The 56,457-nt window shown below is 71.0% G+C and carries 53 protein-coding genes, 1 pseudogene and 1 riboswitch (1 of these 55 only partly in view); of the genes and pseudogenes, 19 read left to right on the forward strand and 35 right to left on the reverse strand.

Annotation, left to right across the window (positions count from 1 at the left end; all coding sequences use genetic code 11):
• Positions 1–257 precede the first annotated feature (257 nt).
• Together ACFYZ8_RS09670 and ACFYZ8_RS09675 are read left to right on the forward strand one after the other, a co-directional pair.
• A complete protein-coding gene (locus tag ACFYZ8_RS09670; protein WP_359035017.1) occupies positions 258–1,304 on the forward strand; it encodes an adenosine deaminase in 1,047 nt (348 codons plus the stop codon).
• A gap of 18 nt (positions 1,305–1,322) precedes the next feature.
• Positions 1,323–2,018: a glycerophosphodiester phosphodiesterase gene (locus ACFYZ8_RS09675; RefSeq protein ID WP_388533989.1), complete on the forward strand. Its 696-nt coding sequence runs from the start codon at positions 1,323–1,325 to the stop codon at positions 2,016–2,018.
• Here the strand turns inward: ACFYZ8_RS09675 and ACFYZ8_RS09680 are convergent.
• Positions 2,015–3,682: an RNA polymerase sigma factor gene (locus tag ACFYZ8_RS09680; protein WP_388533991.1), complete on the reverse strand. Its 1,668-nt coding sequence runs from the start codon at positions 3,680–3,682 to the stop codon at positions 2,015–2,017. The genes ACFYZ8_RS09675 and ACFYZ8_RS09680 overlap by 4 nt on opposite strands.
• 233 nt (positions 3,683–3,915) lie before the next feature.
• Between ACFYZ8_RS09680 and ACFYZ8_RS09685 the strand changes: the two genes are divergently transcribed.
• Positions 3,916–5,049 carry a serine hydrolase domain-containing protein gene (locus ACFYZ8_RS09685; protein WP_388533994.1) on the forward strand — a complete coding sequence of 378 codons (1,134 nt, stop codon included), beginning with the start codon at positions 3,916–3,918 and terminating at the stop codon, positions 5,047–5,049.
• 31 nt (positions 5,050–5,080) lie between these two features.
• Here the strand turns inward: ACFYZ8_RS09685 and ACFYZ8_RS09690 are convergent, their stop codons facing one another.
• Together ACFYZ8_RS09690 and ACFYZ8_RS09695 are read right to left on the reverse strand one after the other, a co-directional pair.
• Complete coding sequence (locus ACFYZ8_RS09690; RefSeq protein ID WP_359035025.1) at positions 5,081–5,596, reverse strand: hypothetical protein; 516 nt, start codon at positions 5,594–5,596, stop codon at positions 5,081–5,083.
• Positions 5,597–5,659: 63 nt separating this feature from the next.
• Positions 5,660–6,085, reverse strand: a complete 426-nt coding sequence (locus ACFYZ8_RS09695) for an SRPBCC family protein (RefSeq protein ID WP_359035027.1) — start codon at positions 6,083–6,085, stop codon at positions 5,660–5,662.
• 254 nt (positions 6,086–6,339) lie between these two features.
• Between ACFYZ8_RS09695 and ACFYZ8_RS09700 the strand changes: the two genes are divergently transcribed.
• The 4 genes from ACFYZ8_RS09700 to fxsT all read left to right on the forward strand — a co-directional run bounded on the left by ACFYZ8_RS09700 (position 6,340) and on the right by fxsT (position 14,461).
• Positions 6,340–7,287, forward strand: a complete 948-nt coding sequence (locus ACFYZ8_RS09700) for a trypsin-like peptidase domain-containing protein (protein WP_388533997.1) — start codon at positions 6,340–6,342, stop codon at positions 7,285–7,287.
• The gene (locus tag ACFYZ8_RS09705) at positions 7,280–8,767 is read left to right on the forward strand and encodes a hypothetical protein (protein ID WP_388534000.1); all 1,488 of its coding nucleotides are present in this window, start codon (positions 7,280–7,282) and stop codon (positions 8,765–8,767) included. Before ACFYZ8_RS09700 ends, ACFYZ8_RS09705 begins: the two co-directional genes overlap by 8 nt.
• A gap of 169 nt (positions 8,768–8,936) precedes the next feature.
• Complete coding sequence (locus ACFYZ8_RS09710) at positions 8,937–10,058, forward strand: MoxR family ATPase (protein WP_359035033.1); 1,122 nt, start codon at positions 8,937–8,939, stop codon at positions 10,056–10,058.
• Positions 10,055–14,461: an FxSxx-COOH system tetratricopeptide repeat protein gene (gene fxsT / locus ACFYZ8_RS09715; RefSeq protein ID WP_389049782.1), complete on the forward strand. Its 4,407-nt coding sequence runs from the start codon at positions 10,055–10,057 to the stop codon at positions 14,459–14,461. Before ACFYZ8_RS09710 ends, fxsT begins: the two co-directional genes overlap by 4 nt.
• 105 nt (positions 14,462–14,566) lie before the next feature.
• On the opposite strand, the gene ACFYZ8_RS09720 is transcribed toward fxsT, so the two are convergent.
• Positions 14,567–16,435 carry an aKG-HExxH-type peptide beta-hydroxylase gene (locus ACFYZ8_RS09720; protein WP_388534006.1) on the reverse strand — a complete coding sequence of 623 codons (1,869 nt, stop codon included), beginning with the start codon at positions 16,433–16,435 and terminating at the stop codon, positions 14,567–14,569.
• Positions 16,436–16,471: 36 nt separating this feature from the next.
• Entirely contained in the window at positions 16,472–16,681 is a 210-nt protein-coding gene (locus ACFYZ8_RS09725) for a hypothetical protein (RefSeq protein WP_388534008.1), read from the reverse strand.
• Between the two features lie 248 nt (positions 16,682–16,929).
• On the opposite strand from ACFYZ8_RS09725, the gene ACFYZ8_RS09730 reads away from it, so the two are divergent.
• Positions 16,930–17,274, forward strand: a complete 345-nt coding sequence (locus ACFYZ8_RS09730; protein ID WP_359035041.1) for a CU044_2847 family protein — start codon at positions 16,930–16,932, stop codon at positions 17,272–17,274.
• A 140-nt stretch (positions 17,275–17,414) separates the two neighbouring features.
• A pseudogene (locus ACFYZ8_RS09735) lies at positions 17,415–17,771 on the forward strand (transposase); the annotation flags it as partial.
• A gap of 18 nt (positions 17,772–17,789) precedes the next feature.
• Here ACFYZ8_RS09735 and ACFYZ8_RS09740 read toward each other — a convergent pair.
• Positions 17,790–19,421: an MFS transporter gene (locus ACFYZ8_RS09740; protein WP_359035043.1), complete on the reverse strand. Its 1,632-nt coding sequence runs from the start codon at positions 19,419–19,421 to the stop codon at positions 17,790–17,792.
• A gap of 135 nt (positions 19,422–19,556) precedes the next feature.
• On the opposite strand from ACFYZ8_RS09740, the gene ACFYZ8_RS09745 reads away from it, so the two are divergent.
• Positions 19,557–20,258, forward strand: a complete 702-nt coding sequence (locus ACFYZ8_RS09745; RefSeq protein WP_359035045.1) for a TetR/AcrR family transcriptional regulator — start codon at positions 19,557–19,559, stop codon at positions 20,256–20,258.
• A gap of 374 nt (positions 20,259–20,632) precedes the next feature.
• On the opposite strand, the gene ACFYZ8_RS09750 is transcribed toward ACFYZ8_RS09745, so the two are convergent.
• The gene (locus tag ACFYZ8_RS09750) at positions 20,633–21,283 is read right to left on the reverse strand and encodes a TetR/AcrR family transcriptional regulator (RefSeq protein WP_388534013.1); all 651 of its coding nucleotides are present in this window, start codon (positions 21,281–21,283) and stop codon (positions 20,633–20,635) included.
• A 733-nt stretch (positions 21,284–22,016) separates the two neighbouring features.
• Here ACFYZ8_RS09750 and ACFYZ8_RS09755 point away from each other — a divergent pair.
• Positions 22,017–22,787 carry a methyltransferase domain-containing protein gene (locus ACFYZ8_RS09755; protein WP_388535046.1) on the forward strand — a complete coding sequence of 257 codons (771 nt, stop codon included), beginning with the start codon at positions 22,017–22,019 and terminating at the stop codon, positions 22,785–22,787.
• Between the two features lie 71 nt (positions 22,788–22,858).
• Here the strand turns inward: ACFYZ8_RS09755 and ACFYZ8_RS09760 are convergent, their stop codons facing one another.
• The 3 genes from ACFYZ8_RS09760 to ACFYZ8_RS09770 all read right to left on the reverse strand — a co-directional run bounded on the left by ACFYZ8_RS09760 (position 22,859) and on the right by ACFYZ8_RS09770 (position 26,020).
• Entirely contained in the window at positions 22,859–23,083 is a 225-nt protein-coding gene (locus tag ACFYZ8_RS09760) for a hypothetical protein (protein ID WP_388534016.1), read from the reverse strand.
• 120 nt (positions 23,084–23,203) lie between these two features.
• A complete protein-coding gene (locus tag ACFYZ8_RS09765) occupies positions 23,204–24,394 on the reverse strand; it encodes a PotD/PotF family extracellular solute-binding protein (RefSeq protein ID WP_388534019.1) in 1,191 nt (396 codons plus the stop codon).
• 186 nt (positions 24,395–24,580) lie between these two features.
• Positions 24,581–26,020, reverse strand: coding sequence for a gamma-aminobutyraldehyde dehydrogenase (locus ACFYZ8_RS09770; protein WP_388534021.1), 1,440 nt, complete (start codon positions 26,018–26,020; stop codon positions 24,581–24,583).
• A gap of 171 nt (positions 26,021–26,191) precedes the next feature.
• Between ACFYZ8_RS09770 and ACFYZ8_RS09775 the strand changes: the two genes are divergently transcribed.
• The 7 genes from ACFYZ8_RS09775 to ACFYZ8_RS09805 all read left to right on the forward strand — a co-directional run bounded on the left by ACFYZ8_RS09775 (position 26,192) and on the right by ACFYZ8_RS09805 (position 32,894).
• A complete protein-coding gene (locus ACFYZ8_RS09775) occupies positions 26,192–26,722 on the forward strand; it encodes an Lrp/AsnC family transcriptional regulator (protein WP_359031051.1) in 531 nt (176 codons plus the stop codon).
• Positions 26,723–26,741: 19 nt separating this feature from the next.
• The gene (locus ACFYZ8_RS09780; RefSeq protein WP_388534023.1) at positions 26,742–28,106 is read left to right on the forward strand and encodes an aspartate aminotransferase family protein; all 1,365 of its coding nucleotides are present in this window, start codon (positions 26,742–26,744) and stop codon (positions 28,104–28,106) included.
• Between the two features lie 189 nt (positions 28,107–28,295).
• Positions 28,296–29,036 carry an ABC transporter ATP-binding protein gene (locus tag ACFYZ8_RS09785; RefSeq protein WP_388534025.1) on the forward strand — a complete coding sequence of 247 codons (741 nt, stop codon included), beginning with the start codon at positions 28,296–28,298 and terminating at the stop codon, positions 29,034–29,036.
• A complete protein-coding gene (locus ACFYZ8_RS09790; protein WP_388534027.1) occupies positions 29,018–30,349 on the forward strand; it encodes a hypothetical protein in 1,332 nt (443 codons plus the stop codon). Before ACFYZ8_RS09785 ends, ACFYZ8_RS09790 begins: the two co-directional genes overlap by 19 nt.
• A gap of 109 nt (positions 30,350–30,458) precedes the next feature.
• A complete protein-coding gene (locus ACFYZ8_RS09795) occupies positions 30,459–30,878 on the forward strand; it encodes a VOC family protein (RefSeq protein ID WP_388534029.1) in 420 nt (139 codons plus the stop codon).
• A 48-nt stretch (positions 30,879–30,926) separates the two neighbouring features.
• The gene (locus ACFYZ8_RS09800; RefSeq protein WP_388534032.1) at positions 30,927–32,048 is read left to right on the forward strand and encodes an LOG family protein; all 1,122 of its coding nucleotides are present in this window, start codon (positions 30,927–30,929) and stop codon (positions 32,046–32,048) included.
• 147 nt (positions 32,049–32,195) lie between these two features.
• Positions 32,196–32,894, forward strand: a complete 699-nt coding sequence (locus tag ACFYZ8_RS09805; protein ID WP_359031043.1) for an LAETG motif-containing sortase-dependent surface protein — start codon at positions 32,196–32,198, stop codon at positions 32,892–32,894.
• A 58-nt stretch (positions 32,895–32,952) separates the two neighbouring features.
• On the opposite strand, the gene ACFYZ8_RS09810 is transcribed toward ACFYZ8_RS09805, so the two are convergent.
• The 10 genes from ACFYZ8_RS09810 to rpsB form a co-directional block, all read right to left on the reverse strand.
• On the reverse strand, positions 32,953–33,741 hold the full coding sequence (locus ACFYZ8_RS09810; RefSeq protein WP_388534035.1) for a maleylpyruvate isomerase family mycothiol-dependent enzyme: 789 nt from the start codon (positions 33,739–33,741) through the stop codon (positions 32,953–32,955).
• 25 nt (positions 33,742–33,766) lie between these two features.
• Complete coding sequence (locus tag ACFYZ8_RS09815) at positions 33,767–34,789, reverse strand: ABC transporter ATP-binding protein (RefSeq protein WP_388534037.1); 1,023 nt, start codon at positions 34,787–34,789, stop codon at positions 33,767–33,769.
• Complete coding sequence (locus ACFYZ8_RS09820; protein ID WP_388534040.1) at positions 34,789–36,453, reverse strand: ABC transporter permease; 1,665 nt, start codon at positions 36,451–36,453, stop codon at positions 34,789–34,791. The genes ACFYZ8_RS09815 and ACFYZ8_RS09820 overlap by 1 nt, the downstream gene beginning before the upstream one ends.
• Positions 36,429–37,496, reverse strand: a complete 1,068-nt coding sequence (locus ACFYZ8_RS09825) for a thiamine ABC transporter substrate binding subunit (protein WP_388534043.1) — start codon at positions 37,494–37,496, stop codon at positions 36,429–36,431. Before ACFYZ8_RS09825 ends, ACFYZ8_RS09820 begins: the two co-directional genes overlap by 25 nt.
• A riboswitch (TPP riboswitch) is annotated at positions 37,493–37,600 on the reverse strand. Its footprint overlaps the gene before it by 4 nt.
• 19 nt (positions 37,601–37,619) lie before the next feature.
• Entirely contained in the window at positions 37,620–38,726 is a 1,107-nt protein-coding gene (gene rlmN / locus ACFYZ8_RS09830) for a 23S rRNA (adenine(2503)-C(2))-methyltransferase RlmN (RefSeq protein ID WP_359031039.1), read from the reverse strand.
• 606 nt (positions 38,727–39,332) lie between these two features.
• Positions 39,333–40,502 carry a phosphatidate cytidylyltransferase gene (locus ACFYZ8_RS09835; RefSeq protein ID WP_388534046.1) on the reverse strand — a complete coding sequence of 390 codons (1,170 nt, stop codon included), beginning with the start codon at positions 40,500–40,502 and terminating at the stop codon, positions 39,333–39,335.
• Entirely contained in the window at positions 40,502–41,059 is a 558-nt protein-coding gene (gene frr, locus ACFYZ8_RS09840) for a ribosome recycling factor (RefSeq protein WP_037708751.1), read from the reverse strand. The genes ACFYZ8_RS09835 and frr overlap by 1 nt, the downstream gene beginning before the upstream one ends.
• Positions 41,060–41,207: 148 nt before the next feature.
• Positions 41,208–41,966, reverse strand: a complete 759-nt coding sequence (gene pyrH, locus ACFYZ8_RS09845) for a UMP kinase (RefSeq protein ID WP_020138770.1) — start codon at positions 41,964–41,966, stop codon at positions 41,208–41,210.
• A gap of 188 nt (positions 41,967–42,154) precedes the next feature.
• Entirely contained in the window at positions 42,155–42,991 is an 837-nt protein-coding gene (gene tsf / locus ACFYZ8_RS09850; RefSeq protein ID WP_359031034.1) for a translation elongation factor Ts, read from the reverse strand.
• Positions 42,992–43,148: 157 nt separating this feature from the next.
• On the reverse strand, positions 43,149–44,072 hold the full coding sequence (rpsB, locus tag ACFYZ8_RS09855; RefSeq protein ID WP_359031033.1) for a 30S ribosomal protein S2: 924 nt from the start codon (positions 44,070–44,072) through the stop codon (positions 43,149–43,151).
• Positions 44,073–44,410: 338 nt separating this feature from the next.
• Here rpsB and ACFYZ8_RS09860 point away from each other — a divergent pair, with 338 nt between their 5' ends.
• A complete protein-coding gene (locus ACFYZ8_RS09860) occupies positions 44,411–44,950 on the forward strand; it encodes a M23 family metallopeptidase (RefSeq protein ID WP_388534051.1) in 540 nt (179 codons plus the stop codon).
• A 27-nt stretch (positions 44,951–44,977) separates the two neighbouring features.
• On the opposite strand, the gene ACFYZ8_RS09865 is transcribed toward ACFYZ8_RS09860, so the two are convergent.
• The 15 genes from ACFYZ8_RS09865 to ACFYZ8_RS09935 all read right to left on the reverse strand — a co-directional run.
• Complete coding sequence (locus ACFYZ8_RS09865; RefSeq protein WP_359031059.1) at positions 44,978–45,535, reverse strand: helix-turn-helix domain-containing protein; 558 nt, start codon at positions 45,533–45,535, stop codon at positions 44,978–44,980.
• A 105-nt stretch (positions 45,536–45,640) separates the two neighbouring features.
• Positions 45,641–46,483 (reverse strand): RNA polymerase sigma factor WhiG, encoded by an 843-nt coding sequence (gene whiG, locus ACFYZ8_RS09870; RefSeq protein WP_359031031.1) that lies wholly within the window; start codon positions 46,481–46,483, stop codon positions 45,641–45,643.
• Between the two features lie 253 nt (positions 46,484–46,736).
• On the reverse strand, positions 46,737–47,894 hold the full coding sequence (dprA, locus tag ACFYZ8_RS09875) for a DNA-processing protein DprA (RefSeq protein WP_388534054.1): 1,158 nt from the start codon (positions 47,892–47,894) through the stop codon (positions 46,737–46,739).
• A complete protein-coding gene (locus tag ACFYZ8_RS09880; RefSeq protein WP_359031029.1) occupies positions 47,891–49,516 on the reverse strand; it encodes a YifB family Mg chelatase-like AAA ATPase in 1,626 nt (541 codons plus the stop codon). The genes dprA and ACFYZ8_RS09880 overlap by 4 nt, the downstream gene beginning before the upstream one ends.
• 1 nt (position 49,517) lies before the next feature.
• Positions 49,518–49,880 (reverse strand): YraN family protein, encoded by a 363-nt coding sequence (locus tag ACFYZ8_RS09885; RefSeq protein WP_069765491.1) that lies wholly within the window; start codon positions 49,878–49,880, stop codon positions 49,518–49,520.
• 101 nt (positions 49,881–49,981) lie between these two features.
• On the reverse strand, positions 49,982–50,290 hold the full coding sequence (locus ACFYZ8_RS09890; protein ID WP_003965949.1) for a DUF2469 domain-containing protein: 309 nt from the start codon (positions 50,288–50,290) through the stop codon (positions 49,982–49,984).
• A 56-nt stretch (positions 50,291–50,346) separates the two neighbouring features.
• Positions 50,347–50,883 (reverse strand): NUDIX hydrolase, encoded by a 537-nt coding sequence (locus ACFYZ8_RS09895; protein WP_388534057.1) that lies wholly within the window; start codon positions 50,881–50,883, stop codon positions 50,347–50,349.
• Entirely contained in the window at positions 50,873–51,646 is a 774-nt protein-coding gene (gene lepB, locus ACFYZ8_RS09900; RefSeq protein WP_388534059.1) for a signal peptidase I, read from the reverse strand. The genes ACFYZ8_RS09895 and lepB (ACFYZ8_RS09900) overlap by 11 nt, the downstream gene beginning before the upstream one ends.
• A 116-nt stretch (positions 51,647–51,762) precedes the next feature.
• Positions 51,763–52,734: a signal peptidase I gene (lepB, locus tag ACFYZ8_RS09905; RefSeq protein WP_359031026.1), complete on the reverse strand. Its 972-nt coding sequence runs from the start codon at positions 52,732–52,734 to the stop codon at positions 51,763–51,765.
• Positions 52,622–53,716, reverse strand: coding sequence for a signal peptidase I (lepB, locus tag ACFYZ8_RS09910; protein ID WP_388534062.1), 1,095 nt, complete (start codon positions 53,714–53,716; stop codon positions 52,622–52,624). The genes lepB (ACFYZ8_RS09905) and lepB (ACFYZ8_RS09910) overlap by 113 nt, the downstream gene beginning before the upstream one ends.
• A complete protein-coding gene (gene lepB / locus ACFYZ8_RS09915) occupies positions 53,709–54,404 on the reverse strand; it encodes a signal peptidase I (RefSeq protein WP_388534065.1) in 696 nt (231 codons plus the stop codon). The genes lepB (ACFYZ8_RS09910) and lepB (ACFYZ8_RS09915) overlap by 8 nt, the downstream gene beginning before the upstream one ends.
• Positions 54,405–54,449: 45 nt before the next feature.
• Positions 54,450–54,800, reverse strand: a complete 351-nt coding sequence (rplS, locus tag ACFYZ8_RS09920; protein WP_013000407.1) for a 50S ribosomal protein L19 — start codon at positions 54,798–54,800, stop codon at positions 54,450–54,452.
• Between the two features lie 133 nt (positions 54,801–54,933).
• Positions 54,934–55,767 carry a tRNA (guanosine(37)-N1)-methyltransferase TrmD gene (gene trmD / locus ACFYZ8_RS09925; protein WP_359031022.1) on the reverse strand — a complete coding sequence of 278 codons (834 nt, stop codon included), beginning with the start codon at positions 55,765–55,767 and terminating at the stop codon, positions 54,934–54,936.
• Entirely contained in the window at positions 55,764–56,309 is a 546-nt protein-coding gene (rimM, locus tag ACFYZ8_RS09930) for a ribosome maturation factor RimM (RefSeq protein ID WP_388534068.1), read from the reverse strand. Before rimM ends, trmD begins: the two co-directional genes overlap by 4 nt.
• Before the next feature lie 112 nt (positions 56,310–56,421).
• Positions 56,422–56,457: the 3' end of an RNA-binding protein gene (locus ACFYZ8_RS09935; protein WP_003973401.1), read on the reverse strand. 204 nt of this gene lie beyond the right edge of the window; only the last 36 of its 240 coding nucleotides appear in the window; the start codon falls outside the window, past its right edge; it ends in the stop codon at positions 56,422–56,424.

Genomic DNA, 56,457 nt, shown 5'->3' on the forward strand with positions numbered 1-56,457 from the left:
GCGGGGGGCGTGTTTTCTCCTCAACAAACCACCCCCCCGCCCCGCCGCCCGGCGGCGGCACCCCCCCCCCCCCGGCCCCGACCCACCCACCACACCGCACGCGCTACACCCGCCCCCACCGAAGCCGAGCCAGGCCGCCGCAGGCATCAGGGGCGCGGGGAACTGCGCACAACGCCCGCCCCCACCAAGCCGCACCCGCACACCACCGCCCTAACATGTCGGCATCGATCAGCCGATCACCCCAAGGCGAGGCCCCCATGACGACGACGCCCCCCGACCACCTGCACGCGTTCATCGCCGACCTGCCCAAGGCAGAACTCCACGTCCACCACGTCGGTTCGGCCTCCCCCCGTATCGTCTCCGAACTGGCCGCCCGCCACCCCGACTCCAAGGTCCCCACGGACCCCGAGGCGCTCGTCGACTACTTCACGTTCACGGACTTCGCCCACTTCATCGACGTCTACCTGAGCGTCGTGGACCTGATCCGCACCCCCGAGGACGTACGGCTCCTCACCTACGAGGTCGCCCGGGACCTGGCCCGCCAGCAGGTCCGTTACGCCGAGCTCACCATCACCCCGTTCTCCTCGACCCGCCGCGGCATCGACGAACGCGCGTTCATGGAGGCGATCGAGGACGCCCGCAAGGCGGCGGAGTCGGAGTTCGGCACCGTACTGCGCTGGTGCTTCGACATCCCCGGCGAGGCCGGCCTGGAGGCCGCGGAGGAGACGACAAGGCTCGCCACCGACGACCGCCTCCGCCCGGAGGGCCTCGTGAGCTTCGGCCTCGGCGGCCCCGAGATCGGCGTGCCCCGCCCCCAGTTCAAGCCGTACTTCGACCGGGCGATCGCCGCAGGCCTCCACTCCGTGCCGCACGCCGGCGAGACGACCGGCCCGGAGACGGTGTGGGACGCCCTCACCCACCTGCGCGCCGAGCGCATCGGCCACGGCACGAGTTCCTTCCAGGACCCGGCGCTCCTCGCCCACCTCGCCGAGCACCGCATCCCGCTGGAGGTGTGCCCCACCTCCAACATCGCGACCCGGGCCGTCCGCACCCTCGACGAGCACCCGGTCAAGGAGTTCGTGAAGGCGGGAGTCGTCGTCACGATCAACTCCGACGACCCCCCGATGTTCGGCACCGACCTGAACAGCGAGTACGCGGTGGCGGCACGGCTCCTGAACCTCGACGAGGAGGGCCTGGCCGCGCTCGCGAAGAACGCGGTGGACGCCTCGTTCCTCGACGAGCCGGGCAAGACAAGGATCAAGGACGAGATCGACACCTACACCACCACCTGGCTCGCCCCGTGACCCCACCACAATGAGCACATGCAGAAGCTGACGGCCGTGGCACACCGCGGCGACCCCTACCGCGTCCGTGAGAACACGATCGACTCCCTGCGTGCCGCGCTCGACCGGGGCGCGGACGCCGTGGAGATCGACGTACGGCTGACCAGGGACGGCGTACCCGTGTTGCTCCACGACGAGACGCTGAAGCGGCTGTGGGAGCACGACCGCCCCCTGCTCTCCCTGTCGGCGGACGAGGTACAAGGGCTCACGGACGGCAGGGTGCCGACGCTCGCGGAGGCCCTCGAAGCCACCGACGGCCACCGTCTGATGCTCGACCTGCCCGGCACGAGAGAGGTACGGGTCGCCCGCCGCGTGGTCGACGTGGTGCGCGAGTGCGGTGCCGGGGACCGCGTCTACTACTGCGCGGACGCCACCGCCATGCTCGCCGTACGCGCTGCCGACCCCTCCGCCGAGATCGCGCTCACCTGGACGACCCTCGCGCCCCCGCGCCCGGCCCTGCTGGACGCGGTCAGGCCCCGCTGGCTCAACTACCGTTTCGGCCTGGTCGACAAGGACCTCGCCGACCGCGTCCACACCGACGGCTACCTGGTCTCCGTCTGGACCCCCGACACCCGCCGCTCGATGCGCCGCCTCGCCGCCGCGGGCGTCGACTCGATCACGACGAACAGGGTGGACGTCCTGTGCGCCCTGCGAGCAGCGGACAACGCGGGCTAGGAAGGGCTGGACACCCGGGAGTCCTGGGCAACCGTCGCCGGATCAGCGGGGGTCGACCGGGTGACGTACTGCGGCACGGGGGTGTCGTCGTCACCGGTGTCGCGGACCAGGCCGTAGCGCTTCGCGCCCTGGGCGGGGCCCGTGGTGATGTCCTTCTCGGCGGCGTCCCAGGTGGAGGGGAAGACGCTGAGGCCGTAGTCGGCGCCGCGTTCGTTGACGGTGAGGGTGACGGTGCCGTCGAGGTAGAAGTACTCGTTCTGCCACATCTGCTGGGCGCCGGCGGGCAGCACGGCGTAGCCGGTGGTGGCGCTGCCCATGCCGGTGGCGGTGCTGTCGGTGGTGCTGACGGGGTCGTCCATGCGGCGGCCCCCGCCCGAGGCGACGTGGAACAGCTCGCCCCTGAGGCCGGTCCAGGCCGGCATGACCAGGCTGCCGGCCCGGTACTGCGGCGAGATCTGCCAGCGGACGAGCACGTAGCCCTTGCCGGTGAGCGTGACGCCGTCGCCCCGGTGGTTCAGGACCGCGTGTGCGCCCCCGGTGCTGGTGATGCCGGTCTCGGGCCGGTGCGGCAGGGCGGCGGGCGGGGTGTCGGGGTCGGGGGCCCGGTCGACGGCGTCGACGACGCTGCCGTAGCGGACGGTCTTCGTGGGAGAAGCCGACGGGGAGGGCGTCGGGGAGGCCGACGGTGTGCTCACGACGGGCGGCGCCCGGTGCGTGCTCGCCGCCGTGGGTGAGACCGCCACCCGGGGCGCGGGGGCGTCCGGGGTCCGGGTGACGACGTACGCCCCGCCCGCGACGATCGTCGCTCCCGCGGTGGCCGCGACGACGGGCTGGGTCAGCGCGCTCAGCACCTTGGCGGACCAGCTCACGGACGCGGCGGTGGCGGCCGCGGCCGTCTTGCCGCCGAGGGCCAGCGAGAGGGTGAACCCGACCGGGACGGGCACCAGCGCGATCCCGACGAGCAGCCGCTCCGCCGGTACGACGGACTCGCGGGCGTCGCCGCAGTAGCCGCAGCCGCGGATGTGCCGGGCCAGCCGCTTGCGCCAGACCGAGTCGGGGCGGCCGTTCCAGCGGGCGGTGAGTTCGCGCAGGTGCGGGCAGGCCCCGTCGAGGGCGCGGACGATGCCCCGGGAGGTCTCCAGGCGCTCCTTCATCCGCTGGACGCGCACGGCGGCGTGCTGCCTGCTGATGCCGACGGCGGCGGCCAGTTCGCGCCGGGTGAGCTCGCCCGCGACCTCCAGCCACCACAGGGACAGCAGTTGCCGGTCCTCGTCGTCGAGCCAGCGCACCGCCTCCGCGACCTCGCGCCGCTGCCCCTCCAGCTGGAGCCGCAGGACGGTGAGTTCGGCGAAGTCGGCGGCATCGTGCGCAGCCGACTCGTCCAGCCGGGCCGGGGTCCTGCGGCGGGCCCGGTCCCGTATCTGGCGCATGGCGATGGCGACCAGCCAGGAGCGGAAGCTGTCCGGGTCGCGCAGGCTGCCGAGGTTGCCGACGGCCCGCAGCATGGTCTCCTGGACGACGTCGTCGACGTCGGCGTGGCCGTTCAGGGCGCGGCCGACGATGTTGTACACCAGCGGCAGCCAGCCCTCGACGAGTTCGTCCAGCGCCCGGCGGTCGCCGTCCTGCGCCGCCGCGATGGTGTCGCGCCACTGCCGCGTGTCCACGTCGTCCTTTCCGGCCGGTGCCCCCTTCGTGCGTGTTCGTGCGTGGAGACGGAGTGAAGGGCTCCGCGATAACACTTTTTCGTGCCCTAGGGAGCCACCCTCACAACTCTCCTGAAGGCAGCGGGAGTTGATCAGGGGCGTACCAGGGGCCGGGTCCTTCCCGGTGACGATCCGGCCACCTCGGCGGCCCCGCAGGATGATCACACACATCCCACATCCCCAGGAGCGGACCCATGCGTGACCTTCGTCGCAGAAGCCTCCTCGCCGGCGCCCTCGCCGTGCCCCTGACCGCCGCCCTGCCGGCCGTGTCCGCCTCCGCGCACGACACCCCCGCACCGGACGCCAAGGCGTTACGCGCGGCGATCGCCGGGCTCCCCGACGCGAACGCCACCGCGGCCCTGGTCCGGGTCGGCGGCACCGGCGGCGGCTGGCGCGGCAGCTCGGGCGTGCAGGATCTGGAGAGCGGGCGGCCCGCCGATCCGGACGCGCGGTTCCGGGCCGGTTCGACGACGAAGGTGGTCACCGCGGCGGCCGTCCTGCGGCTGGCGGACGAGGGCCGGATCGACCTGAACACACCCGTCCAGCACTACCTGCCCGGCCTCCTCGGGCGGCAGTTCCGGCCGGTCACCGTGCGGCAGCTTCTCAACCACACCAGTGGTATCCCGGCGGGCGAGGGCCTGGGCACCACCTTCGAGGAGGTCTACGCCCACCGCTTCGACACGCTCGCCCCTCAGCGGGTCGCCGCGTCCGCGGGTGCGAAGAAGCCGGAGTTCTGCCCGGGCAGGCAGCAGCACTACCTCAACATCAACTACACGTTCCTCGGCCTGCTGATCGAGCGGGTGACCGGGCGGTCGTACGCCTCCGAGGCCACTCGGCTGGTGCTGGCGCCGGCCGGGATGCGGGACACGTACTTCCCGGGCACCGATCCGCGCATCCTCGGCCCGCACAACCGGGGCTACCAGGTGGTGAAGAGGGCCGACGGGACCACGGAGTTCGTGGACGTCACGGAGTGGAACCAGGCGGACCGGTTCGCGGCCGGGGACATGATCTCCACGGTGGCGGACCTGGAGCGGCTGCTCACCGGACTCTTCCGGGGCCGGATCGTCCCGCGGCCGCGACTGAGGGAGGTGTTCTCGGTCCCGGCGGGCGTCACCGGCGCGACTTACAGCGCGGGCGGCCTGCAGCGCTTCGAGTCCGACGGCAAGTTCTACTGGGTCAAGTCGGGCGGCCGCTACGGCTACAACGCGGCGATCGCCGCCACCTGCGACCTCAGCCGCACGGTGGTCTACTCGGTCAACTCCACCGACGCGAAGAGCGAGGACGCGAACCCGGTCATCGTCCGGATCATCACGGCGGCCCTCAAGTAGCGGCACGGCACTCAAGTAGCGGCCACGGCGCTCAAGTGGCGGGCAGGGCGGGCGCGTTGTACGGCGCGAGCGCCTCCAGCCGCTTGATCTTCCGCCGGACGACGTACAGCGGGAGCACCCCGAAGACCCCGAACGCCATGTCGATCACGCTCCACCAGAACGGGATGCCCCGGATCGGTCCGCAGATCAGGGCGAGCGGGATGATCCCGGCACAGGCGATCATCGCGAACTCGACGACCCAGATGTTGCGGACCGGGTCGCGGTAGGGGCCGTGGAAGGCGACCGCGATGACCAGGTGGGCGAAGGCCAGCCAGTCCGTGCCGTAGAGGAGGAAGGGGTAGTCCGAGTCGGCGGTCTCGAGCCCGCGCCTGACGCGTGTGATCCAGTCCGTCAGGGCGTCCGGCGCGGGCAGGTGCCGCAGCGCGTCCTCGGCCCAGCGCAGTTCGTGGACCAGGGGGAAGGCCGTGGCGCCGCTGAGCACCAGGCAGACGACGAAGAAGACCAGCCATGCGCGGATGCCCCTGAGTTGGGCGGCTCTGTCGCTCATGGCAGCAGCGTACGCCTGCAATTGAACACGTTCAAAAGCAGGGGAGGCAAGGTCGGTACGAGGTCAGGCAGCCGCCGCCGTCTCGGCCAGCTTCTGGAACTCGCCGAGGTCGTAGTTGGCGAGGGCGGAGTCCAGGTTGGTCAGCGCCCCGAGGTGCTCGACGAACCCCTTCGGGTCGTACTCGATCTGCAACGTGACCCGGCTCGTGGTGTCACCGAGCCGGTGGAAGGTGACCACGCCCGCGTGGTGGACGCCCTCCACCGTGCGCCAGGCGATGCGGTCCTCGGGGACGACCTCGGTGAGCTCGGCGACGAAGTTCTTGTCGGCGCCGGGCAGTTGCAGCTGCCAGGCGAAGCGGCGCTCGTCCAGCGGCTCCACCAGGCGTACATGGCTCAGAAAGCTCGGCCACCGGGTCACATCGCTCCACAGGGCCCACGCCACGGCGACGGGAGCCTCGATATCGACCGTTTCCACCAGGGACGCGGACATGCGGTACCTCTCCTTCCGAGGGGCCGGGGAACCGGCCGGCGGGGTTGCGGTGCGAAGCGGATACCCCGGCCGGGGCGGCACACGCTTGCCGACGCTCACGACGACGATCTCCTGAGGACCGTCCGACTCACTTGTACACAAGGGCTTCGCTTCGGCTTACCCTGATTTTCCGCACGGCTGACGAGGGGGACGACGTGGGGTTACGGGACGCTGGTGCCTCCGTATCGCCGGGCGCGAGTACATGGCGGGCCCGGGTGCGGGACGGTCAGGGCACGGGCATCGCCGGAGCCGGCCTGCTTCTCACCGACCACACCGTGCTGACCTGCGCACACGTCGTCGAAGCGGCCCTGCGTCTTCCCCGTTGCGACACCGGCGACCCTCCCCGCGGAACGGTACTGGTGGACTTTCCGGCCGCACCGGAGGGTGCGGAGCCGACAGCGGCCCGCGTGGCCGACGGCGGCTGGCTGCGCCACCCGCCGGCCGGTGATCTGGCGGTACTGCGACTGGACGCCCCGCCGCCGCGTTCCGTGAGCCCGGCGCCGGTCGGACGGTGCGGCACGGAGTCCGGCGCTCTCGTGTCGGTGTTCGGGCACCCGGCGGCCGTACCGAACGGTCTGTGGGCCCGCGGGCGGGTGGTGGGGCAGGGCGGCCCGCTGCCCGGATGGCGGCAGATCGACGGCCTGGACGCGGTCGGCGCCGCGGTGGAGCGCGGTTTCAGCGGAGCCGGGGTGTGGGATCTCGGACGCGGCCTGGTGGTCGGGATCCTCGCCTCCGTGCTGACCCCCCGCAGGACGGACCCGGCCGCGACAGCGCCACGGGTCGCCTGGATGATCCCCCTCGACGCGCTGGACCCCGGCCACCTCCCGGCGCCCCCGGTCGCGGAACCGGTCACCGACCGTGCGGCGCCGCCCAGTTCACTGTGGCCACTGGTGGACCGGCTGCTGGCCATGGAGTCGTTCCGGGTGGACGCCGGCACACAGCTCCTCGCCCAGCTGCCCGCCGAGATCACCGCCGGCACCACCCGCTCGACCAACCCCAGGCTGCAGCTCTACCACCTGGTCAGCCGCTGCGGGGAGTTCACCGTGGGGCCGACCGCGCTGGCGCGCGCGGTGCGATGGATGGAAGGGGACACCCTCGCTGTGACGGACTTCGTGGCACAGGCCAGGAAGACCTGGCCGGGCCGGCTGGACGACGATGACTGAGCCCGCCACGGCGCCCGACCCGCAGGCCGCTGCCCGGCTGGCGGACGCCCTGATGAAGGTGTCGGTCCTGGACACCGTCGACGCCCGCAGGCTCTGTGTGCTCGACGCGATGGAACGCCTCCGACTGCGCCTGTCGGTGGCGGAGTTCGACGACAAGAAGATGCACATCGTGACCATGGTGCGCGCCTTCGGCGGCGTCACCGCCGGCTGGCAGCGGCTGACCGAGGCGGTGCAGCACCTCGCCGACTACGACCTGCCCTCCCGGCACGCGGCGTCCCTGGCCCACCCCGTGGTGCCGCCCGTCCTGGACGACCCCGCCCAGGAGCAGCTCAAAGCGCTGCTCGAAGGGCTCGACCGCACGAACGTGCCCGAACTGGCCGCCGTCTACCACGCGGCGGCCGGTGAGCACTTCGGGCCGCTGCCGGACTTCGTGCACACCGCCTGGGACGCCCATCAACTGCTCGCCCACACCAACCGGCCCACCGACGGCGCGCCCCGCACCGTGCGCTTCCTGCAGGGCCTCGCGATGGTCCTCACCCCGGAGCGGGGCGACGCGGTCCGCTCCTGGGTCAGCCGGCAGGTCCGGGCCGGCGCGCGGGGCCACCTGGAGGCGCAGCGCATTCTGGACGACTCCCGTGAGTCCGCGGGCGGTTCGGCCAAGAAGTCGGTGCGCCCCGCCTACCTGCTGATCCGGCTGGCACCGTCCACGACGTCACCCGATCGGGTCGACATCAGCTGCTGGGCGAGCAGCGGCGCGACCTGGGAGCCCCGCCGCCGCGAGCAGTGCTCCGTGCCCGCGTCCACGGTGCGCCGTCATGTGGCCACGCTGATCGACCGCGAGGAGAGCCGGCTGCGCACTCACCGGGGCAGTCTCGTACTGGAGTTCATACTGCCGCTCTCGATGATGAACGAACCCGTCGAGGAGTGGTCCCGCCACACCGCCTTCGGCCGGCACGCGGTCTGGGACAGCGAACTCGGCGGTCCCCCCATCGGCACGGACTACAAGGTGGTCGTACGCAGCAAGGAGCGCATCGACGCACTGCAGTTGCACCGGGTGTGGAACGAGCGCTGGGACGTGCTGTCGACGGATGAAGTGCAGCCCGGCACGCACCATTGCGCCGCGGGTGACGGTGCGAGAGCCGAGTCGCTCTACGAATACCTCAGACGCACACCGGACATCGTCCTGATGACCCTGGGTTCTCCGCCCGACGACGACAACGGCAGGAGGGAGTTGCTGGCCGGGTTGCAGGCGGGGCTTCCCCTGCTCCTGTGGAGGCGCCGGGGCGCGTCCGACGGGCATCCGGTCACCCTGGCCGAAGGCTTGCTGGAAGGGGACCTGCACGAGGTTCTGGACCGGCTGACGTGCTTGCGCTCCGCTCCCCATCCGGGGGACCATGACGCTGGGGGTTCCGGCCCTCGTCTTGCCGTGCTGTGGGACGATCCGAACCGGCTTCCGGAAGTCCCGGAGCCCATTGCTTGAGAGCGACCGAGGCGCAGCGTTACCCACTAGGGTGTGACCACTCGAGCACCGGTCACAGCACCGTTGCGATGTGACTTGCCGGCACGACAATCGACCGACGCCCGGACCCTGACCGGCCGGGACAGGTCGCCCAGTGAGCCCGCGAGGGCTCCGGGAAGAGGGGGTGGCTATGAGCGGCGGCGAACCGCGGGAGCCGCGGGTACCCGAGGGAGCGTCCGATTCCACTGGCCGCGCCCGCGACTGGTGGATCTACCGCGGCACGGGCGACGAGCCACGTGCCGCCGACCGCCCCCTCGACCAGTTGCCGCCCCCACCGCCCTGGCGGGACTTCGACGGTGACCCCGTCGTGGCCGGCCCCGCCCCCCGCGACGACGCGGAGATCCGCCGCCGACTCGGCGCTCCCGGCTTCGGTGTCCACGCCTCCTCGTCGGAGGAGGTCGACATGGTCAACGCGGCTCTGTTCCTGCGGCGGCCGCTCATCGTCACCGGCCCTCCCGGCGTGGGCAAGTCCAGCCTGGCCCACCGGGTGAGCCGCGAACTCGGCCTGGGCCGCGTGCTCCGCTGGACGATCACCAGCAAGTCGGTCCTGAAGGACGGTCTGTACGCGTACGACGCGATCGGCCGGGTGCAGGAGGCCTCCGCGCGCGGCGCCGGGGACGGCCGGGACGCGCACGACGGTTCGTTATCCGACGACACCGCTCTGCACGGACTCGGCGACTTCATCCAACTCGGCCCGCTGGGCACGGCGTTGGTGCCCCGTGAGATCCCCCGGGTGCTGCTCATCGACGAGTTCGACAAGGCCGACACCGATCTCGCCAACGACATGCTGGAAGTGTTCGAGGACGGCGAGTTCCGCATCCCCGAGCTGTCCCGTGTCCGTTCGCGCATGCCGAGCGTGACGGTGCACACCGACGACCCGGACGACACCCATGAGGTGCTGCACGGCCGGATGCGTTGCCGGGCCTTCCCGTTCGTGGTGATCACCAGCAACGGCGAACGCTCACTGCCCCCGGCGTTCCTGCGACGCTGTCTGACGCTGGAGATGCCCCCGCCGGACGCCGACCGGCTCGCGGCGATGCTGGCGGCGCAGTTCGCCGACGGCGGCGGAGCCGAACGCGCCACGATGATCCGGGACTTCCTCTCGCGCGCCCTGGCGGGCGGCACCCTGGCCGCCGATCAGCTGATGAACGCCGAGTACCTCCGTCTGTCCCCCAACGGTCCCGACGCGGACTCCCTGAACCGCCTGCTGCACTCGTTGTGGCAGCGGCTCGATGAAGTTGGTTCTGCATGATCCTGCCGCCCTCCCGCCACGGCAGGGCGAGCAACGGCTCCGTGCCGCCCGTCGCCTCGCTCGAGGAGGCCTGCGCGGCATGGACCGTGCACGCCGCGGGCGAGGTCGTCTGGCTGGCCGCACAGATCGACCAGCGGCTCCGCGAGCGCGCGCCACGGACGGCGGACGCCCCCACGGACGAGGACCGGGAGGGTCCGGGGCCCGCCGACCCGCCCGTTCCCGACACCGTGCCCGGGGAGTACCCGGGCGAGGGGCCGGAGCCGGCCGCCGAGGAGGTCCGGGCCGTAGCGGAGCCGCGGCCGCCCGTCGCGCCGCCGGCTCCCGTGACCGTACGCCCGGACGTCGTCGAACCGTCCGAGCGGTCCAGGCCGTCCGGCGCGTTCGTCGGCCCGGCCCTCGAGCGCTCCCGCCTCATCGAGAAGGGGCTGCGGCCGCTGCGGCTGCGGCTGCCCTCCCGCACGACCCGGGTCCTGGACGAGGAGGCGACCGCCGAGTCGCGGGCCGAGCGGGGAACCTGGCTGCCGTTCTTCCGGCCGGCGCCGGAACGCTGGCTGACGCTGACCCTGGTGGTCGACAGCGGTGCCTCGATGGGCCTGTGGGCCCGGCCGGCCCGGGAGTTCGAGGCGGCGCTGGTCGGCTCGGGTGCCTTCCGCGACGTACGGGTGTGCCGCTGGTCGTCTCCGCGGGGCGGCCGACGGCATGCCGTCGTACCGGAGGAGACCGACCGCCACACGGTGCTCGTGCTGACCGACATGTACGCGCATCACTGGCGGGACGGCAGTGCCCATCGCCGGCTCGCCCGCTGGGCCTCGATGGTGCCGACGGCCGTCGTCAGCACGCTTCCCGAGCACCTCTGGTCGTACCTGTCGGCGGTTCCCCTGCGCAGTCGCCTGCGCAGCCCGGAGCCCGCGGCAGCCAACGCGCGGTGGTGGCACCGGCCGGACGACTTCGCCCTGCCCGGGTTCCCCGAGGAACGGAAGCCCGCCTGGCTTCCCGTGCCCGTGCTGGAACTGACGCCGGACGCCGTGTCGCGGTGGGCCCGGTTCGTACGGCGCGAGGAGGCGGCGGAATACACGATGCGGGTCCTGCCGGTGTCCGCCGCCTCGCCGGTGGCGCCCCTGAGGCCGCCCGCCACGCCCCAGCCGCTGTCGGCCGCCGACCACGCGCGCCGGCTGCGGGCCCAGCTGAGCCCGGTCGCCCTGCATCTGGCCCAGCTCGGCGCCGCGGTCCCGCTCAACCTGACGATCCTCCAGCTGCTGCGGCGCGACCTGCTTCCCGAGGCCCGTCCATGGCATCTGGCCGAATTGCTGGTGAGCGGGCTCCTGGTGGCCGCCCCGGCCGGCGGCCCGAGCACCGCGAAGGCGCCCGCGCCGGCCCGGGTCGATCTGGAGTTCGCCACCGAGGGCCTGCGGCAGGAGCTGTTGGCGGAAGGCACCCGCAGGGACACGGCCCTCGCGATGAAGGTGGCGTTCGACCACCTCTCGAACACTGTTCCGGGCGCCACCGGGGACGCACTGCGCCAGGTACTGGACCTCGTCGCGCATCCGGGCGGGGCCGTGCATGTTCCGCTGGACGGGGTGCGGCCATGGCTCGTCCCCGCGCTGCCGGCCCTGGCCGCCCTGGACGGGCAGCACACGGCCGCCGCCGCGCTGCTCGGTGAGCGATTGCGCCGCTTCGAGGACCGGGCGCGGGCGCCCGCACCGGCCGACGCCTGGTCCACGACCAGCACCGAGCGTCACTTCAGTGATACACAGGGCAATGATCTCAGCAGTTCGAAGTCCGACCTGGCCCATGGCGAGACCCCGGGTCTCCCAGCGGGAGAAGGCGCGGTCGACGCAGACCAAGATGATGGAGGGAACGTGTCCGTGAGTGGCGTGCAGTCCGATGCCGCGACGACCAGGGGCGACGGGGCTCGGAAACCGCCACCCGTCTGGGGCAACGTGCCTCCACGGAACCGCGCATTCACCGGACGCGAACAATTGCTCGAAGACCTGCACCGACGGCTGCAGGAGGGAACCACGGCCGTCCTCCCCGAGGCCCTCCAGGGCATGGGCGGCGTGGGCAAATCCCAGCTCGCGGTCGAATACGTGTACCGCCACATGAACGAATACCAGGTCATCTGGTGGATTCCGTCCGAGCAGTCGCAACAGATCCGTCAGGTGCTGGTGGAACTCGCCAGGCGTCTCGGACTGGATGTCGGAACCGGTGAGGCCAACACCGCCGTACCCGCGGTCATAGAAGCCCTGCGCGTCGGCGAGCCGTACAAGAACTGGCTCCTCGTATTCGACAATGCGGAAGTTCCCGAAGCCGTTCGCGAATTCTTCCCCACCAATGGCCCAGGACGCATTCTAGTGACCTCTCGCAACGCCCAGTGGGCGACGGCGGCACGCCCTCTCGAGGTGGACGTCTTCGCTCGCGAAGAGAGCCGCCAGCTGCTGCAGCTGCGTGCCCCGAACCTCGACGACACCACCGCCGACCGGCTCGCCGAGACGCTGGGCGACCTCCCGCTCGGCATCGAGCAGGCCGCCGTATGGCTGTCCGAGACCGGTATGCCGGCCGACGAATACCTGCGGCTGTTCGAGCAGCAGGCCGCCGACCTCATGGTCAGCGATCCTCCGCCGGACTACCCGCTGTCGGTGGCCGCCGCGTGGAACGTCTCCCTGGAGCGCCTGCAGAAGAACCATCCGGCCGCCCTGCAACTGCTGCAGGTGTGCGCCTTCTTCGCCCCGGAGCCGATCTCCAGGCGCCTTCTCACCGGTGTCCGTGACGCTCCGGTACCGCCCGAACTGGCCGCGGCCCTGAGCGATCCGATCCGGCTGAGCCGCGCCATCCGGGAGATCAACCGGTACGCGCTGGCCAGGATCAATCACGCCACCAACACCATCCAGCTGCACCGACTGGTCCAGCGGGTGCTGATCAACCAGATGCCCGACACCCTCAAGGAGCAGATGCGCAACGGAGCGCACCGCCTGCTGGCCAAGGGCGACCCGGGCGCACCGGCCGACTCCCGCCAGTGGAGCCAGTACGGCGAACTGCTGCCGCACGTCATCAACAGCCGGGCGGTGGAATCGACCGACCCGTGGGTGCGGCAGCTCGTCCTGAACGAGATCCAGTACATGTTCGCCTGGGGCGACCACGAGGGTTCGCTCGATCTGGCGAAGCAGGCGTACGAGACGTGGCGCGGCGTCGACGGGGAGCGGGCGGAGCCGGTGCTGATGGCCGCCAAGCTCTACAGCGACGCGCTGCGGATCCTCGGGCACTACCGCGTCGCGTACGAGCTGGACCAGCGCACGCACGAGCTGATGACCGAAACCCTCGGTCCCGAGCACGAGATGACGCTGGAGATCACCGGCATGCTCGCCTGGGACCTGCGCATGCGCGGCGACTTCGGCGCGGCCTCCGAGCTCGACCGGCAGTCCTTCGAGACCAGCCGGCGGCTGTTCGGTCCCAACGACCTGTCCACGCTGATCGTGGCGCACCGCGTGGCACTGAACCTGCGCCTGACCGGTGACTTCCGTGAGGCGCTGGAACTGGACCAGGACACCCACCGCCGCAAGGTGGAGGAACTCGGCGAGAACGCCCTCTCCACCCTGGGCACCCTGGCGGGCGTGGTCGTCGACCGTCAGGAGGCCGGGGAGTACATCGAGGCCCGCGACCAGCAGCAGGACGTGGTGGGGCGCTACGAGTACAACTACGGTCCCACCAACCCCACCACGGTCTCCGGGTACCGCGGACTGGCCGTCGCCGAGCGGCGGGCGGGCCGCCACGAGGAAGCCATCGAGCTGTCCGCCAGGGCGCTGGCCCTGTTCCGCAACCGGTACGGCGACAACTACCCCGACACGTTGGCCGCGTTGCTCGCCCACTCCGTCGACGTGCGGCACAGCGGCGACCTCCCGCGCGCGCTGGAGCTGAGCGGCCAGGGCTGCAAGGGGTACGAGCGGCTGTTCGGCGCCCACCACCCGCACACGCTCGGCGCCCAGGTCAACCACGCCATCTGCCTGCGCCTCCTGGGCCGTTGCGAGGAGGCGCGTGCGATGAACGAACGGCTGCTGTCGGCGCTCTCGGAGTCGCTGGGCGAGGACCACCCGAACACCCTGGCGTGCGCCACCAACCTCGCCGCCGACCTGTACGAGTTGGGTCAGGTGCAGGCCTCCGTGGAGCTGAGCACCCGCACACTCGACCAGAGCCGTCGCCGGCTCGGCGAGGACCACCCGGCCGCGCTGGCCACGGCCGTCAACCTCTCGGTGGGCCTGCGGTTGCTGGGCCGTACGGAGGAGGCCGACGCCCTCCACGCGGACACGATGACGCGCTACGAGCGAGCGCTCGGCGCCGACCACCCGGCGACGACCGCCGCCGCCGCCCACAAGCCGGCGAACTGCGACATCGACCCGATGCCGCTGTGAGGCCGATGCCGCTGTAAGGCCGATGCCGCTGCGAGGCCGCACCGCGCCCGGTGGCACGGGCGGCCCCGGTCGTCGCGGGGTGGTGCGCGTCACCGTGCGCCCCGGTCAGCCCCCGTCCCGTACCCCCGGAGTCCGGCCGATCCAGTCGGCCAAGGGCACGGGGTCGGGTGGGGCGCTGTGGGTCGCGGTCGTGTGTTCGTAGACGGCGCGGACCAGTTCCGGGTGGGCGAGCAGGGCGCGGGCGGCGGCGGGCTGACCGGTTTCGGCCAGTGCGAGCCCGAGGCCGGCCCAGGCCGACGCGGAGCCGGGGTGCTTGGCGAGGACGTCCCGGTAGCCTCGTACGGCCTTGTCGGCGGAGCCGCGCAGCAGGTCGACGTCGGCCGCGGCCAGGGGCTCGGGCCGGCCGGCCTCGGTCGAACCGAGGACCGCCGTCCGCTCCAGCGCGCCGGAGTCGGCCAGCAGCACCCGTCGCAGTTCGCTGCGCAGGTCGGGGGTGCCGGAGTGCGGGTCGGGGCGCAGCGAGGGTCGCACGACCGGGGCGGTCCCGGGCTCCGCGCCGCCCCGCCACGCGTCGGCCATGACGGCGACCCGGTCGGGGGGCAGCCGTAGGTGCCGGGCTCGCCACACCGCGCGCAGGTCGGCGGTCTCGGACCGGGCCAGCGCCAGGGGGCGTCCGGGCACCGGCTCGGCGTGCCAGGCCGCGGTCTCCTCGGCCATGCGGGTGACGAACAGCCGTCCCGCGTCGGTCAGTCCGCTCGACTCCAGCAGGGTGTCGAGGGCGCCGGCGACCGCGTCCCGCCAGACGGCGAACTCGAAGTGCGCCAGGTCCGCCGGGGCACCGCCGAGCGCCCCGCGCTCCACCCGCCAGAAATCCGCCACTCCGGCGAAGGCGTACGTGCCGTGCAGCAGCCCTGACAGCGGCCTCGGGTCGCCTCGCCAGGGGGCGTAGTGGAGCGGGCCGTCGTCCTCGCAGAGCGGAAGCTGGTGGAGGAGTGCGTTGAGGACGGAGTGCCGTGCCTCGTGCACCAGCGTGACGGCGAGTTCCGTGGCGTCGGGCGGCAGCGACAGCAGGGCGCTGCCGACCGCCTCGTTGTAGGAGGCGCTCGCGGTGCGGAACCGGGGAGCGGTCGGTAACGGCACCACCACCCGCAGGGACTCGGTCAGCAGGCTCGCCGCGCGCGGGTGGCGGCCGTGCAGGACCTCACCGGCCTCGCCCAGCAACCGCCGCCAACGGCGTGTCTCGGCGCCCGCCAGGCACGCCGCGGGGGCCTGTGCCCGGTCGCCGCGGAAATCCCGGTAGGGGTCGCCGTCCTCGAGCACCAGCGGCGGATCCTGGGGCCGGGGGCTCCACGCGATGCGGTGCGACGGCTCCCACGCGCCGGACGGCTCGCGCAGATCGACGGGCAGGCTCATCCGCCGCCGGCCGACGCGGAGCCACGCGGGGCCCTTCCCCGGGCGCGGGGTGGTCAGGGTCACGACATCCTGCGACGGCGCCCCGGGGTCGTCGGCCGCGGTCGCCGGGAGCCGGACGCGGCCCAGGGTGGGGAGTACCACCAGAGCCCCGCGGACCGGTAAGCGAATCGTTCCTTCGACACCGGCGCGCAGGGCTCCGGCGGCGGCCAGGCAGTGCAGGTATCCGGCCTCCGCCCACAGGGGCGCCGCGTCATGGGAATGTTCACCCGAGCGCAGTCGCCTGAGCATACGAACGGCCCAGATCCCGGTGCCGGGGTGCTCCAACAGGTCGGCGACCACGTCCGGGCGGGCCTCCTCCACGCGGAGCAGCACCTCCAGGGCGGCGTCGGGAGGCAGGGGGGTGCCGGCCGGCGGCTGCCGCGCCGATTCCACGACCGCACGCAGCATGAGCATGCGTCTGCTGCGCTCGACCGCCCACAGCCGACGGGCGGTGCCGGGGCCCACACGCCCGACGGCCAGGTCGTCGAGGTCGGCTGTCGGGGTGCGATGCCTGCCGAGCACGGCACGCGAACCTGAGGACGGCTGGATCATGTGGTGCTAGGACTCATCGCCGTCACACTCGGCGGCCAGATAGGGGCTGCCCGCCCCACCGCTGTTGCTCTGGAACGCCGACTTCTCGTCCAGGTGACGCACCAAGGTCCGCAATGCGTCCGCGAGCAGGGGGTCGTGCAGGGTCATCACCCCGTGGAGCCCACATCGGCTGAGATCGACCAGATCAGTCTCGAACTCGGTCGCAGTAGTCGTCACGTCCCGGTGCCCCCTAGTCGGCGCGTCGCGATCGCTTGCAGCACATCCACAGGCTTCCTTTCATACTGACCCTTCGATTGCGTCACCGAAAGGGCACCCTGAAGCCACATGAGCCGGAAGCAGTGCGCTGGTAGGGGTAGTTCAGGCCATCGCCGCGCCGCGCGGACCGTGGGGCAGGGTTGGCCGGACATGGCGGCGGGCACAGAGAACCCGTCGGAACGACCGAGCGGGCCGGGGGGGACACTGCCGTGGGCGAGTTGCTGCGTTTCGAGTTGGAGGACGGCGGGTCCGTCGTGGCCCAGATGGACCATCTCGACGGCGGGGTCGTGGACGCGACCGGCGCGTCCGACGTGGTGGCCCGGGCGACCAGTTCGTTCGAGGCGGCGCTGGAGGGGGTGCGCCGCGCGGCGGCCGTCACACTGCGCCGCATGAGCGAGTTGCCCCGGCGTCCGGACGAGGTCACGGTCGAGTTCGGGATCCAGCTGGACGCGGAGGTCGGAGCGGTCATCGCGCGTACCGGCGCGCAGGGCCACCTCCAGGTGCAGGTGACGTGGCGCCGTACGCCTTCGGACGACGAGAGCGCCACCGGCTGACTCATCGACGTCGTGCCCCTGCAAAGTCGCGATCCACGACGAGCGCGGCGTGAAGATCAAGAACCTCTGGTGACGGCGACGCCTTGGACCCGTACCGCGGGGAGCTCTCCCACCGCGGAGGCCGGCCCGACTCTCCAGTTCTTTCCGCGGTCCTGACCTCGATTCCGGGGGCCGCGGTCAGGACCGCCGGCGTCTTGCCGGTCACCGTCGGCGACGGCACCGGCCTCCCCACCGCCACCCGCCTCCCCACCGCCACCCGCCTCGCCTCCTCCGCAGGCCTCGCCCGGCCCACGAAGTCCTCCGGGACCTCGATCCACGGCGAACACACGCCCAGAGGCGGCAACCGGCAGCTCAAACGTGCGATGTTCCTGTCCGCGTTCGCGGCCCTGCACGATGCCGCCTCAAGCACCTACTACGGCAAATGCCGAGCCAGAGGAGAGACCCACACGCAGGCCCTCCTCCGGCTCGCCCGCCAGCGGATCAACGTGCTGTTCGCGAGAGGCACTCGCGGCGATCTAGCGGGTGGACCCGGTGTGCTCCCGCACAGCCGCCGTCTCGTTCGCCGTCGTCCCGGTCCCCGGCTCGGCGTTGTGCTTGGCGAAGCCGCGCCGGCCTGGCATGACCGCGAGGACGATCAGGGTTCCGGCGGCCATGATGATCCCGCCGATGAGGCTGGTCTGGGCGACTCCGTGGGCGAAGGCCTGGTGGACGGCGTCCACGGCGGCCTGGGCCTGCTGGGGCCCGGCGGAGGGATCCTGCCCGACCCGCTGTGCGACGGCCAGGCCGGCGCCGACCGAGTCCTTGGCGGTCTCCATCGCCTCCGCCGGGAGCCTGTTGCCCACCAGGTCGGTCAGCTCGTCGCGGTAGGCCGTGCCCAGCAGCGAGCCCAGCACCGCGATGCCCAGCGCCCCGCCCAGCTCCAGCGCGGTGTCGTTGACCCCGCCGGCGACGCCCAGCTCGGACTCGGGGAAGGAGCCCATGATCGTGTCGGTTGCCGGGGAGATGGCCAGTCCGAGCGCGAGGCCCAGCATCATCATCGGTGCCAGGAGGTCCCCGTACGTCGACCCCTTGTCGATCTGGGTGAGCAGGAACATGCCCGCCGTGCCGATGGCCAGGCCGGTCACGACCATCGGCTTCACCCCCAGCTTCGGGGTGAGCACCCCGGTCAGCGCGGACCCGAGGAAGACCGCACCGGCCAGCGGCAGCAGCCGTACACCCGTGTCCAGGGAGCCGTAGCCGAGGACGAACTGCAGGAACTGCGTCACGTAGTAGATCACGGCGAACATACCGAAGAAGAAGAACATCACCGCGAGCATCGAACCGCTGAAGGGCCGCAGCGCGAACTTTCGGACGTTCAGCATCGGGGTCGGGTGGCGCAGCTCCCAGGCGACGAAGACGACCAGACCGACACCGGCGACCACGGCGGCGGTGACGGGGCCGACGCCCCAGCCGGAGTGCGGGCCCTCGATGGCGGCGTAGATCAGGGAGCCGACGGTGACGATCGACAGCAGACCACCGACGTAGTCGATCCGGCCCATGCCCTCCGCCTTGGACGGCGGTACCAGGGCGAGCGCGCCGAACACGGCGAGGAGGGCGATCGGCACGTTGATCAGGAAGGTCGAGCCCCAGGCGTGGTCCTCGAGCAGCCAGCCGGAGACCAGCGGGCCGACGGCTACCGCCAGCCCGGAGGTCGCGGCCCAGGCGGTGATGGCCTTGGTCCGCTCGCTCCGGGGGAACGTCGCGACCACCAGGGAGAGCGTGGCGGGCATCACGACCGCGGCACCGATACCCATGATCGCGCGGGCCACGATGACCAGCGAAGTCTCGTCGACCATGCTCCCCATCACCGAACCGCTGGCGAAGAGCAGCAGACCCAGCACCAGCGCGCCGCGCCGGCTGTACTTGTCGCCGATCGCGCCCAGCACCAGCATCAGCGCCGCGTACGGAACGGTGTAGGAGTCGACGACCCACTGCAGATCACTGCTGCTCAGGCCCAGGTCGGTGGTCATGTCGGGGGCGGCGACGATCAGCGACGTGTTCGCCATCACCGTGATCAGCAGGCTCAGGCACAGCACGAGCAGCGCCCACCAGCGCCGCGCGTAGGGCCCGGTCATTTTCTCCACGGGGGTGTTCGCAAGGAAGGGCATCAGTAGCTCCTGAGAGGGACGGGGCGGACGAGCGGAATCACTTAATTGCCCATCGATGTGCAGGCTAGTTTATTGCCCCTCGATGTGCAACTATCGCGATGGCTCCCTCCTCCCACCCGCCCTCGAGGTACCGACGTGACCAGCCGACCAGCACGAACACCCACGACGAAGCCGAGACGGTCTCCGGCCCGGCCCCACGAGACACCACCCCCTCCGGCGCAGCGTCGGGACGCGCGGGCCACCCGGGCCCGGATCCTCGACGCGGCCCGGCGGGAACTGACCCGCGACCCCGACAGCAGCCTGGAGGACATCGCCGGTGCCGCCGGTGTGGCCCGGCGCACCGTGTACGTCCACTTCGCCTGCCGGGCCGCGCTCGTCGAGGGCCTGGCCGCCGAGGCCGCGGAGGCGATCCGGCGCGCCGTCGCGGGCGCCCCGGCCCCGACCCCCGACGCCGTCGCGGACCTGGCGCGATTCGTCCTCATGGTGTGGCCCGTCGGCGACCGCTACCGCGCCCTCATCCGGCTGGCCCGCGGCCATGACCTCGCACGCGCACGCGTCGACGAACTGCTGGCTCCCGCCCGCTCCATGGCCACGAGGGTCTTCGCCCACGGCCGCCGGCAGGGCGTCTTCCAGACCGCCGTCCCGCCCGATCCGCTCGGCCGAGCCATCGAGGCCCAACTGCTGGCCCTGCTCGACTGCGCCGACTGCGGCCTGTGGTCCGACGACGGCACCGGCGCCGCCACCGCCACCCTCATCGCCGCCGGAGTCGCCCCGGACACCGCCGCCGCGAAGGTCGATGAGGTACGGAAGTCCGGGTCGCTCCCGAGTCCCGTCTGAAACCCGGTGCCCGTACCCCACTCGCACTCACCGGTGAGCGAACTCGCCCTGCGGAGGGACGGGTTGACGAAGTCGGACGACGACAGCGAGGCCCGGGCCACCGCTACGAAACCCTCTCGGCGGCCGCCGGCCACCGCGTCACCTTCAAGGACTTCAACGTCGCGAGCCGCGTCGCCCGGCCCGAGGCCGGTGACACGTTGCTCGGTCAGGTCTTCGCCGAGCCGATCGCGCCGCGGAACGTCCCCGACGGCCTCCGACTGCGCTCGGTCACCACCACAAAGCAGGGCCTCACCGCCCACTTCTCCGGCAGGTCGGTCACCTTCCGCCGCGACGACGCCCGGGACACCTCGTCGAACGGGTCGGCCGGAGAGAAATCAGGTGCCGTGGGCCGGGAGAGCCGTAGCCATCGCCGACGCGACCTCCTCGACCACCGCGCTCGCCCGATCCTCCGGCACGCCGGCCGCGATGAGGGTGGCCGTGGCGATCCGGTGCCCGTCGTCCTCCAGCGCGCCGGTGTTGACGGACTCCACCAGAGCCACGATCAACGCCATCAGGCCCGTGCTCTGCACGGCCGGCGGCAGATGGGAGTGGAAGACGCCGTCCCGCTGCCCGCGCTCCAGGATCCCGGTGACGGCCTCCCGGGCCGGCGCGAGCACCTCGGCGACGCGCTCGGAGCCGAGGTCCCGCCGGGTGAGCGCCAGCAGCATGCGGTAGCGGTCGCCCACGGGCCACATCCGGAGTACGCACCGCGCCAACGCCCGCTCGGCCGGCTCCCCCGGTTCCAACCCTGCCTCCACCGTGTTCCGCAACGTCTCGGCGGCTTCCTCGGCGAGGGCCTCCATCAGCGCCGCGCGCCCCGGGAAGTGCCCGAAGAGGGTGCGCCGGACGACCCCGGCCGCCCGCGCCACCTCCTCCAGCGTGACATCGGGGTTCCGCCCCAGCTCCTCACGGGCCGTGGCCAGGATGCGCGCCCGGTTGGACCGCGCGTTACGGCGCAGCGGCTCGCGGCCCACGGGCTTGCTCACGAAGAACCTCGCAGCATCAAAGGACGGACGAACGGCCCCCCTCATTTTGTCACGCCGAGCCGAAGCCCCCGTGTCACGCCCCAGCGGCCGCTGCCTCACGCGGGACCCGCCCCACCTCATGCACCTCACGTTCTGCTCCGGAGCGCTCGGTGGCTCGGGGCAGCCACCAGTTCGCGCAGGTGAGCTTGAACCGCACGGTCAGTCGCCGAACGCCACGCCGCCGGCAGACGGTGGCACTTCGACCGCCGCTCCGCCAACTCGGACCGCGGTTAAGCGAATTCGCACCGGCGCTCCACCTCGCGGACGCGGGCAGCGGTACGGACTCCCGCTGGGCGTCCCCGAGTCGGCGACCGGTCCGATCGTCGCCATCCTGCGCGAGCGTCAGCTCGACGCCCTGCTCACCCACGTGGCGAACACCCCCGTACAACCGGGACCACAACCAGGCACCCCAGGCCTGCGAGGTTCACCTGCTGCTGGACATCACACCCGCTGCGCCGCTCGCACTTGACAACTCAGTACAGAACCGCCTAGGTTTCTGACTGTTTAGTACATAACCGTTTTGCTTTCCGTTCAGGTGAGCGACGGCATGGACGACCTGTTGGTCTTCCTGAACAGCTGACCCCCTGCAACCACCAACAACTCGAAGGGCCGCCCGACCATGACCGACAAGGAAAGGCAGGAGGCCATGGCTGTGGCGACGCCTTTCGTGGAAAAGCACCGCAACATCGAGGCCATGCTGGCCCTCCTCGACGCGATGGACCAGATGCCGAGCGCCGGGCTGCTGCGGGCCCGCTCCTACGAGCTGCTGTCTCTTGTCCCGGGCTCGTCCGTCGTGGACATCGGCTGCGGTGCCGGGCGAGCCGTAGCCGAGCTGGCCGGGCGTGGCGTCCACGTGGTGGGCGTGGATCCCGATCCGTGGATGCTGGCCGAGGCCCGGAAACGGTGGCCGGGGGCCGAGTTCCGGGAGGCGGGGGCGGAGGATCTGCCGTTCGCCGGCGGAAGTGTGCGCGGCTACCGTGCCGACAAGGTCTTCCAATTTCTTCAGGAGCCGTGGCGCGCGGTGGCGGAAGCGCGGCGCGTCCTCTGCCCGGGCGGCAGGATCGTCCTGGTCGGCCAGGACTGGGACGCCATCATGATCGACTCTGATGACGCGGCGCTCACCCGCACGATCGTGCACGCCCGCGCCGACCTCCTGGGCGCGCCCCGCGCCGCCCGCCAGTACCGCAACCTGCTCCTGGACGGCGGCTTCAACGACGTCACCGTCGAGGTGCACACCAGCGTGTTCACCGATCCCGTGATGCTGTCGTTGCTCGCCGGGCTCGCCGAGCGGGCCTGCACGAGCGGCGCAGTCGGCCGCGACCAGGCCGACGAGTGGCTCGCCGAACAGCACCGACGCGCCGAGGCCGACCGCTTCCTCATCGCCATTCCGTTCTTCGTGGCTGCCGCCTCCGCGGGTCATGAGGGTGATGGCGACCAGGTGATCAGGTCTCGGAGTACTGGATGAGCCGTTCGCAGTCCCGGGACAGCACGACGAACCAGAGGCGTCATCGACCGCTGCCTGCAACTGCACGGCCGCTACGGCCCGGCAAGAAGAGCACCCTGGACCTCATGGAGAAGGTCCGCGAGGTGATCCACGAGGACCTCGACGACGAGTGCCCCGAGCTCACCATCGAGGTGGAAGGCCGCCGCCGCGCCGTACTCGTACGCTTCGGCGACCCGGGCGCACACGCCGGGACAGGCCGACTTCACCGCGGACGTGATGACCGCGCTCCCGCACCCCTCCGGCCGCGGGCTGTACATCCCGATCACGAAGATCGCAGACCAGCACGAAGGCCGTCTTCGCGCGTACGGTCCGACTGCTGAAGCACTGGAACGGCACGCAATGGAAAATCCCCGTCACAGCACCCTCGATGCCGGCGCTCACAACCCCACGATCGCGTTCCACCGCTTCGCGTACTCCACCCGCTCCCCCGATGTGATGTCCCGCGCGATCACCAGCCGTCGGCGCGTCTCCGCGTCCGGGAAGATGAGGGGGTTCTCGGCGAGGGCGGCGGTGTCCTCGTCCTTCGACGCGGCCAGGACGTCCCGCGCGGCGGGGACGGGGCAGACGTAGTTCACCCAGGCGGCGAGTTCCGCGGCTACCTCGGGCTCGTAGTAGTAGTCGATCAGGCGTTCCGCGTTGGTCTTGTGGAGGGCGCGGTCGGGGATCATCAGGGAGTCCGACCAGAGCTCCGCGCCCTCCTCGGGGACGACGAAGCGGATGTCGGGGTTGTCGGCCTGGAGTTGGATCACGTCTCCGGAGTAGGCCTGACAGGCCAGGACGTCTCCGGTGACGAGGTCCTTGGTGTAGTCGTTGCCGGTGAAGCGGCGGATCTGGCCGTTCCTGACGTGCTTCTCGACCTGGTCGCAGACCTCGTGGAAGTCGTCCTCGGTCCACCGCGTGATGTCGACCCCGTTGCCCTGCATCAGCAGCGCGAAGGCCTCGTCGAGGCCGGAGAGCAGGGTGACCCGGCCCCTGAGGTCGCTCGCCCAGAGGTCCTTCACGTGCCGGATCTCGCGGCCCAGCCTCCTGCGGTCGTACGCGATGCCGGTGATCCCCGACTGCCACGGCACGGTGTACGCGCGGCCCGGGTCGAAGGCCGGTGAACGCAGCAGCGGGTCCAGGTACTTCGTGACGTTCGGCCGGCGCGTCCGGTCCATCTCCTGGACCCAGCCGAGCCGTACGAACCGCGCGCACATCCAGTCGCTCATGACGATCAGATCGCGGCCGCTCTGCTGGTGGTTCATCAGCGCGGGGCTGATCTTGCCGAAGAACTCGTCGTTGTCGTTGATCTCCTCGACGTAGTCGACGGATATGCCGGTGCGCTTCCGGAAGGCGTCCAGCGTCGGCCGCCTCGTCGAGTCGTCGTCGTCCGTGTCGATGTAGAGCGGCCAGTTGGCCCAGGTCAGCCGTTTGTCGGTGGCCGAGCGATCGGTGACGGCCCGGTCGCTCGCGGCCACGTACGCGGCGGGCACCCCGCATCCGGCGAGAGTGCCCAGCACCGCCCCGCCTCCGAGGGCGCGCAGCAGGGTCCTACGGGCGGGCGGGGGCGTCTTCGGTGTGGCGGGCATGGGCGCAGCATGCCGCCGCGGTACGTGAGCCCACAACTGACGTGGCGTCGAGCGGAGCGCGTGGTCCGGCAGACACCGGAACGTTTCGACGCCGGCACCCCAACTCCCGCAGGGGTGCGGGGAACTGCGCGACCAGCCCCCACGCACCCGCGGCCGGAGAGCGCTGCACACGCCCCGCCGGGGAACCTACGCGTCCAGCGACGTCATCACGTGCTTGATCCGTGTGTAGTCCTCGAACCCGTAGCCCGAAAGATCCTTGCCGTACCCGGACTTCTTGAACCCGCCGTGCGGCATCTCCGCGACCAGCGGAATGTGCGTGTTGATCCACACGCACCCGAAGTCCAGCTTCTTGGACATCCGCATCGCGCGCCCGTGGTCCTTGGTCCACACCGAGGACGCGAGCGCATACTCGACGCCGTTGGCCCAGGACACGGCCTGCTCCTCGTCGGAGAAGGACTGCACGGTGATGACGGGTCCGAAGACCTCGTTCTGGATGATCTCGTCGTCCTGCTTGAGCCCGGACACGACGGTCGGCGCGTAGAAGTACCCCTTCTCACCGACCTGGTGACCGCCGGCCTCGACCTTGGCGTGCGCGGGCAGCCGCTCGATGAACCCGGAGACCTGCTTGAGCTGGTTCGGGTTGTTGAGCGGCCCGTACAGCACGTCCTCGTCGTCCGGCTGCCCGGTCTTGGTGTCGGCGGCGGCCTTCGCCAGCGCCGCGACGAACTCGTCGTGGATCGAGGACTGCACCAGCACGCGCGTGGCCGCCGTACAGTCCTGCCCGGCGTTGAAGAAGCCCGCCACCGAGATGTCCTCGACGGCCTTCGGGATGTCCGTGTCCTCGAAGACGACGACCGGCGCCTTGCCGCCCAGCTCCAGGTGCACCCGCTTCAGGTCCTTGGACGCGGTCTCGGCGACCGACATGCCGGCCCGCACCGAACCGGTGATGGACGCCATCGCCGGCGTCGGGTGCTCGACCATCAGCCGGCCGGTGTCGCGGTCGCCGGTGATGACGTTGAAGACGCCCTTCGGCAGGATCCCGCCGATGATCTCCGCGATCAGGACGGTCGACGCGGGGGTCGTGTCCGAGGGCTTCAGCACCACCGTGTTGCCGGCCGCGATCGCCGGCGCGAACTTCCACACGGCCATCATCATCGGGTAGTTCCACGGGGCGACCTGAGCGCAGACCCCGACCGGCTCGCGCCGCACGATGGAGGTCAGGCCCTCCATGTACTCACCGGCCGACCGCCCCTCCAGCATGCGGGCCGCGCCCGCGAAGAAGCGGATCTGGTCGACCATCGGCGGGATCTCCTCGGACCGCGTGAGCCCGATCGGCTTGCCGGTGTTCTCCACCTCCGCCGCGATGAGCTCCTCGGCCCGCTCCTCGAACGCGTCCGCGATCTTCAGCAGGGCCTTCTGCCGCTCGGCGGGAGTCGTGTCGCGCCAGCCCGGGAAGGCGGCGGCAGCGGCGGCCATCGCCGCGTCCACGTCCGCCTGCCCCGACAGCGGCGCGGTCGCGTACGCCTCACCGGTAGCGGGGTTGACCACCTCGGTGGTCCGCCCGTCGGCGGCGTCCCGGAACTCACCGTCGATGTAGTTGCGCAGACGACGCAGCTCGGTGCTCACTGCCGACCTCCTGAGGGGGGTTGAATCTGTCCACTGACTGAGACACCCACCCTAATCGCCAGGCCCACGTTTTCAACACCCCCGATCGCGCCAAGACTGCGAAATCCGCAGGTCTCCATCACGTAAACAACGAATTTCATCGCCCCGACCTTGCGAAACCGACGAGACGTCGTGCACAGTGAGCCCGTGGCCAGTCGAAGCGCAGACCCCAGGGACTCCCGCGAGTCCAGGAGCGAGTCCAGGAACGGCAGCAGCCCCAACCTGGACGCCGTCTCCCTCGCCATCATCGAGCAGCTCCAGGAGGACGGCCGCCGTCCGTACGCCGCGATCGGCAAGGCCGTGGGCCTGTCCGAGGCGGCCGTGCGCCAGCGTGTCCAGAAGCTGCTCGACCAGGGCGTGATGCAGATCGTCGCCGTCACGGACCCGCTCACCGTGGGCTTCCGGCGCCAGGCGATGGTCGGCATCCATGTCGAGGGCGATGTCGAGTCCGTGGCCGACGCGCTGACCGCCATGTCCGAATGCGAGTACGTGGTGATGACGGCCGGCTCCTTCGACCTGATGGTGGAGATCGTCTGCGAGGACGACGACCACCTCCTGGAGGTCATCAACCGCCGCATCCGGGCCATCCCCGGAGTGCGCTCCACCGAGAGCTTCGTCTATCTGAAGCTCAAGAAGCAGACCTACATGTGGGGAACCCGATAACCGTGAGGACCCGATAACCGTGAGCTCCAAGGACCTCAGCCGCACCGCGTACGACCACCTGTGGATGCACTTCACCCGCATGTCCTCGTACGAGAACTCCCCGGTCCCGACCATCGTCCGGGGCGAGGGCACCTACATCTACGACGACAAGGGCAGGCGCTACCTCGACGGTCTCGCGGGCCTGTTCGTGGTCCAGGCCGGCCACGGCCGCACGGAACTCGCCGAGACCGCCTTCAAGCAGGCGCAGGAGCTGGCGTTCTTCCCGGTGTGGTCCTACGCCCACCCGAAGGCCGTCGAACTCGCGGAGCGCCTGGCCCACCACGCGCCGGGCGACCTCAACAAGGTCTTCTTCACCACCGGTGGCGGCGAGGCGGTCGAGACCGCCTGGAAGCTCGCCAAGCAGTACTTCAAGCTCACCGGCAAGCCCACCAAGTACAAGGTCATCTCGCGCGCGGTCGCCTACCACGGCACCCCGCAGGGCGCCCTGTCCATCACCGGCCTGCCGGCCCTGAAGGCCCCCTTCGAGCCCCTCGTCCCCGGCGCCCACAAGGTCCCGAACACCAACATCTACCGCGCCCCGATCCACGGCGACGACCCCGAGGCCTACGGCCGCTGGGCCGCCGACCAGATCGAGCAGCAGATCCTCTTCGAGGGCCCGGACACCGTCGCCGCGGTCTTCCTGGAGCCCGTGCAGAACGCGGGCGGCTGCTTCCCGCCCCCGCCCGGCTACTTCCAGCGGGTGCGCGAGATCTGCGACCAGTACGACGTGCTGCTGGTCTCCGACGAGGTCATCTGTGCCTTCGGCCGCCTCGGCACCATGTTCGCCTGCGACAAGTTCGACTACGTCCCGGACATGATCACCTGCGCCAAGGGCATGACCTCGGGCTACTCCCCCATCGGCGCCTGCATCATCTCCGACCGCCTGGCGGAGCCGTTCTACAAGGAGGACAACGTCTTCCTGCACGGCTACACCTTCGGCGGCCACCCCGTGTCGGCCGCGGTGGGCCTCGCCAACCTCGACCTGTTCGAGCGCGAGAACCTCAACCAGCACGTCCTGGACAACGAGGGCGCCTTCCGCGCCACCCTGGAGAAGCTGCACGACCTGCCGATCGTCGGCGACGTCCGCGGCAACGGCTTCTTCTACGGCATCGAACTCGTCAAGGACAAGGCGACGAAGGAGTCCTTCAACGACGAGGAGACCGAGCGCGTCCTGTACGGCTTCCTCTCCAAGGCCCTCTTCGACAACGGCCTGTACTGCCGTGCCGACGACCGCGGCGACCCGGTCGTCCAGCTCGCCCCGCCGCTGATCTCCGACCAGGGGACCTTCGACGAGATCGAGCAGATCCTGCGCGCGACCCTCACCGAGGCCTGGACCAAGCTCTAGCCCCCGGCGACTCAGCGGCCCGTACGGCCCGGAGTGCACCCGTCCGAGTGACAGGCACGCACCCCGGGCCGTGTGCTGTACGGCGTCCCGCCCCCGTCTCCTTAGCGTGCCTGGTAACCGATCGGCCCTGCTTTCGTTCCCCCGCTCGGGGGATTGCAAGGCACAACGGACCAGAACGAGGTGTACGCCATGGAGGCCCCGCCGGACAACGATGTGCTCTGGGCACGCTCCCTGCACTTCACCCACCGCGACGGCTCACCGGCGCTCCAGGGTGTCTCCCTCGGAGTGCGCGAGGGCGAGATCCTCGCCGTCAGCGGCCCGCGCGGCAGCGGCAAGACCACACTGCTCAGCTGCCTGTCGGGGCTCACCCCGGCCCAGCGCGGCGAGGTCTGGTTCAACAGCGTGCCGGTGCACACCATGGGCCCGCTGACCCGCGAGCGCCTGCGCCGCGACCGTTTCGGCTGGATCGACCCGGCCCCGGTGCTCGTCCCCGAGCTCAACGCCTGGGAGAACGCCGCCCTCCCCCTCATGCTGCGCGGCACCGGCCGCCGCCGGGCCAAGGTCGCCGCCATGGAGTGGCTGGAGCGCCTGGACATCGGCGACCGGACCCGCTGCCGCCCGCACGAGCTGACCCAGTCCGAACGCCAGCGCGTCTGCGTCGCCCGCGCCCTCGCCCCGGCACCGTCGGTCCTGTTCGCGGACGAACCGACGGCCCCCCTGCACCGGGCGGACCGCGCCCACGTCCTGCGCACGCTCACCACGGCCGCCCGCTCCCACGGCATCACCGTGGTCCTGGCCACGCACGACCCCGACACCGCAGCCCTGGCGGACCGCACGGTCACCCTCCTGGACGGACGCCGGGTGAACACCGTGCACCTGCCCCCGATGGCCGACTCGGAAGGCCGTACCGCGTGCTCGCTCTCCGTCTGACCCGGGGCGCCCGTCCCGCCGTACAGCTGCGCCGCCTTCTGGTGGCACTCGCCTCGGCGGGCACGGGCTTCCTCCTGCTGTGCACCCTCGGCCACGCGATCAGCCACCCGGAGGACCCGTCGGGCGCCGTCCTCCGCCTCGCGTGGTGCCTGACTCCCCTGGCGGCGACGGTCCACTTCGCCCTGGCGGTCGCCCGCACCGACCCGGGCACCCGCCCCCGCCCCGGTCTCGCGGCGATCGGCCTGGGACCGGCCCGGCTGATGGCGGTCACGGCCACGACCACGGCCCTGTCCTGCACCCTCGGCTCGATGCTGGCGCTACTCTTCTTCCTCCACCTGCGGGGCGACCTGACGGGCCTGCCCTTCGACGGAGCGGCGGCGGACTTCCTGGCGGCGGGCACCCCCCTCCCCCTGCCGGCCGCCCTGACCCTGCTGGGCCTGGTCCCGGCGATCGCGTCGGTCACGGTGGGACTCGTCCTGCGGCCACGGGACGACAGAGCGGCCTCGGCGAGGCGGGAGGCACGGTCGTACGGCCGCTTCGGGGCGTACGGCAGGACGACGGCGAGGGAGCCCTTCGGCGCGTACGGCCGTTTCCGCGCGCGTCGGAACACGAGCGAGCCCGCCGCCCCGAAGGACCCCACCCCCGCCCCCGCCGCCGAGAGCGGGCCCCTGGACCCCGGCCAGGACAGCGCCCTCCCCCCTGCCCCCCAGGAAGCCCCCAAGGGCCTTCCCTGGGGCATCGCGGTGCTCGCCGCGGGTCTGGCGGTCGAGGCCTACGCCAACCGCCACGGAACCGCTCCCGCCACCCCCCTCCCCGGCGGTCTCGCGGGCACCCCCTCGGTCCTGGTCGGCTGGCTCCTCACCGCCGCGGGACTGGCCGTCGCCGGACCCGGTCTCACCCACCTGTGCGGGCGTCTCCTCCAGTCCGGCCGGCCCGGGGCCCTGCGGCTCCTCGCCGGCCGGGTCCTCATGGCGGAGGCCACCCGGATCGGCCGCCCTCTCGGCATCGTCTGCGCGGTGGCCTCCGGCGCCTACGCCATGATCTCCCTGTACGACCCCACCGGCCCCGAAGTCGGCCCGCTCACCACCCTCGGACTGCTCCTCGTGACGAGCTGCGCCCTCGCCACGCTGCTGACGGCGGCCGTGGAGGCCAAGCACGCGAGGTCGGACACCACGGCCGCGCTGCTGCGTCTGGGCGCCCCCGCGACCATGCTCCGCAGCGCCGCGGCCCTCCGTGCCGGCGCCCTGCTGGCCCTGTTCGGTCCGCTCACCCTGGTCGTGGCGGAGCTGGCGGCGCTCCCTCTGACGCCCTGACGCCCCGACCGCCGAGACGCCCTGGAAAAAAGTCTCTCCCCACCGATGAGTTCCGCCGCGCCCGCCCGTCTACCCCCCGTACCGCACACACCCGATGGGAGAGACTCCGATGACCACGCCGGCGTACCAGCAGATGATCTTCGTCAACCTTCCCGTGAACGACCTCGACGCCTCGAAGAAGTTCTACACAGAGCTCGGCTACTCGCTCAACGAGCAGTTCAGCGACGACAAGGCCGCCTCGGTCGTGATCAGCGAGACCATCGTCGCGATGCTGCTCACGAAGCCGTTCTACTCGACCTTCACCGACAAGGAGATCGCGGACGCGACGAAGACCAGCCAGGTGCTGCTCTGTCTGAGCGCCGAGAGCCGCGAGAAAGTCGACGAACTGGTCGGGAAGGCGGTCGCCGCGGGCGGCACCGCCAACGACGACGTCCAGGACCAGGGCTTCATGTACGGCCGCTCGTTCGACGACCTCGACGGCCACGGCTGGGAGGTCGTGTGGATGGACCCGGCGGCCGTCCAGGGCTGACCCCCGGTCAGCAACACGGCCCGGAACACGGCGTGCGAGCATGGGCGGGTGCAGACGAGCCCCGCCCACGCGGCACACCACGACGACCGTGAGATCGAGACCATCGAGGAGTTCGACGCGGTCGTGCCGGCCCGGGGCACCCTCACCGGTTTCCGGGTCCAGTCCGTCGATCTGACAGACCGCACAAGGGAGTTGCTCGCCACCGACACCGCGGGCGCCGTCTTCCTCGGCTGCCCGATGCGGGAGAACGCCGCAGAGAAGCTCCGCGCGGACGGCGCCCTCGTCTTCCCGCCCGTCCCGCACCTGCCCTTCGACCCGTACCGCGGACTGCTCTACTCCCCCGACGAGTTGTTCGACCAGCTGGAGAAGGGGTACGAGCAGACCCCCGACGCGCTCGCCTACGCCTGGTTCCAGCGCACCAAGGCCGACGGCGACATATACGCGTCGATGCTGCGCTCCATCCACGACGACGCGGTCTCCGACGCACTCGACGAACTCCTGCGCGGAGCGGCCGTCGTGGGAGTGATGGGCGGCCACGCGATGGCCCGCGGCACCCAGGAGTACGCCGGTGCCGCCCGCCTCGGCCGCGAGCTGACCCGCGCCGGGTTCACCGTGGCCACCGGTGGCGGCCCGGGCGCGATGGAGGCGGCCAACCTCGGCGCCTACGCGGCCCCCTTCGAGGACAGCATGCTCGACGAGGCGTGCGAACTGCTCGCCAAGGCACCGTCGTTCACACCCTCGATCACCGACTGGGCGCGGGCCGCCTTCGAGATCCGCGCGCGTTGGCCCCGGGGCGGCCGGTCCGTCGGGATCCCGACGTGGTTCTACGGGCACGAGCCGCCGAACGCCTTCGCCTCGCACATCGCCAAGTACTTCGCCAACGCCACCCGCGAGGACGGTCTGCTGGCCCGCTCCACCGCGGGCGTGGTCTTCCTTCCGGGTGCCGCCGGCACCGTGCAGGAGATCTTCGACAACGCGACGCCCAACTACTACGAGTCGCGCGGTGAGCCCACGCCGATGGTGCTCGTGAACCGCGTCCACTGGACGGAGAAGCTGCCCACCTGGCCGCTGCTCCGGGCGTTGGCGCGGGAGCGGTCAATGGAGGCCCGAATCGCCCTTGTTGACCGGATCGAGGAGGCTCCGGCCGCACTGAAACGTCTCACACGGTAATAAGAACGTAAAGCCAACGGTTGTAGGGCACCTGCACGTTGACACTACTTATGCAGCACTTATAGACCTGTGAGACTCCTGGGGGTGGTGATGACACATCACCATCCCTTCAGCCCCCCGCATTTGCGCACCCCGTGAAGGACGAACGTGGCATTTACGCCCATATCCCGCCGCACCTCCCGCGCCGCGCGCTTTCTCGGCGTCGCCGCCGCCACGACCGCGATCGTGCTCGGCGCCTCCGGCAACGCCCTTGCCTGCAACATCAAGGAGTTCTCCGCCGAAGCCAAGTGTGACGGCACCCAGGGCGTCATCAGCGTCACCGACGTGGACAAGTCCGGCGTCGAGGCGACCGTCTCCGTGTACCTCCTGCAGAGCAACGGCGCCGACGCGAAGAAGGTCGGCGAGCAGACGGTGAAGGGCTCCAAGGAGGGCACCACCGTCACCTTCAAGGAGGACTGGGCGCCCAACGCCGAGTACCGCATCCACGTCGAGGCCCTGCCCTACATCCAGGGCGAGGACATCACACCCAACCTGACCACCCCGGCGACCGCCTGCAAGACCGAGGAGACGCCGACCCCGACGCCCACGCCCACCCCGTCGGACTCCGCCAGCACTCCGGCCGAGGAGTCCCCGGCCCCGACCCCGTCGGCCTCCGAGGGCACCACCGCTCCGGCGACCGGCGAGAGCAACGCCCCGTCGCCCGCGGCCGGTGACTCCAACCTCGCCGAGACCGGTGCGAACTCCAACACCGGCCTGATCGCCGGGATCGCGATCGCTCTCGTCGCCCTCGGCGGCGGAGCGGTGTTCTTCGGCCTGCGCCGTCGTGGGGCGAGCAGCACCCGCTGACGCCCGCACCACGTTCTGTGGCCCGTCCCCGGTCCGGGGGCGGGCCACAGCCGTACCGTCATCCGAACGCGGTCCGCTCCAGCCAGAACTCCAGCAGCTCCCGCTCCCCGAGGACCTCCAACCCGGGGCTGTCCAGGGGCAGTCGACGGTAGAAGGCGAGCAGCACGCCGGTCAGCGGCCCCCGCAGCGCGACGGTCGTCTTCTCGTGCCCTCGCCGCCACACGATCACGTCCTCGGTGAGCTCGACGACCCACTCGGCGTCGAGCCCGGGCGTCCCATCGGTCGCATGCAGATGAATACTGCGCCCCGGCCTCCGCAGCTGCCTCGCCTCGTCGTGCGGCGCGGCCCGCTGCATGAACTCCACGATCTGCAGCCACTCGTCGATCGCGTCGGCGGCGATCTCGGGGGCGACCTCGTACGGCTGCCCGACGGCGAGGGCGGCGTCGGCGCGGTGGACGGTGAGTTCATGCGCCATCCGGCGGGCCCAGAACCCGGAGGTCGGAATCCCGGCCCAGGACCACACCTTGGCGTCCGGGCCGGCCTCACGCAGCGTGGCGACGAGCATCTCGCCGGTCTCGCCGAGCCATGCGTCGAGGTCGGCGGCGCTCCCGGGCCCCTCCCCCGACGGCACCTGGTCCTCCGGGACGTCGTGGGTGGCCCGGGTCCGCACCATCGACTCCGCCCAGCGCAGGGCGCCCCCGGTGTGCCGCACCAGGCGCTCCAGCGACCAGTCCGGGCAGGTCGGCACGGGCGTGGACAGATCGGCCCCGGAGGTCACCACGGCCCTCAACAGGCCCACCTGGTGGGCGATCTCGTCGCAGTAGCGGTCGTGTGGGAGCAGCGTCATGCCCCGCACTGTAGGCCCGCTCCCGTCAGCCCAGCACCACGATTTCGTCCGGGTCGAACTCCACCCCGACCGCGTCCCCCACCTCTGGCGCGACCCGCAGCGCACACGCGGCCTCCAACCGCGGCCCCTCGTCGGCGGGTCGCAGATGGACGGCGACATGCGTGCCCCTGAAGGTGCGCGCGGTGACCGTGCAGCGCAGCCCCTCGTCGGCCGCCACGAGCCGCACCCCCGCCGGCCTCACCAGCACGCTCCGGACCCCCTGCGCGGCTCCCGGGGGCACCGGCACCTTGCCCCACACCGTGTCCGCCGCCTCCCCGGCCACCGTCCCCTCGACGACGTTCTCGAAGCCGAGGAAGCGGGCCACGAACTCGTCGGCCGGCCGCTGCCACACCTCGAGCGGCGTACCGGACTGGGCGATCCGTCCGTCCCGCATCACCACGACCCGGTCGGCGAGCGCGAAGGCCTCACCCTGGTCGTGGGTGACCGCGAGGACGGTGGTGCCCAACCGCCCGAACAGTTCGCGCAGTTCGACGACGAGCCGCTCCCGCAGGGAACGGTCCAGCTGCCCGAGCGGCTCGTCGAGCATCAGCAGCCGGGGACGCGGTGCGAGCGCCCGGGCCAGCGCGACCCGCTGCTGCTCACCACCGGAGAGCGCGCCCACAGCCCGCCGGGCGGCAGCCGGAAGCCCGACGAGATCGAGCAACTCCCGCACCCGCTCGTCCTGTTGCGCCCTGCCCGCCCCGCGCATCCGCAGCCCGAAGGCCACGTTGGCGCCCACGTCCCGCTGCGGGAACAGCTGATGGTCCTGGAACATCAGCCCCACCCCACGCCGGTGCGCGGGTACCCCGCCCTGGTCGCGTCCGTCGAGCGACACCCGCCCGCCGTCGAGGGGTTGGAGCCCGGCCACCACACGCAGCAGCGTCGACTTCCCGCTCCCGCTGGGTCCGAGCACACACACGATCTCGTGCTCGGCGACATCGAGCCCGACCCCGTCGAGCACGGCCCGCCCGCCGAACCGTACCGTCGCGCCCTCAAGGCTCAGCAGCATCAGAACTCCCCGGTCCGGTCGGTCCGCAGCCGTTCGAGGACCAGCAGCGCCACCGCGCACACCACCATCAGGATCGTCGAAAGGGCCATCGCCTGGCCGTAGTTGAGGTCACCGGCCCGCCCGAGCAGCCGGGCCACGGCGACCGGCAGCGTCGGGTTGTCGGGCCGCGCGATGAACACGGTCGCCCCGAACTCGCCCAGCGACACGGCGAAGGCGAAGCCCGCCGCGATCAGCAACGCCCGCCGCACCATGGGCAGATCGACCTCCCGCCACACCCGCCAGGGCGAGGCCCCGAGCACGGCCGCCGCCTCCCGCAGCCGGTGGTCCACCGCCCGCAGCACCGGCAGCATGGTCCGCACGACGAACGGCACCCCGACCAGCGCCTGCGCGAGCGGCACCAGGATCCAGGACTGCCTGAGGTCCAGCGGCGGCTCGTCGAGCGAGATCAGGAACCCGAAGCCGACGGTCACCGCGGACACCCCGAGCGGCAGCATCAGCAGCGCGTCGAAGCCCCGTACGAACCGCCCCGCGTCCCGCCGCGTGAGCGCCGCCGCCGCGAGGCCCCCGACCAGCACCGCGATGGCGGTCGCCGCGAGGGCGTACTCCAGCGAGTTCCCGACCGCCTGGATCGGCGCGACCAGGAACACCCCGCCGTCGGCGCTGGTCAGCGCCCGGTAGTAGCCGAAGCCGGGGGCGTCGAGCGACCGCTGCACCAGCACGGCGAGCGGCAGCAGCAGGAGTACGGCGACACTGCCCACGACCCCGGCCAGCAGCCCCCACTCCCCCGCCCCGCGCGGCCGCCGGGCGGTGCCGGACGCGTCCACGAGCCGCAGCGCGCTCTCCCGGCGCCGTACGGTCCACGCGTGCAGGGCGAGGACCGCGCCCACCGCCACGAACTGGATCAGCGTCAGCACGGCGGCCGTGGGCAGGTCGAAGATCTCGGAGGTCTGCCGGTAGATCTCCACTTCGAGGGTCGAGAAGGTCGGCCCGCCGAGGATCTGCACCACGCCGAAGGAGGTGAAGGTGAAGAGGAACACCATCAGCGCGGCGGCGGCCACGGCGGGCGCGAGCGCGGGCAGGGTGACCGTCCTCCAGGCCGTCAGCCGGGACGCGCCGAGCATCCGCGCGGCCTCCTCCTGGCGCGGGTCCAGCTGGGCCCACAGCCCGCCGACGGTCCGTACGACGACCGCGTAGTTGAAGAAGACGTGCGCGAGCAGGATCGCCCACACGGTGGTGTCCAGCCGTACGCCCCAGAGGTCGTCCGTGAGGCCGCCCCTTCCGACGAGCGCCAGGAAGGCCGTACCGACGACGACCGTCGGCAGCACGAAGGGGACGGTGACCACGGCCCGCAGGACCTGCTTGCCGGGGAAGTCGAAGCGCGCGAAGGCGTACGCGCCGGGGAGTGCGATCAGGAGCGTGAGCGCGGTGGAGGCGAGCGCCTGCCAGGTGGTGAACCACAGGACGTGCCGGATGTCCGGCTGGGTCAGGACGTCGGTGATCCGGCCGAACTGCCAGCTCCCGCCGGTCTTGAGCCCGCGCGCCATGATCGCGGCGACGGGCCAGGCGAAGAAGACGGCGAAGAACGCGACGGGCACGGCCATGAGCCCGAGCCGCGCCGCGCTCCCCTTGCGCCGAGTGGCTACTTCAGTACGAGTGAGGTCCACGACTTGACCCAGCCGTCACGGTTCTCGGCGATCTTCGCCGGGTCCATGGTCTCGGGATCCTTGGCCTGCGGGCCGTACTGGGTGAACTCGGCGGGCACCGAGGCCCCCCGCACCACCGGATAGACGAACATGTTGAGCGGCATGTCCTGCTGGAACTCCTTGGTGAGCAGGAAGTCCAGGAAGGCCTTGCCGCCCTTGGTGTTCTTGGCGTTGCTCAGCAGCCCGGCGTACTCGATCTGCCGGAAGCAGGTGCCGTCGGCGACCCCGGTGGGCGCGGTCTTCGGCTTCGGGTCGGCGTAGATCACCTCGGCGGGCGGCGAAGAGGCGTAGGAGACGACGAGCGGCCGGTCGGCCTTGGCCTTCTTGCCGCCGGCCGACCCGGAGAACTCCTCGTTGTAGGCCTGCTCCCAGCCGTCGACGACCTTGACGCCGTTGGCCTTGAGCTTCTTCCAGTAGCCCTGCCAGCCGTCGTCGCCGTACTTGGCGGCGGACCCGAGCAGGAAGCCGAGGCCGGGCGAGGAGGTGGAGGCGTTCTCGGTGACGAGGAGGTTCCTGTAGGCGGGCTTGATCAGGTCGTCGTACGACGTCGGCGGCTGGACCTTGTGCTCGGTGAACCAGCCCTTGTCGTAGTTGACGCAGATGTCACCGGTGTCGATGGGCGTGACCTTGTCCCCGTCGACCCGGTACCCCGCCTTGATCTGATCGGCACCCTTCGCCGCGTACGACTGGAAGAGCCCGTTGTCGAGCGCGCGGGAGAGCAGGGTGTTGTCGACGCCGAAGAAGACGTCGCCCTGCGGGTTGTCCTTGGTGAGGATGGCCTTGTTGACGGCCTGCCCGGCATCGCCGTCCTCCAGGACCTTCACCTTGTAGCCGGACTTCTTCTCGAAGTCGGCGAGGACGCTCTTGGAGACGGCCCAGGAGTCATGGCTGACGAGGGTGACGGTCTTGGAGCCGGAGGACTGGTCGCCGTCGGACGATCCGCACGCGGACAGCGTGACCAGGCCGAGGCCGACGACGGCAGCAAGAAACTTCTTGTTGTTCACGGTGATGACCGAACTTCCTACCCAGAATGACCTGGGCGAGGTTCAGAGGGTCTGCGGCCCGATTGCCGCACTCTCAGCGCTGTGGCGCTCCCCTGTCGGATATGAAGATGTACGTCCGTCAGACTACCGCTCGGTGGCCGCGAGCTGACCACAGGCCCCGTCGATCTCCTGCCCACGGGTGTCCCGGATCGTCACCGGCACACCATGGGCGGCGATGGCCTCGACGAACGCCTTCTCGTCCTCGGGCCGGGAGGCCGTCCACTTGGACCCGGGGGTGGGGTTCAGCGGGATGAGGTTGACGTGCACGGGCTTGCCCTTGAGCAGCCGCCCGAGCCGGTCACCGCGCCACGCCTGGTCATTGATGTCCCGGATGAGCGCGTACTCGATGCTGAGCCGCCGCCCGGACTTCTCGACGTACTCGAACCCGGCGTCGAGGACCTCGCGCACCTTCCACCGCGTGTTCACGGGGACGAGGGTGTCGCGCAGCTCGTCGTCGGGCGCGTGCAGGGAGATCGCGAGCCGGCACTTGAAGCCCTCGTCGGCGAACCGGTGGATGGCGGGCACCAGCCCGACGGTCGACACGGTGATGCCGCGCTGCGAGAGCCCGAGCCCGTCGGGAGCGGGATCGGTGAGCGCGCGAATGGACTGGGTCACCCGCTTGTAGTTGGCGAGCGGCTCGCCCATGCCCATGAAGACGATGTTGGACAGCCGCGCGGGCCCGCCCGGCACCTCTCCGTCCCGCAGCGCCCGCATCCCGTCCACGATCTGGTGGACGATCTCGGCGGTGGACAGATTGCGGTCAAGACCCGCCTGCCCGGTGGCACAGAAGGGACAGTTCATCCCGCACCCGGCCTGCGAACTGATGCACATGGTCACCCGGTCCGGGTACCGCATCAGCACCGACTCCACGAGCGTCCCGTCGAACAGCCGCCACAGCGTCTTGCGCGTGGTGCCCTGGTCGGTCGACAGATGCCGTACGACGGTCATCAGCTCGGGAAGCAGCGCCTCCTGCAGCTTCCCGCGCGCACCGGCCGGGATGTCCGTCCACTCCGCCGGGTCGTGGGCGTACCGCGCGAAGTAGTGCTGCGAGAGCTGCTTGGCACGAAACGGCTTCTCCCCGATCCCCGCCACGACCTCCTTGCGCTCGGCGGGCGTGAGATCGGCGAGGTGCCGCGGCGGCTTCTGGGCTCCGCGGGGGGCGACGAAAGTGAGTTCTCCGGGTGCAGGCATAACCCTTCCAGTGTGGCAGATCAACGGCGGGAGCCCAGTCCGGAGCGGGGTGGGGGTGGTCACCTGCGGGTCCCGACTGCCGGGGCCGGTGGTGCCCACGGTGTCGTGAGCGCGCCGTCCGCCAGTCCCCCCCCGGTCGCTGAGGTGTTCCCCGCCGAGGCTGCCGTGCTGTTCCAGGCCGTGGTTGACGCCGTGGTTCTGCGCGTTGCCGAGGGCACCCGTGGCGGCGTTCGTCAGCGCGTCCTGGCCCATGGCCGAGGGCTTCGCCCCGGCGATGACATCGGCGCTGAGACCGCCCGCAGTCGTTGACGCTCACGAACGGCCACCCCCAGGGGCCGCGGTGCGCGCTGCCCACTCATCCCGCTCCCCCGTTCGAAAACCGACGCGATGGTCAGCATCCCGGACGAGATTCCGCGGAAACGGCTCCTTTTACCTGTGCGAAGCAAGCCCTGACGCACAATTTGCGCCAACCTGGCCTGGGCCAAGCCGGCCTTGGTGAAAGGCAAAGAATGGGCCCCTGTGATCTCGACGACCGGGCCCCCGTCCTGATAACAGGACGGGGGCCGAAAAGCCGTACAAGGGGAGCCGTACGCGACGACCCCGCGGTCAGCCGGACCCCACGAACAGCACCAGCAGCAGCCACACCACCGGCGCCGTCGGCAGCAGGGAGTCCAGGCGGTCCATGATGCCGCCGTGGCCCGGCAGCAGCGTGCCCATGTCCTTGATGCCGAGGTCGCGCTTGATCATCGACTCGCCGAGGTCACCCAGCGTCGCGCTGGCCGCGACCGCGAGGCCGAGCAGCAGACCCTGCCACCAGGTGCCGTCGTCGATCAGGAACTCCATGCACAGCGCACCCGCCGCCATCGCGAAAGCCACCGCTCCGACCAGGCCCTCCCGGGTCTTGCCGGGGCTGATGCGCGGCGCGAGCTTGTGGCTGCCGAAGCGCCAGCCGACCGCGTAGGCGCCGGTGTCGCTGACGACGGTCAGCAGCAGGAAGGTCAGCACACGTGCCGCCCCGTCCTCGGCCGTGAGCATCATGGCGACGAACGTGGCCAGGAACGGGACGTAGAACGCCGCGAAGACGCCCGCCGTGACGTCCTTGAGGTAGCCCTCCGGCGGTTCCGTCATCCGCCAGACGAGGACCGCGAGCGCCGTGAGCGCCATCGCGACCCAGGCACCCTCGGCGCCTCGGACGTATCCGGCGACGACCATCGCGGCCCCGCCGAGCGCCAGCGGCACGAGCGGCGCCTTGATGCCCTTGCGCTCCTCCAGCCGCTTCGTCAGCTCCCACAGTCCGACCACCACGGCGACCGTGATCACGCCGACGAACGCCGCCTTGACGAAGAACAGCGACGCGATGATCACCACGCCGAGTCCGACGCCGACCCCTATGGCCGCGCCCAGGTCCCGCCCCGCGCTCTTCTTCTGCGGCGCGGGTGCCGGCTGCGGGGCATCGGGCATGGGCTCCGGATTCTGCTTCTGCGGCGCACCCGGGTGGGGCTGCGCCGATGCGGTCTCGTCACGGAACGTGTCGTCCCGGAACGTCTCGTCCCGGAACAAGGGACCGCTCAGCCGAGCGGCCCCCCGGTCGTCATCCTGGTCGTCACCGTAGCGGGGTACAGCGGGTCCGTCGGGCACGATGGGCATGGGGCGAGTGTGCTGCGCGTCATGCGCATCGTACGCGGGACCCGCCGGGGCAGCCCCCTGGACAGGCCCCTGGTCGGACGGCCCCCAGTACCCGGTGTGAGGCGGCGTCGCCCAGGAAGAGTCGTTCATCAGACCTCGAGAAGCTCCGCTTCCTTGTGCTTGAGGAGCTCGTCCACCTGGGCGACGTACTTGTGCGTCGCGTCGTCGAGCTCCTTCTCCGCACGGCGGCCCTCGTCCTCGCCGACCTCGCCGTCCTTGACGAGCTTGTCGATCGCGTCCTTGGCCTTGCGGCGGACCGAGCGGATCGACACGCGCGAGTCCTCGGCCTTGCCCCGGGCGACCTTGATGTAGTCGCGGCGGCGCTCCTCGGTGAGCTCGGGGAACACCACTCGGATGATGTTGCCGTCGTTGCTCGGGTTGACGCCCAGGTCGGAGTCGCGGATCGCCTGCTCGATGTTGCGCAGGGCGGTCTTGTCGAACGGGGTCACGACGGCCATGCGCGGCTCCGGCACGGAGAACGAAGCCAGCTGGTTGATCGGCGTCGGCGCACCGTAGTAGTCGGCCACGATCTTGTTGAACATCGCCGGGTGCGCACGCCCGGTGCGGATCGCGGCGAAGTCCTCCTTGGCGACCACGACGGCCTTCTCCATCTTCTCCTCGGCCTCGAGGAGGGTCTCTTCGATCACCACTTGCTCCTGCGTGTCTTGAGTAGGCCCGGCTGCTGTTCCATGTGCCTGGGGGCGGCGGCCGGCTGCGTCGCGTCTTCTTCCTGCACGGTTCCCGACCGGCAGGACATTGTCCATCCCCCGGTCAGGGACCGGGTGTGTCCCCGGGTCAGTCCCGGCTGTCCTGGTCGCCCACCAGCGTGCCGATCTTCTCACCCTTGACGGCGCGGGCGATGTTGCCCTCCGCCAGGAGCTCGAAGACCAGGATCGGGAGCTTGTTGTCGCGGCACAGCGTGACGGCCGTGGCGTCGGCGACCTTCAGGTCACGGGTGATGACCTCGCCGTATCCGAGGGCGTCGAACTTGACCGCGTCGGGGTTGGTCTTCGGGTCGGAGTCGTAGACCCCGTCCACGCCGTTCTTGCCCATGAGCAGCGCCTCGGCGTCGATCTCCAGGGCGCGCTGGGCGGCGGTGGTGTCGGTGGAGAAGTACGGCATGCCCATACCGGCGCCGAAGATGACCACGCGGCCCTTCTCCAGGTGGCGCACGGCCCGCAGCGGGATGTACGGCTCGGCGACCTGGCCCATGGTGATGGCGGTCTGCACCCGGCTGTCGATGCCCTCCTTCTCCAGGAAGTCCTGGAGGGCGAGGCAGTTCATGACGGTGCCGAGCATGCCCATGTAGTCCGAGCGGGCGCGGTCCATGCCGCGCTGCTGGAGTTCGGCACCGCGGAAGAAGTTGCCGCCGCCGATGACGACGGCGATCTCGGCGCCGTCCCGGACGACGGCGGCGATCTCACGGGCGATCTTGTGCACCACGTCGGGGTCCACACCCAGGCCCCCGCCACCGGCGAACGCCTCTCCGGACAGCTTCAGCAGAAACCGGCCGCGCACTTTGCCGTCGTCGCTCTTCTGGGCCTTGGTGGTCATGGGATCCCGCCTCTTTCACCTGTTGCACATACGAAGAAGGCCACTGCCGGTTGGGAACTGGTTCGCATCCCATGCGCGGCAATGGCCTCCTCGTCAGATCTGCTGTCGTCCGCCACGCGCGTGCGTGGCGGCGTACCGGACGACTGCTGACGACCCTATAGGGCCCGCGCGTCGCTCGCGGTACGGACTCAGATGCCGACCTTGATGCGCGTGAAGCGCTTCAGGGTGACACCGGCCTCGTCCAGGACCTTCTGGACCGACTTCTTGGGGTCGAGCGCGTACGGCTGACCGAGCAGCGTGGCGTCCTTGAAGAAGCCGTTGACGCGACCCTCGACGATCTTGGCGATCGCGGCCTCGGGCTTGCCCTCGGCGCGGGTGGTCTCCTCGGCGATACGGCGCTCGGACTCGACGACCTCGGCCGGCACGTCCTCCTTGGAGAGGTACTTCGGCGCGAAGGCGGCGATGTGCTGGGCGACACCGCGAGCGGTCTCCGCGTCCGGCTTGTCCAGCTCGACGAGGACACCGATCTGCGGGGGCAGGTCGGGCATCGTGCGGTGCATGTACGCGGTCACGTAACCGTCGGTGAACTGCGCGAAGCGGTCCAGGACGATCTTCTCGCCGAGGTTGGCGTTGGCCTCGTCCACGTACGCCTGGACGGTCTTGCCGGCCTCGATCTCGGAGGCGAGCAGGGCCTCCAGGTCGGCCGGGGAGGTCGCGGCGACGTGCTCGGCGATCTTGTTGGCCACAGCCTGGAACTTCTCGCCCTTGGCGACGAAGTCCGTCTCGCACTTCAGCTCGACCAGGACACCGGAGGAGTTGTCGTCGGCGATGATCGAGACCACGGCGCCGTTCTCGGCGGAGCGGCCCTCGCGCTTGGCGACGCCCTTCTGGCCCCTGATGCGAAGCGCCTCGACAGCCTTCTCGACGTCGCCCTCGGCCTCGTCCAGCGCCTTCTTGCAGTCCATCATGCCGGCGCCCGTGAGCTCACGGAGCTTCTTGACGTCGGCGGCGGTGTAGTTCGCCATGAGTCTGTGAATCTTTCTCGAAGTCTGGAAGATCGAAGATCTACGGGGTCTACGGCCCCCATGTAGCCGGGGACCGCCGACTCTCCGCTGACCTACGGGTGAACGGCGGGAGCGGAGTTGGTGCACCGCTCCCGCCGTCACCCCTGACGCTGACGGATCAGGCCTGCTCGGCGTCCGCGGCCGGAGCGGCCTCGGCGGGAACCTCAGCCTCGGCGGCGGGGGCCTCGGCGGCCGGGGCCTCGGCAGCGGGAGCCTCGGCGGCGTCCGCGGCCGGAGCAGCCTCGGCGGGAGCCTCCTCGGCCTTCTTCTCGCCACCCTCGAGCAGGTCGCGCTCCCACTCGGCGAGCGGCTCGCCCGCGGCCTTCTCGCCCTTGTCACCGGTGGCGACGCGCGAGCGGCTGATGAGGCCCTCGGCGACGGCGTCGGCGATCACGCGGGTGAGCAGGGTGACGGAGCGGATCGCGTCGTCGTTGCCCGGGATCTTGTAGTCGACCTCGTCGGGGTCGCAGTTGGTGTCGAGGATGGCGACGACCGGGATGTTGAGCTTCCGGGCCTCGCCGACCGCGATGTGCTCCTTCTTGGTGTCCACGATCCAGACGGCGCTGGGCACCTTCTGCATCTCGCGGATACCACCGAGGGTCTTCTCCAGCTTGGCCTTCTCGCGCGAGAGCACGAGAAGCTCCTTCTTGGTCAGACCGGAAGCGGCGACGTCCTCGAAGTCGATCTGCTCGAGCTCCTTGAGGCGCTGCAGACGCTTGTAGACGGTCGAGAAGTTGGTGAGCATGCCGCCCAGCCAGCGCTGGTTGACGTAGGGCATGCCGACGCGGGTGGCCTGCTCGGCGATGGCCTCCTGCGCCTGCTTCTTCGTGCCGACGAACATGACCGTGCCGCCGTGGGCGACGGTCTCCTTGACGAACTCGTAGGCGCGGTCGATGTACGACAGCGACTGGAGCAGGTCGATGATGTAGATGCCGTTGCGCTCCGTGAAGATGAAGCGCTTCATCTTCGGGTTCCAACGACGGGTCTGGTGACCGAAGTGGACGCCGCTTTCCAGCAGCTCCCGCATCGTGACGACGGCCATGGCCGTTCTCCTTGGTGTTCTCGGTTGTACCGCGGGTACCGGAGGGCACCCGCGCCTGACGCCCGCGACGCGCCTTGCCGCAAAGGACCGAGAGGCGCTGACACCGACCGCGTGACGGCGAGGTGTCGGGGCGTGCGAAGTCGACCCGGTGACCCGGATCGCCAGAAGAAGTGTACGGGACCCGCGAGGTACCGGGTGACGCCGCTGTCCACAACCGGGAAGTAGTCCACAGGCCCCGGCCATGATCGGGGTGGATGCGGGACGGTTCTCGTATGCGAGCGAAGCGATACGGACGAGGCAGGCGAGACAGGCGACGCAGGCGATGCGGTACGTGGCTGGTGCTGGGGTTTCTGCTGTTCCTGACGGCGCCCGCGCCCGCGCCGAAGCCGGTCTCCCTCGCGCCGGCGGCCACGACCACGGACGTCTCGGTACCGGCGATCGGCCGCGCCTGGCCGGTGGGCACGCGCCCGGCGGTCCTGCGCGGCTGGGAACCCCCGGCGACGGTGTACAGCCCCGGTCACCGGGGCGTGGACCTGGCAGCTCCTGCCGGCACCCCGGTGCGGGCGGTGGCGGCGGGCCGGGTGTCCTTCGCGGGCCGGGTGGCGGGGAAGGGCGTGGTCTCGGTGGAACTGGCGGGCACAGATCTTCGAGTGACCTACGAGCCGGTGACGGCGTCGGTGGGGAAGGGCGACGAGGTGGCGGCGGGCGAGGTGGTGGGCGCGGTCGAGCCGACGGGCTCCCACTGCACGGCGCCGTGCGTGCACTGGGGTCTGCTCAGGGGCGACACCTACCTCGACCCTCTCTCCTTGCTCCCGCCATGGCTCCTGCGCCGGGGCCCGTCGAGACTGCTCCCCGTACTCGGGGTCCCCTTGCCCTGACTGCGGCACCTCACGAGAGCGAGGACCTCAGCCCCGCACTCCCCGCAGCGCCATCGAGACCGCGGCCTCGGTGATCACCGAAGGCTCCTCCGCCGCCCCCAGCTCGATCCGCCGCACAGCCGCGTCCACAACCCCCTGCACCAGCATCGCCGCCAGCCGGGGCTGCCCATGTCCCATCTCCCCGAGCGCCTCGACGATCATCGCGACAAGGCCCCCGTGCGCCGCCCGGATCTTCTCCCGGGCCCCCGCGTCGAGCTCGCTCGCGGAGATGGCGACCACGGCCCGGTGCCGCCGGTCGCCGACCAGTGCCAGCTGCTGCCGCACATACGCCTCGACCTTGCCCTCAGCCGTCGAGGCCCCCTCCATCGCCGCGGAGACCTCCGCGGCCCACACCGGGAAATCGACCTGGCACAGCTCCTCGACCACCGCCGCCCGTGACCGGAAGTACTCGTACACGGACGACCGCGCGAGTCCCGTCCGCTCGGCGAGAGCCGGGAAGGTCAGCGCCTCCGTCCCGCCCTCGGACAACAACGACCGAGCCGCGTCCAGCAGGGCGGCTCGCTGCATCGACCGGTGCTCGGCCACGGAGGCCGCTCGAATCCTTGGCACGTCAACCACTGTACGGACGCGCCCCTCGCGACGGGAGTCACTCCACCCGACCGGCTGTCACCGGCAGTCCGTACCGCCGGGTCAGCGGCCGAAACTGGCCAGCTTGGCCCGCAGCTGCAGCACGGACTTGGTGTGGATCTGACTGACCCGGCTCTCGGTCACTCCCAGCACGTTCCCGATCTCGGCGAGTGTGAGTCCCTCGTAGTAGTACAGGGTCACCACGGTCTTCTCCCGCTCGGGCAGCGTGTTGATGGCCCGCGCGAGGAAGCGTCTGAGCTCCCGGTCCTCGGCGACCTCCACGGGGTTGTCCGCGGCGGTGTCCTCCAGGGTGTCCATGAGGCTCAGCCGGTTGCCGCCCTCGCCGCCGACGTGCAGCAGCTCCTCCAGCGCCACCACGTTGGCCAGCGACAACTGGCTGAAGACCGCGTGGAGATCGTCCACCGCGATTCCCAGCTCGCCGGCGACCTCTCCCTCCGTCGGCGTCCGCCGCAAGCGCGCCTCCAGCGTGGCGTACGCCCGCTCGACGTTGCGCGCCTTCTGCCGCACGGATCTCGGGATCCAGTCCAGCGCCCGCAGTTCGTCGATCATCGCGCCCCGGATCCGGGTGATCGCGTACGTCTCGAACTTGATCTCGCGGTCGATGTCGAACTTCTCGATCGCGTCGATCAGTCCGAAGACCCCCGAGGACACGAAGTCCGCCTGCTCGACGTTGGGCGGCAGCCCGACGCTCACCCGCCCGGCGACGTACTTCACGAGCGGTGAGTAGTGCAGGATCAGCTGCTCACGCAGCCGCTCGTCCCCGGTCGCCTTGTACGACCGCCACAGCTCGTCGAGCGTCGAGGGAGCGGGCGGCCGCACGCTGCCACCGTCACGGGCGGCTGGGGGGATCGCCGCCCGGTCGGACCCGGAGGTGTGCTGGGGCATTCGTCGCCTTGTGCCGTTCTGCCGTGAAGTACGCCGATGTACGCGATGTACGTGAAGTGCGTCGGAACCCCCGTGAGCGTAGCGTGACTGAAGCGTCGCAGTGCGCAAAGGGCGGGGCCGGGCGCAGGCGCAGACACGTTCCGTGGGCCGCTCCCGCGAGGCACGGCCGTCGCCCTGTGTGATCAACGGAACACCCCAACTGCGGGAATTCCCAAGGGCTTCGGGGTTCCCCCGGACGGCCGAACACGCTCGGTCAACACGGGCCGCGGCCGCCCCGGACGGAGATCATCGCCTGGCGTGTCAACTTCCAGCCGTCGCCGTGTCGTTCGACGTAACCAAGTGCACGGAGTTCGTACAGTCGCGCGATGGCGTCGTCCGGCGTCGTCTGCGCACCGCGTGCGATCTCGTCCACGCCGGCCTCCCGGCTGCCGGGCAGCGCGGACAGCACTCTGCGCGCCACCGGGGCCAGCAGATCGCGCGGCAGCACGGGTCCGCGCCGGTCGGGTGCCAGCTCCCCCATGTCGCCGACCAGCTCGACGACTTCCGCGGCGTCCGTGACCAGGGTGGCGTCCCCGCGCAGCAGCTCGTGCACCCCGGCCGACAGGCTGCTGGTGACCGGCCCGGGCACCCCCATCGTGTGACGGCCCAACCGCTGTGCGGCTCGGGCGGTGACCAGTGAGCCGCTGCGGTGGGCGGCCTCGACGACCACGGTGCCCCGGGTGAGGGCGGCGATCACCCTGTTGCGCAGCACGAATCTGCTGGGCGTCGGATGATCGCCGGGTGGCAACTCCCCGATCACCAGGCCCTGTTCCGCGATCCTGGTGATCAACTGGACGTGTCCGCGCGGGTAGGGCCGGTCGACCCCGCAGGCCAGGACCGCGACGGTGGCGCCGCCCGCGCCGAGGGCACCGCGGTGGGCGGCGCCGTCGACCCCGTAGGCCCCGCCGGACACGACGACCCACCCGCGCTCGGCGAGCCCGGTGCCGAGGGCGGCCGCCATGTGGGCCCCGTACTCGGTACAGGCACGGGCCCCGACGAGGGCGACGGACCTCAGCGCCCACATCCGCAGACTGGGCCGCCCCCGCACCCACAGCCCGATCGGCCGCGCGTCCCCGAGGCCGTCGAGCTGTCCCGGCCACTCGGTGCTCCCGGGCACGACGAACCGCGCCCCGGCCTCGTACGCGACGGCGAGATCCCGGCGCGGTTCGGCCACCAGGGCCCTGGCCCGCAGTCCGCTCCACCGCTTCTCACTCACCCCGGGCAACGGCACCCCGCCCTCGCGCAGCCGCGCGGCCACCTCCTGTGCACCCCACTCCCGCACCCACCGCCCCACGCCCTCGTCCCCGGGTTCGAGGACCCGGGCGAGGAAGACGCGGGCGAGGACTTCGTCGTCGGGTTCGCCGCCGGTCATGTCATCGCCCCGATGGCCATGGGCACACCCCGGGGCACTCCGGTGCGCAGCTGGAGCGCCAGGGCGACGTCCGTGGCGTCCGGGCGGTCGTGTCCGACGAGGTCCGCGACGGTCCAGGCGACGCGCAGGACACGGTCGAGCCCCCGGGCGGTGAGGACACCCCGCTCAAGATTCCGCTCGGCCTCGTCCATCGCTCCGGACACGGCGTGCCAGCGGCTGCGCAGCTCGCGTCCGGGGACCTCGCTGTTGGTCCGCCACGGGGTACCGGCGAAGCGCGCGGCCGCCCGTTCCCTGGCGGCCCGCACCCGGTCGGCGACCACCTCGGTCGACTCGCCCCGAGCCCCCCGCCCGGTGAGCTGGTCCCGCGTGACGCGGTCCACCTGGACCCGCAGGTCGACCCGGTCGAGCAGCGGGCCGGAGAGCCTGGCCTGGTAGCGGCGGATCGCCGAGGGCGGGCACTCGCAGAAGTCGTCGGTCTGCGAGAAGCGGCCGCAGGGACACGGGTTGGCCGCGAGCACCATCAGGAACTTCGCGGGGAACCGTACGACGCCCGCGCTGCGCGCGATCACCACGTGCCCCGCCTCCAGCGGCTGCCGCAGCGCGTCGAGGGCCTGCGTGTTGAACTCCGGGGTCTCGTCCAGAAAGAGGACACCTCGATGGGACAGCGACACCGCCCCGGGCCGGGCGATGCCCGGTCCGCCCCCGACGAGGGCCTGCATGGTGGCCGAGTGGTGCGGGGCGCAGTAGGGGGCGACGTCGATCAGGGGCTTGCCCGGCGGCAGCAGACCCGCCACCGAGTGGACGGCCGTCACCTCTAGCGACTCCTCCCGGGCGAGCCGGGGCAGGACGGCGGGCAGCCGTTCGGCGAGCATCGTCTTGCCCGCGCCGGGCGGGCCCTCCAGGAAGAGGTGATGGCCGCCGGCCGCCGCGACCTCCACGGCCGTCCGCGCCGAGGTCTGTCCCACGACGTCGGCCAGGTCGTGGCCGTGGTCCTGCTGGGCTGCTCCGGCGCTGTGCATGCCGGTGGCGGCCCCCGTGCCCGGCACGCGCAGGCCGGCCAGGAGCGGATCGGGGCGGCCCGGCTCGTGCGGTTCCTCGTCGGGCACCGGTTCGTCGGCGAGCACCGCGATCAGCTGGCGCAGGCTGCGGACGCCCAGAACGGAGACCCCGGGCACCAGCGAGGCCTCGGCCGCGGCACACTCCGGTACGACGACCTGCACGTAACCGGCGTCGGCGGCGGCCAGCACTGCGGGCAGGATGCCCCGGACAGGGCGCACCCGCCCGTCCAGGCCCAGCTCTCCGATCATCACGATGTCGGCGAGCACACGCGGGTCGATCCGCTCCGAGGCGCCCAGTACCGCACACGCGACAGCGAGGTCGAATCCCGAGCCCGCCTTCGGCACCGACGCCGGGCTGAGCCCCACCGTGAGCTTCTTCTGGGGCCATTCACCGCCCGAGTTCACGACGGCCGCCCGGACCCGGTCCCGGCTCTCCGTCAGGCTCTTGTCCGGCAGCCCCACCAGGGTGAACGCCGCGACCCCGGGCTCCAGGTCCGCCTGGACCTCGACCACGACCCCCTCGACGCCCACCAGCGCCACCGAGCACGTTCGGGCGAAACCCATCTCAGGCCACCCCCCGTGCGTGCTCGACCACGGGCGCGCCGCGCTGCGGCAGCACGACGCCCACCAGGTCGATGCGGACGCCTCCCGGTGGCGCCCCTCCATGGGCGTGGATCCAGCACGCGGCGAGGCCCCGCAGGCGCTCCGCCTTCTCGGGGGTCACGGCGGCCATGGGGTGCTCGAAGGCGCCCGTCCGCCGTGTCTTGACCTCGCAGACGACCAGGACCTCGCCGTCCCGCGCCACGATGTCGATCTCGCCCGTCCTGCCACAGCGCCAATTGCGCTCCAGGACCGTCATCCCGGCCTCGGTCAGCCGCCGCGCGGCCAGACTCTCGCCGTACTTGCCGAGTGCACTGCGTGCGTTCATGTCGGCACCACCTCCGGCGCCAACGATCACGCAACCCCGCCCACCGAGTTGATCTTGGTGGACTACTCACCGGTTGTGGAAAACCGGGTCACCCACAAGCGTCACCCACCCGGCAGCTCCAGATCACTCTTGTTCAGCTCCTCGATGTTCACGTCCTTGAACGTCAACACCCGGACCTGTTTCACGAAGCGGGCCGGCCGATACATGTCCCACACCCACGCATCCGCCATGGACACCTCGAAGAACACCTCACCCTGGACCGAGTGCACCTGCATCTCGTAGTCGTTGGTCAGGTAGAAGCGCCGCTCGGTCTCGATCACGTATTTGAACAGACCGACGACATCGCGGTACTCCCGGTAGAGCTTGAGCTCCATCTCGGTCTCGTACTTCTCGAGGTCCTCGGCGCTCATGGCATGTTCCCCTTCAGCCGTGCGATCCCACCATTGTGCGCCAGTCCCGTCAGCCCCTAGACGATTTCGGTGTCCAGGGTCACGGGCCCGGCCGGGGGACCTTCGTCGAGCAGCCTGCGCAGCAGCTCGGCGAGTCTGGTCGGATACACCGTCTCATGTGCCCGGGTCAGTTCCTGACACGTCCACCAGCGCGCTCCGGCGACGCTGCGCCGCTCCAGCTCGGTCAGGGCGGTGGCCCGGGTGGCCGTCACCGTCGTACGGGCCAGGTAGTACCACTCGTCCTGGTCCCAGCGACGGCCCGCGAACGGGAACGAGCACGTCCGCCGCCAGAGCACCGGCCCGAGTTCCACCTCGGTGATACCGGTCTCCTCGGCGAGTTCCCTCAGGGCGGCCTCTTCACGGGTCTCGTCGCCCTCCAGTCCGCCGCCGGGGGTGAACCACCAGTCGTCGGCCGGATCGTCCGGCTCGTGCCCGTGCAGCAGCAGGATGCGGTCCTCGGGATCGAGCAGCACCACCCGGGACACCTTGCGCAGCCCGCCCGCCGACGCGCCTTCGTACGGGTCCCCGGCCGCGGCCGACGCCTCAGCGGGCACCGACGGGCTCCGTCCGGACACGGGAGCGCCTGCTGAAGAGCTTGGCGACGGGCCCGTACGCGCCACCGCCCAGCACCAGCACCCCGCCGGCGACGATCATGACGAAGATCGTACGCAGCGGACCCGGCGAGGAGAGCGCGCCGAGCGGCTCGAAGCCGGTGGGGCGCTCCAGCATGCCCTTCATGGGCCAGACGACGGCGTCCACGCGAGCGGTCACGGCCGAGCGCGCGACGGTGCCCCGGGCGGCGTCGGTGAGGTGGGCGGAGGAGTCCAGCGAGCCCTGGCGCTCGTCACCGAGCAGGAAGAGACGTCCCTGGGGCACCTTCACGGTCGGGATGGTCTTGTCCTCGACCGGGTTGCCCTTGAGGTAGGTCTCGTCGATCTCCTTGCCGTTGACGGTCAGCTTCCCGTCCGTGCAGCAGGAGACCGTGTCGCCGCCCACCGCGACGACACGCTTGACCACGGGGGCGTTGGTCACCCAGGTGGTGTCGGTGAAGACGACGACGTCGCCGCGGCGTATCTCGTCGCCGTCGACGCGCTGGGCGAGCACCCGGTCACCCACCCCGATGGTGGGCGTCATCGAGCCCGTGGGCACGGTGTAGGGCCGGTACAGCACCGCGCCCCAGGCGAATCCGCCGAGAAACAGCACCAGGCCCAGTGCGACGGCCAGTCCGGACAGTCGCTGTCCGGTCCGGCCGCCCACCGGGCCCGTGCTGGTGCCCCCGCTGCGCGGGGCCGTACGTGTAGTGCTCTCGCCACCCATGGATCCGCACCCTACCCGGCGGTACCTGGCCCGGGCAGCCCCTCCTGCCCGGCCGGAGCACCAAGCTCCGCAAAGCTTTCACCAGGCCCGTGGCAGCGCGATCCGGCGAGGAGCGCTCAGCGGGTCCGCTCGGCGGCGGCCTTCCTGCGACGCCACAGCGCCACCGGCACCACGCCGACGAGGGCGATCCCCTGCGGCGCGACCGTCAGGGCGGCGGACGCCGACGACTGGTCGTTGAGACCGGCCTGGTCGAAGGTGTCCGGCTTCGGCAACGTGCCCCAGCGGTTGATCGGCCAGGCCTTCACGATGGCGCGCCCGACGACGTCGTCGACCGGGACCATGCCGTGGTGCTTGTCCGACTGGTTGTAGCGGGAGTCACGGGAGTTCTGCCGGTGGTCGCCCATGACCCAGATGTACCCCTTGGGGACCTTCACCGTGAACTGGCCGCCCTGGTCGTCCTGGCTGCACGGGGTGTTGCCGGCGTAGACGTACGACGCCTCCTCCAGTGCCTTGCCGTTGACCTTCAGCGGGCCGGTGCCCTTGCAGGAGACCGTGTCCCCGCCGACGCCGATGACGCGCTTGATGAGGTCCTTCTCCGTGGCGGACGGCATGAGACCGATCCAGGAGAGGAACTTCTGTACGGCGTTCGGGTCCGCCGTCGGCTCGCCCGCCAGCCAGTTGTCGGGGTCGTGGAAGACGACGACCTCGCCGCGCTCCGGCTCGGAGCCGAACCACGGGGTGAGCTTGTCCACCAGCACACGGTCACCCTGCTGGAGGGTGTTCTGCATCGAGTCGGACGGGATCGAGAAGGCCTGCACCAGGAAGGTCTTGATCAGCAGCGCCAGCACGAGCGCGATGACGACCAGGAGGGGCAGCTCCTTCCAGAAGGAGCGCTGTTTCCTCGCCCCGGGGGCCGCATCGCCGGATCCTCCTCCCCGAGTCTCCGTCGTCGTACCGTCCTCGGTCGCCCCGGAGTCATTCCCGGAGGTCACGGCGCTGTCCGCGGCCGGGTCGGCTGCTTCCACGGGGCGTCCGCGGTGCTCCTCGCCGTCGTGCCCGGACCGTGCGCCAACCGCCACATCCCCCACGCCAACTCCTCACTCTGTGCCGCCGCCTGCGCCAGATACGGCGCAGGCCCACCACTCCCATAACGAGCGGGAGTTCCGCAGGGCTCGGGAGTTGGATCGCTTCGTTCGGATCCTCGGGAGCAACCCTAAGCGACTCCTGGGAGGCTGCGGTCGCCCCGGACACCGAGTCGGCAATGGAAGAGTAAGTTTTCGGTTCGTCCAGCATGTTCCAGTGGCCGAACGGCCATGCGATGACCCTGGCCCGGCCGACCACCGAGTCCAGGGACACGGTGCCGCCGTAGTCGGTGTCCTGGTGCGAGCGGGAGTCCGCCGAGTTGGCGCGATGGTCACCCATCACCCACAGCCGGCCCTCGGGGACGGTGATGTCGAACGGCTGGGTGGACGGGGCGTTCCCGGGATACAGGTAGTCCGTCTCGCTCAGGGGGACGCCGTTGACGGTGACCCGCCCCTCGGCGTCGCAGCACTTGACGCGGTCGCCGCCGACCCCGACGACCCGCTTGATGAGGTCCTTCTCGTTGTCGGACGGCAGCAGGCCGATGAAGGTGAGGCCCTCCTTGACCTGCTTGACGACGACGGGGTCGTCCTTCTTCGTCGTGGTCTGCTCGTCCTGGAGCCAGCCGCCCGGATCCTTGAAGACGACGACGTCCCCGCGCTTGGGCTCGGAGCCGAACCACGGGGTCAGTTTGTCGACCAGGACGCGGTCGCCGATCCGGATCGTCTGCTCCATCGACCCGGACGGGATCACGAACGCCTGGACGAGGAACGTCTTCAGGACCAGGGCTATCAGGACGGCCACGCCGACGAGGAGGGGTATCTCCTTGACCGCGCCGCGCCTTCTGCGCCGCTTGACCTTGCGCTGGAGTTTGCGCCGCTCCGCGCGCGAGCGGCCGCCCGCGGGGCTGGCGGACCGCCGCACGCCGGTCGGCAGCAGGTTGTCGGCGGCGCTGCTGGAGACACCGCGCGGTTTGCCGCGGTTACCCATGCGCGCCCTCCACCGCGGGCACACGCGCGTAGGCGGCGGAACGGTGCAGCCGGACGGCGTGACCGGCAGGCCAGATGATCCAGTCGGCCCGTCCGAGGACGGCGTCGACGGGGATCATGCCGCCGCCCGGTGAGCCCAGATGGTTCCGGGAGTCGCTGGAGACGCTTCGGTGGTCACCGAGGACGAACAGGGCGCCGTCGGGCACCTCGACGTCGAAGGAGACCGAGGACGGGCTGTCACCCGGGTACAGGAAGCCCGACTCGTCGACCGACCGGCCGTTCACCTCGATCCTCCCCTTCTCGTCGCAGCAGACCACGTGGTCTCCCCCCACGCCCACCACGCGCTTGATGTAGTCCCCGTCCCCGAAATACCCGGTTCCGTCGAACACGACCACATCTCCCCGCCGCGGCTCGGCACCGAAACGGTACGCCAACCTATTTACGAGAACGCGGTCGCCGATCCTCAATCCGTTTTCCATGGATCCGCTGGGAATCTGGAAAGGTCTGACCACGAAGGTACTGATCAGCAAAAGAAAGGCCAGGCAGAGCAGCAGGGTCAGGGAGATCCGGCCGCCGGGCAGCCACGAGGTGACTCTCGACACCAACGCGAAACGCGACCGTCCCTCCACGGCCCCTGGTGCGGGGCGGGAGGAGCGGTCGCGCTCCGTCGGCTGTGCTTCGGTGTCCATCGAGGCCAGATGCTATCCGGCCGCGCTGTGACGTCCGAAAGGCGCTCAGTTGTCGCGCTTCTCCTTGATCTTCGCGGCCTTGCCGCGGAGCTCACGGAGGTAGTACAGCTTGGCGCGACGCACGTCACCGCGGGTGACGAGCTCGATCTTCTCGACGATCGGGGTGTGCACCGGGAAGGTGCGCTCGACGCCCACGGAGAACGAGACCTTGCGGACCGTGAAGGTCTCGCGGACACCGGCGCCCTGGCGACGGATGACCACGCCCTTGAACTGCTGCACACGGGAGCGGTTGCCCTCGATGACGCGCACGTGGACGTTGACGGTGTCACCCGGACGGAAGGCCGGGATGTCGCTGCGCAGCGACGCGGAGTCGACGGAGTCGAGCAGGTGAGACATTTCGTCTGCTTTCTTCGCCCATGCCACAGGTCATCGGCGGTAGCTAGTGGTTCGTGAGGAGGCTGTCCGTGTCGGGGCGGGCGTCGTGTCCCCCTGTGGCAGGGGCGCACGCCGGACGACGCACAACAGCGGCCTATTCTTCCACGCCTTCTGGCCTGCGCCAAAATCGGCCGTACGGCTCCCCCGCCGGGTCCGGCGCCCAGCCCAGGATGGAGAGCATCTCGCGGTCCTTCTTGTCGAAGGCCGCCGGCTCACAGCGCTCGATGAGGTCGGGCCGGTTGGCCGCCGTACGCCGGAGCGCCTCGTCGCGGCGCCAGCGGGCGATCTTGCCGTGGTGCCCGCTGAGCAGCACGTCCGGGATGCCGCGGCCGCGCCACTCGGGCGGCTTGGTGTAGACGGGGCCTTCGAGCAGGTTCGCCATGGCTCCGGGCGCGAAGGAGTCGTCCCGGTGCGACTCGGCGTTGCCGAGGACGCCGGGCAGCAGTCTGGCCACCGCCTCGGTGACCACCAGGACCGCCGCCTCACCGCCGGCGAGGACGTAGTCGCCGATGGACACCTCGTGGACCGGCATCCTCGTGGCGTACTCGTCGATGACCCGGCGGTCGATGCCCTCGTAGCGGGCGGGCGTGAAGATCAGCCAGGGGCTCTCGGAGAGCTCCACGGCGAGTTCCTGGGTGAAGGTCCGGCCGCTCGGGGTGGGCACGATGAGGGCGGGCGCGTGGGAGCCCGTCTCGTAGCCGTCCGCCAGCACGGAGTCCAGCGCGTCGCCCCAGGGGTCGGTCTTCATGACCATGCCGGGGCCGCCGCCGTACGGGGTGTCGTCGACGGTGTTGTGGCGGTCGTAGGTCCACTCGCGCAGGTCATGGACGTGCACGTCGAGCTGTCCACGCGCGCGTGCCTTGCCGACGAGGGAGACGTTCAGGGGTTCGAGGTACTCGGGGAAGATCGTGACGACGTCGAGCCTCATGCGCCGTCTTCCTTGGCGGACGCGATCTCGGCGCTGTCGTCGATCAGCCCGGGCGGCGGCGTGATGACCGCCCTCTGCTCCTCCAGGTCGATCTCGCTGACGATCTCCTCGACGAACGGGATCATGACCTCGCTGCCGTCGGGCCGCTCCACGATGAACAGGTCCTGGGAGGGCAGGTGCGAGATCTCGGTGATCCGCCCGACCTCGACACCGTCGGCGGTGACCACGTCCAGGTCCATCAGCTGGTGGTCGTAGTACTCGTCCTCCTCCTCCGGCAGCTCCTCCGGATCGACCTCGGCGATCAGGAGGGTGTTGCGCAGGGCTTCGGCGGCGGTGCGGTCCTTCACGCCCTCAAAGCGCAGGAGGAGGCGGCCGCTGTGGACGCGGCCCGTCTCGATGGTGAGGGGGCCCGTCGCGGCGGGGTCCGTGAGCAGGACGGCACCCGGCGCGAGCCTCAGCTCCGGCTCGTCGGTGCGGACCTCTACGGTGACCTCGCCCTTGATGCCGTGGGCACGGCCGATGCGAGCGACTACCAGCTGCACTGTGCTTGATCTCCTGGACGACAAGTAGGTACGACTGCGGGCCGGGGATACGACTACGGGCCGGGGACGGCCCAGCGGCCCTCCCCGGCCCGAGCCGGTACTGCGTTTGACGTCAGCGGACGTGGTCGACGTCGACGAGGTCGACGCG

Source organism: Streptomyces sp. NPDC001668 (assembly GCF_042893155.1).
In the GTDB taxonomy this organism is placed as follows: domain Bacteria; phylum Actinomycetota; class Actinomycetes; order Streptomycetales; family Streptomycetaceae; genus Streptomyces.

Excerpts from the sequence above, each read along its gene's own strand:
- ACFYZ8_RS09795 (WP_388534029.1), top strand. The coding sequence starts at position 30,459 with ATGACCACGCCGGCGTACCAGCAGATGATCTTCGTCAACCTTCCCGTG.
- ACFYZ8_RS09670 (WP_359035017.1), top strand. The coding sequence starts at position 258 with ATGACGACGACGCCCCCCGACCACCTGCACGCGTTCATCGCCGACCTG.
- ACFYZ8_RS09760 (WP_388534016.1), bottom strand. The coding sequence starts at position 23,083 with ATGTACAGCCCGCGGCCGGAGGGGTGCGGGAGCGCGGTCATCACGTCC.
- rpsB (WP_359031033.1), bottom strand. The coding sequence starts at position 44,072 with ATGGCCGTCGTCACGATGCGGGAGCTGCTGGAAAGCGGCGTCCACTTC.
- ACFYZ8_RS09765 (WP_388534019.1), bottom strand. The coding sequence starts at position 24,394 with ATGCCCGCCACACCGAAGACGCCCCCGCCCGCCCGTAGGACCCTGCTG.
- dprA (WP_388534054.1), bottom strand. The coding sequence starts at position 47,894 with ATGACCGGCGGCGAACCCGACGACGAAGTCCTCGCCCGCGTCTTCCTC.
- lepB (WP_388534059.1), bottom strand. The coding sequence starts at position 51,646 with ATGGGTGGCGAGAGCACTACACGTACGGCCCCGCGCAGCGGGGGCACC.
- ACFYZ8_RS09815 (WP_388534037.1), bottom strand. The coding sequence starts at position 34,789 with ATGCTGCTGAGCCTTGAGGGCGCGACGGTACGGTTCGGCGGGCGGGCC.
- rplS (WP_013000407.1), bottom strand. The coding sequence starts at position 54,800 with ATGTCTCACCTGCTCGACTCCGTCGACTCCGCGTCGCTGCGCAGCGAC.
- trmD (WP_359031022.1), bottom strand. The coding sequence starts at position 55,767 with ATGAGGCTCGACGTCGTCACGATCTTCCCCGAGTACCTCGAACCCCTG.
- ACFYZ8_RS09785 (WP_388534025.1), top strand. The coding sequence starts at position 28,296 with ATGGAGGCCCCGCCGGACAACGATGTGCTCTGGGCACGCTCCCTGCAC.
- ACFYZ8_RS09740 (WP_359035043.1), bottom strand. The coding sequence starts at position 19,421 with ATGCCCTTCCTTGCGAACACCCCCGTGGAGAAAATGACCGGGCCCTAC.
- ACFYZ8_RS09885 (WP_069765491.1), bottom strand. The coding sequence starts at position 49,880 with ATGAACGCACGCAGTGCACTCGGCAAGTACGGCGAGAGTCTGGCCGCG.
- ACFYZ8_RS09675 (WP_388533989.1), top strand. The coding sequence starts at position 1,323 with ATGCAGAAGCTGACGGCCGTGGCACACCGCGGCGACCCCTACCGCGTC.
- pyrH (WP_020138770.1), bottom strand. The coding sequence starts at position 41,966 with ATGACCACCAAGGCCCAGAAGAGCGACGACGGCAAAGTGCGCGGCCGG.
- fxsT (WP_389049782.1), top strand. The coding sequence starts at position 10,055 with ATGATCCTGCCGCCCTCCCGCCACGGCAGGGCGAGCAACGGCTCCGTG.
- whiG (WP_359031031.1), bottom strand. The coding sequence starts at position 46,483 with ATGCCCCAGCACACCTCCGGGTCCGACCGGGCGGCGATCCCCCCAGCC.
- ACFYZ8_RS09705 (WP_388534000.1), top strand. The coding sequence starts at position 7,280 with ATGACTGAGCCCGCCACGGCGCCCGACCCGCAGGCCGCTGCCCGGCTG.
- ACFYZ8_RS09690 (WP_359035025.1), bottom strand. The coding sequence starts at position 5,596 with ATGAGCGACAGAGCCGCCCAACTCAGGGGCATCCGCGCATGGCTGGTC.
- lepB (WP_388534062.1), bottom strand. The coding sequence starts at position 53,716 with ATGGGTAACCGCGGCAAACCGCGCGGTGTCTCCAGCAGCGCCGCCGAC.
- rlmN (WP_359031039.1), bottom strand. The coding sequence starts at position 38,726 with ATGCCTGCACCCGGAGAACTCACTTTCGTCGCCCCCCGCGGAGCCCAG.
- lepB (WP_388534065.1), bottom strand. The coding sequence starts at position 54,404 with ATGGACACCGAAGCACAGCCGACGGAGCGCGACCGCTCCTCCCGCCCC.
- ACFYZ8_RS09755 (WP_388535046.1), top strand. The coding sequence starts at position 22,017 with ATGCTGGCCCTCCTCGACGCGATGGACCAGATGCCGAGCGCCGGGCTG.
- ACFYZ8_RS09810 (WP_388534035.1), bottom strand. The coding sequence starts at position 33,741 with ATGACGCTGCTCCCACACGACCGCTACTGCGACGAGATCGCCCACCAG.
- ACFYZ8_RS09695 (WP_359035027.1), bottom strand. The coding sequence starts at position 6,085 with ATGTCCGCGTCCCTGGTGGAAACGGTCGATATCGAGGCTCCCGTCGCC.
- ACFYZ8_RS09880 (WP_359031029.1), bottom strand. The coding sequence starts at position 49,516 with ATGGGTTTCGCCCGAACGTGCTCGGTGGCGCTGGTGGGCGTCGAGGGG.
- ACFYZ8_RS09685 (WP_388533994.1), top strand. The coding sequence starts at position 3,916 with ATGCGTGACCTTCGTCGCAGAAGCCTCCTCGCCGGCGCCCTCGCCGTG.
- ACFYZ8_RS09890 (WP_003965949.1), bottom strand. The coding sequence starts at position 50,290 with ATGAGCGCCGAGGACCTCGAGAAGTACGAGACCGAGATGGAGCTCAAG.
- ACFYZ8_RS09835 (WP_388534046.1), bottom strand. The coding sequence starts at position 40,502 with ATGAACGACTCTTCCTGGGCGACGCCGCCTCACACCGGGTACTGGGGG.
- ACFYZ8_RS09710 (WP_359035033.1), top strand. The coding sequence starts at position 8,937 with ATGAGCGGCGGCGAACCGCGGGAGCCGCGGGTACCCGAGGGAGCGTCC.
- tsf (WP_359031034.1), bottom strand. The coding sequence starts at position 42,991 with ATGGCGAACTACACCGCCGCCGACGTCAAGAAGCTCCGTGAGCTCACG.